Origin of the sequence: Metapseudomonas resinovorans (genome assembly GCF_002003485.1) — a bacterium.
Classification (GTDB): Bacteria; Pseudomonadota; Gammaproteobacteria; order Pseudomonadales; family Pseudomonadaceae; genus Metapseudomonas; species Metapseudomonas resinovorans_D.
In genome coordinates this window covers 1-57,253 of record NZ_BDMA01000028.1, presented here as the reverse complement: position 1 = coordinate 57,253, position 57,253 = coordinate 1, and the positions used below count along the sequence as shown (strand labels likewise).

Annotated in this window: 45 protein-coding genes (1 of these 45 cut by a window edge); 24 read left to right on the top strand and 21 right to left on the bottom strand. The window is 65.5% G+C overall.

Features of this window, described 5'->3' with window-relative positions:
* Together MnOB_RS09570 and MnOB_RS09565 are read left to right on the top strand one after the other, a co-directional pair.
* Positions 1 to 95, top strand: partial view of a Y-family DNA polymerase gene (locus MnOB_RS09570; RefSeq protein WP_077523993.1) — the final stretch only. The gene continues 1,321 nt to the left of window position 1, outside the view; only the last 95 of its 1,416 coding nucleotides appear in the window; the start codon falls outside the window, past its left edge; its stop codon occupies positions 93 to 95.
* Positions 92 to 3,172 (top strand): error-prone DNA polymerase, encoded by a 3,081-nt coding sequence (locus tag MnOB_RS09565; RefSeq protein WP_077523992.1) that lies wholly within the window; start codon positions 92 to 94, stop codon positions 3,170 to 3,172. Before MnOB_RS09570 ends, MnOB_RS09565 begins: the two co-directional genes overlap by 4 nt.
* Before the next feature lie 692 nt (positions 3,173 to 3,864).
* On the opposite strand, the gene MnOB_RS09555 is transcribed toward MnOB_RS09565, so the two are convergent.
* Positions 3,865 to 4,275 carry a hypothetical protein gene (locus MnOB_RS09555; RefSeq protein ID WP_077523990.1) on the bottom strand — a complete coding sequence of 137 codons (411 nt, stop codon included), beginning with the start codon at positions 4,273 to 4,275 and terminating at the stop codon, positions 3,865 to 3,867.
* Between the two features lie 29 nt (positions 4,276 to 4,304).
* On the bottom strand, positions 4,305 to 4,787 hold the full coding sequence (locus tag MnOB_RS09550; RefSeq protein ID WP_077523989.1) for a GreA/GreB family elongation factor: 483 nt from the start codon (positions 4,785 to 4,787) through the stop codon (positions 4,305 to 4,307).
* Between the two features lie 574 nt (positions 4,788 to 5,361).
* Here MnOB_RS09550 and MnOB_RS09545 point away from each other — a divergent pair.
* Together MnOB_RS09545 and MnOB_RS09540 are read left to right on the top strand one after the other, a co-directional pair.
* Positions 5,362 to 5,772, top strand: coding sequence for a tetratricopeptide repeat protein (locus MnOB_RS09545; protein WP_077523988.1), 411 nt, complete (start codon positions 5,362 to 5,364; stop codon positions 5,770 to 5,772).
* A 66-nt stretch (positions 5,773 to 5,838) separates the two neighbouring features.
* A complete protein-coding gene (locus tag MnOB_RS09540) occupies positions 5,839 to 7,317 on the top strand; it encodes a DNA recombination protein RmuC (RefSeq protein WP_077523987.1) in 1,479 nt (492 codons plus the stop codon).
* Between the two features lie 328 nt (positions 7,318 to 7,645).
* On the opposite strand, the gene MnOB_RS09535 is transcribed toward MnOB_RS09540, so the two are convergent.
* Together MnOB_RS09535 and MnOB_RS09530 are read right to left on the bottom strand one after the other, a co-directional pair.
* Entirely contained in the window at positions 7,646 to 8,530 is an 885-nt protein-coding gene (locus MnOB_RS09535; RefSeq protein WP_077523986.1) for a metal-dependent hydrolase, read from the bottom strand.
* Positions 8,531 to 8,540: 10 nt separating this feature from the next.
* Positions 8,541 to 9,476, bottom strand: coding sequence for an alpha/beta fold hydrolase (locus MnOB_RS09530; RefSeq protein ID WP_077523985.1), 936 nt, complete (start codon positions 9,474 to 9,476; stop codon positions 8,541 to 8,543).
* Positions 9,477 to 9,790: 314 nt separating this feature from the next.
* Between MnOB_RS09530 and MnOB_RS09525 the strand changes: the two genes are divergently transcribed.
* Positions 9,791 to 10,600, top strand: coding sequence for a MerR family transcriptional regulator (locus MnOB_RS09525; RefSeq protein ID WP_077524030.1), 810 nt, complete (start codon positions 9,791 to 9,793; stop codon positions 10,598 to 10,600).
* Positions 10,601 to 10,604: 4 nt separating this feature from the next.
* Here MnOB_RS09525 and MnOB_RS09520 read toward each other — a convergent pair whose 3' ends face one another.
* Positions 10,605 to 11,861 (bottom strand): MgtC/SapB family protein, encoded by a 1,257-nt coding sequence (locus MnOB_RS09520; RefSeq protein WP_077523984.1) that lies wholly within the window; start codon positions 11,859 to 11,861, stop codon positions 10,605 to 10,607.
* Positions 11,862 to 12,026: 165 nt separating this feature from the next.
* The gene (locus MnOB_RS09515) at positions 12,027 to 12,971 is read right to left on the bottom strand and encodes a choline ABC transporter substrate-binding protein (RefSeq protein ID WP_077523983.1); all 945 of its coding nucleotides are present in this window, start codon (positions 12,969 to 12,971) and stop codon (positions 12,027 to 12,029) included.
* A gap of 276 nt (positions 12,972 to 13,247) precedes the next feature.
* Between MnOB_RS09515 and MnOB_RS09510 the strand changes: the two genes are divergently transcribed.
* The 3 genes from MnOB_RS09510 to MnOB_RS09500 are packed head-to-tail and all read left to right on the top strand — an operon-like array spanning position 13,248 to position 17,154.
* Positions 13,248 to 14,417: an aromatic ring-hydroxylating oxygenase subunit alpha gene (locus MnOB_RS09510; RefSeq protein WP_077523982.1), complete on the top strand. Its 1,170-nt coding sequence runs from the start codon at positions 13,248 to 13,250 to the stop codon at positions 14,415 to 14,417.
* A gap of 22 nt (positions 14,418 to 14,439) precedes the next feature.
* A complete protein-coding gene (locus tag MnOB_RS09505) occupies positions 14,440 to 16,095 on the top strand; it encodes a choline dehydrogenase (RefSeq protein ID WP_077523981.1) in 1,656 nt (551 codons plus the stop codon).
* A gap of 27 nt (positions 16,096 to 16,122) precedes the next feature.
* A complete protein-coding gene (locus MnOB_RS09500; RefSeq protein ID WP_077523980.1) occupies positions 16,123 to 17,154 on the top strand; it encodes a GlxA family transcriptional regulator in 1,032 nt (343 codons plus the stop codon).
* Between the two features lie 325 nt (positions 17,155 to 17,479).
* Here MnOB_RS09500 and MnOB_RS09495 read toward each other — a convergent pair whose 3' ends face one another.
* A complete protein-coding gene (locus MnOB_RS09495; protein ID WP_077523979.1) occupies positions 17,480 to 18,211 on the bottom strand; it encodes a class II aldolase and adducin N-terminal domain-containing protein in 732 nt (243 codons plus the stop codon).
* Positions 18,212 to 18,406: 195 nt separating this feature from the next.
* Between MnOB_RS09495 and MnOB_RS09490 the strand changes: the two genes are divergently transcribed.
* Positions 18,407 to 19,879: an aldehyde dehydrogenase family protein gene (locus MnOB_RS09490; protein WP_077523978.1), complete on the top strand. Its 1,473-nt coding sequence runs from the start codon at positions 18,407 to 18,409 to the stop codon at positions 19,877 to 19,879.
* A 4-nt stretch (positions 19,880 to 19,883) separates the two neighbouring features.
* Here MnOB_RS09490 and MnOB_RS09485 read toward each other — a convergent pair whose 3' ends face one another.
* From MnOB_RS09485 to MnOB_RS09470, 4 genes are all read right to left on the bottom strand, one after another.
* Positions 19,884 to 21,155 (bottom strand): MFS transporter, encoded by a 1,272-nt coding sequence (locus tag MnOB_RS09485; RefSeq protein WP_077523977.1) that lies wholly within the window; start codon positions 21,153 to 21,155, stop codon positions 19,884 to 19,886.
* 276 nt (positions 21,156 to 21,431) lie between these two features.
* Positions 21,432 to 22,829, bottom strand: coding sequence for a nucleotide 5'-monophosphate nucleosidase PpnN (gene ppnN / locus MnOB_RS09480; protein WP_077523976.1), 1,398 nt, complete (start codon positions 22,827 to 22,829; stop codon positions 21,432 to 21,434).
* Between the two features lie 253 nt (positions 22,830 to 23,082).
* Entirely contained in the window at positions 23,083 to 24,129 is a 1,047-nt protein-coding gene (locus MnOB_RS09475; protein WP_077523975.1) for a class I SAM-dependent methyltransferase, read from the bottom strand.
* A gap of 220 nt (positions 24,130 to 24,349) precedes the next feature.
* The gene (locus tag MnOB_RS09470) at positions 24,350 to 24,853 is read right to left on the bottom strand and encodes a hypothetical protein (RefSeq protein ID WP_077523974.1); all 504 of its coding nucleotides are present in this window, start codon (positions 24,851 to 24,853) and stop codon (positions 24,350 to 24,352) included.
* Between the two features lie 207 nt (positions 24,854 to 25,060).
* Between MnOB_RS09470 and MnOB_RS09465 the strand changes: the two genes are divergently transcribed.
* Complete coding sequence (locus MnOB_RS09465; RefSeq protein ID WP_077523973.1) at positions 25,061 to 29,458, top strand: DEAD/DEAH box helicase; 4,398 nt, start codon at positions 25,061 to 25,063, stop codon at positions 29,456 to 29,458.
* Between the two features lie 243 nt (positions 29,459 to 29,701).
* On the opposite strand, the gene MnOB_RS09460 is transcribed toward MnOB_RS09465, so the two are convergent.
* Positions 29,702 to 30,460 (bottom strand): Mut7-C RNAse domain-containing protein, encoded by a 759-nt coding sequence (locus MnOB_RS09460; protein ID WP_077523972.1) that lies wholly within the window; start codon positions 30,458 to 30,460, stop codon positions 29,702 to 29,704.
* A gap of 52 nt (positions 30,461 to 30,512) precedes the next feature.
* Positions 30,513 to 31,166, bottom strand: coding sequence for a peroxiredoxin (locus MnOB_RS09455; RefSeq protein ID WP_077523971.1), 654 nt, complete (start codon positions 31,164 to 31,166; stop codon positions 30,513 to 30,515).
* 310 nt (positions 31,167 to 31,476) lie between these two features.
* Between MnOB_RS09455 and MnOB_RS09450 the strand changes: the two genes are divergently transcribed.
* Positions 31,477 to 31,764 carry a GYD domain-containing protein gene (locus MnOB_RS09450; RefSeq protein WP_077523970.1) on the top strand — a complete coding sequence of 96 codons (288 nt, stop codon included), beginning with the start codon at positions 31,477 to 31,479 and terminating at the stop codon, positions 31,762 to 31,764.
* 50 nt (positions 31,765 to 31,814) lie between these two features.
* Here MnOB_RS09450 and MnOB_RS09445 read toward each other — a convergent pair whose 3' ends face one another.
* Positions 31,815 to 32,534, bottom strand: a complete 720-nt coding sequence (locus MnOB_RS09445) for an EthD domain-containing protein (protein ID WP_077523969.1) — start codon at positions 32,532 to 32,534, stop codon at positions 31,815 to 31,817.
* Positions 32,535 to 32,801: 267 nt separating this feature from the next.
* Between MnOB_RS09445 and fusA the strand changes: the two genes are divergently transcribed.
* Entirely contained in the window at positions 32,802 to 34,904 is a 2,103-nt protein-coding gene (fusA, locus tag MnOB_RS09440) for an elongation factor G (protein WP_077523968.1), read from the top strand.
* Between the two features lie 418 nt (positions 34,905 to 35,322).
* Here fusA and MnOB_RS09435 read toward each other — a convergent pair whose 3' ends face one another.
* Complete coding sequence (locus MnOB_RS09435) at positions 35,323 to 36,219, bottom strand: LysR family transcriptional regulator (protein ID WP_077523967.1); 897 nt, start codon at positions 36,217 to 36,219, stop codon at positions 35,323 to 35,325.
* A gap of 171 nt (positions 36,220 to 36,390) precedes the next feature.
* Here MnOB_RS09435 and MnOB_RS09430 point away from each other — a divergent pair, with 171 nt between their 5' ends.
* Together MnOB_RS09430 and MnOB_RS09425 are read left to right on the top strand one after the other, a co-directional pair.
* Positions 36,391 to 37,113, top strand: coding sequence for a cysteine hydrolase family protein (locus tag MnOB_RS09430; RefSeq protein WP_077523966.1), 723 nt, complete (start codon positions 36,391 to 36,393; stop codon positions 37,111 to 37,113).
* Positions 37,114 to 37,115: 2 nt separating this feature from the next.
* Positions 37,116 to 37,586, top strand: a complete 471-nt coding sequence (locus MnOB_RS09425) for a RidA family protein (protein WP_199824512.1) — start codon at positions 37,116 to 37,118, stop codon at positions 37,584 to 37,586.
* A gap of 139 nt (positions 37,587 to 37,725) precedes the next feature.
* Here the strand turns inward: MnOB_RS09425 and MnOB_RS09420 are convergent, their stop codons facing one another.
* Positions 37,726 to 38,853: an LLM class flavin-dependent oxidoreductase gene (locus MnOB_RS09420; RefSeq protein ID WP_077523965.1), complete on the bottom strand. Its 1,128-nt coding sequence runs from the start codon at positions 38,851 to 38,853 to the stop codon at positions 37,726 to 37,728.
* A gap of 286 nt (positions 38,854 to 39,139) precedes the next feature.
* A complete protein-coding gene (locus tag MnOB_RS09415; RefSeq protein WP_077523964.1) occupies positions 39,140 to 40,324 on the bottom strand; it encodes a flavin-dependent monooxygenase in 1,185 nt (394 codons plus the stop codon).
* 604 nt (positions 40,325 to 40,928) lie between these two features.
* Between MnOB_RS09415 and MnOB_RS09410 the strand changes: the two genes are divergently transcribed.
* The 6 genes from MnOB_RS09410 (at position 40,929) to MnOB_RS09385 (ending at position 47,680) form a co-directional block, all read left to right on the top strand.
* Positions 40,929 to 41,435 (top strand): flavin reductase family protein, encoded by a 507-nt coding sequence (locus MnOB_RS09410; RefSeq protein ID WP_077523963.1) that lies wholly within the window; start codon positions 40,929 to 40,931, stop codon positions 41,433 to 41,435.
* A 9-nt stretch (positions 41,436 to 41,444) separates the two neighbouring features.
* Positions 41,445 to 43,121: an FAD-binding protein gene (locus MnOB_RS09405; protein ID WP_077523962.1), complete on the top strand. Its 1,677-nt coding sequence runs from the start codon at positions 41,445 to 41,447 to the stop codon at positions 43,119 to 43,121.
* Positions 43,118 to 43,876 carry a glucose 1-dehydrogenase gene (locus tag MnOB_RS09400; protein ID WP_077523961.1) on the top strand — a complete coding sequence of 253 codons (759 nt, stop codon included), beginning with the start codon at positions 43,118 to 43,120 and terminating at the stop codon, positions 43,874 to 43,876. Before MnOB_RS09405 ends, MnOB_RS09400 begins: the two co-directional genes overlap by 4 nt.
* 13 nt (positions 43,877 to 43,889) lie before the next feature.
* Positions 43,890 to 44,948, top strand: a complete 1,059-nt coding sequence (locus MnOB_RS09395) for a ferredoxin--NADP reductase (protein WP_077523960.1) — start codon at positions 43,890 to 43,892, stop codon at positions 44,946 to 44,948.
* 324 nt (positions 44,949 to 45,272) lie between these two features.
* On the top strand, positions 45,273 to 46,046 hold the full coding sequence (locus MnOB_RS09390; RefSeq protein ID WP_077523959.1) for an SDR family NAD(P)-dependent oxidoreductase: 774 nt from the start codon (positions 45,273 to 45,275) through the stop codon (positions 46,044 to 46,046).
* A 65-nt stretch (positions 46,047 to 46,111) separates the two neighbouring features.
* Positions 46,112 to 47,680, top strand: coding sequence for a FadD3 family acyl-CoA ligase (locus MnOB_RS09385; protein ID WP_077523958.1), 1,569 nt, complete (start codon positions 46,112 to 46,114; stop codon positions 47,678 to 47,680).
* Positions 47,681 to 47,890: 210 nt separating this feature from the next.
* Here MnOB_RS09385 and MnOB_RS09380 read toward each other — a convergent pair whose 3' ends face one another.
* The 4 genes from MnOB_RS09380 to MnOB_RS09365 form a co-directional block, all read right to left on the bottom strand.
* Positions 47,891 to 49,054: a helix-turn-helix transcriptional regulator gene (locus MnOB_RS09380; RefSeq protein ID WP_077523957.1), complete on the bottom strand. Its 1,164-nt coding sequence runs from the start codon at positions 49,052 to 49,054 to the stop codon at positions 47,891 to 47,893.
* A 193-nt stretch (positions 49,055 to 49,247) separates the two neighbouring features.
* On the bottom strand, positions 49,248 to 51,122 hold the full coding sequence (gene cysN, locus MnOB_RS09375; RefSeq protein ID WP_077523956.1) for a sulfate adenylyltransferase subunit CysN: 1,875 nt from the start codon (positions 51,120 to 51,122) through the stop codon (positions 49,248 to 49,250).
* Positions 51,122 to 52,180 carry a sulfate adenylyltransferase subunit CysD gene (gene cysD / locus MnOB_RS09370; RefSeq protein ID WP_265093681.1) on the bottom strand — a complete coding sequence of 353 codons (1,059 nt, stop codon included), beginning with the start codon at positions 52,178 to 52,180 and terminating at the stop codon, positions 51,122 to 51,124. Before cysD ends, cysN begins: the two co-directional genes overlap by 1 nt.
* Positions 52,122 to 52,592 (bottom strand): SRPBCC domain-containing protein, encoded by a 471-nt coding sequence (locus MnOB_RS09365; protein ID WP_077523954.1) that lies wholly within the window; start codon positions 52,590 to 52,592, stop codon positions 52,122 to 52,124. Before MnOB_RS09365 ends, cysD begins: the two co-directional genes overlap by 59 nt.
* Positions 52,593 to 52,882: 290 nt before the next feature.
* Here MnOB_RS09365 and MnOB_RS09360 point away from each other — a divergent pair, with 290 nt between their 5' ends.
* The 4 genes from MnOB_RS09360 (at position 52,883) to MnOB_RS09345 (ending at position 57,087) form a co-directional block, all read left to right on the top strand.
* On the top strand, positions 52,883 to 53,995 hold the full coding sequence (locus MnOB_RS09360) for a DUF1214 domain-containing protein (protein ID WP_077523953.1): 1,113 nt from the start codon (positions 52,883 to 52,885) through the stop codon (positions 53,993 to 53,995).
* The gene (locus MnOB_RS09355; protein ID WP_077523952.1) at positions 53,992 to 55,185 is read left to right on the top strand and encodes a sulfotransferase family protein; all 1,194 of its coding nucleotides are present in this window, start codon (positions 53,992 to 53,994) and stop codon (positions 55,183 to 55,185) included. The genes MnOB_RS09360 and MnOB_RS09355 overlap by 4 nt, the downstream gene beginning before the upstream one ends.
* 110 nt (positions 55,186 to 55,295) lie before the next feature.
* Entirely contained in the window at positions 55,296 to 56,084 is a 789-nt protein-coding gene (locus MnOB_RS09350) for an SDR family oxidoreductase (RefSeq protein ID WP_077523951.1), read from the top strand.
* A 16-nt stretch (positions 56,085 to 56,100) separates the two neighbouring features.
* The gene (locus MnOB_RS09345) at positions 56,101 to 57,087 is read left to right on the top strand and encodes an acetyltransferase (RefSeq protein WP_077523950.1); all 987 of its coding nucleotides are present in this window, start codon (positions 56,101 to 56,103) and stop codon (positions 57,085 to 57,087) included.
* The last annotated feature ends 166 nt before the right edge of the window (positions 57,088 to 57,253 follow it).

The following is a 57,253-nucleotide window of genomic DNA, read 5'->3' as shown; positions in this document are numbered from 1 at the left end:
ACTACCTGGTGGAAACCCGCAATGGCCAGCGTGGCTGGGCCTTCCGCAGGGTGAACGGGGAGGGGCCGCTGTCGTTGCAGGGCTGGTTCGCATGAGCGCCTACGCCGAGCTGCATTGCCTGTCCAACTTCAGCTTCCAGCGCGGGGCTTCAAGTGCCGGGGAGCTGTTCCAACGCGCCAAGGACCATGGCTACGAGGCATTGGCGATCACCGACGAATGCACCCTGGCCGGCATCGTCCGGGCCTGGCAGGCCTCGAAGGAAACCGAAGTGCCCCTGGTGATCGGCAGCGAAATGCGCGTCGACGGCGGCCCCAGGCTGGTACTGCTGGTGGAGGACCTGACGGGCTACCAGCACCTCTGCCGTCTCATCACTCAGGCCCGACGGCGGGCGAAGAAGGGGGAGTACCGCCTGCTGCGTGATGACCTGGCCGAACCCATGGACGGTCTGCTGGCCCTCTGGATACCCGAACGTGAAAACGACGATCGCGATGGCCTCTGGTTGCACCAGTGCTTCCCCGACCGCCTGTGGCTGGCGGTGGAGCTGCATCAAGGTGCGGACGACGCCAACCGCCTGACTAACCTGCTGGCCCTGGCCGAGCGTCTCGGTATTCCGCCCGTGGCGACGGGCGATGTGCACATGCATGCCCGTGGCCGCCGGGCGCTGCAGGATTGCATGACCGCCGTGCGCCACCACTGCACGGTGGCGGAGGCCGGGTACCGGTTGTTCCCCAATGGCGAGCGGCACCTGCGCCCTCGCGACGTGCTGGCCGGCCTCTACCCGGCCCACCTGCTGGCCGAGTCGATACGCATCGCCCGTCGCTGCGTTTTCAACCTCGGACAACTGAATTACCAGTACCCCCGCGAGCTGGTGCCGGAAGGCCACAGCCCAGGCAGCTGGCTGCGCGCGGAAACGGAGAAGGGCATGCTCAGGCGCTGGCCGGACGGTGTCCCACAGAAGGCGCGAGCGCTGGTGGAGAAGGAGCTCGAACTGATCGTCGAGCTGGGTTACGAGAGCTACTTCCTCACGGTGTACGACATCGTCGAGTTCGCCCGCAGCCGGCACATCCTCTGCCAGGGGCGGGGCTCGGCGGCCAACTCGGTGGTGTGCTTCGCCCTGGGGATAACCGAACTGGACCCCTGCGTCTTCACCGAACTCCTGTTCGAGCGCTTCATGTCACGGGAGCGCAACGAGCCGCCGGATATCGACGTCGACTTCGAACACGAGCGCCGCGAAGAAGTCATCCAGTACCTGTTCAATCGCTATGGCCGGGGCAGGGCTGCGCTCACCGCCGTGGTCAACACCTACCACGGCGCGGGTGCCGTGCGTGATGTGGCCAAGGCCCTCGGCCTGCCACCGGACCAGGTCAACGCGCTGGCTGACTGTTGTGGCGGCTGGAGCGACAAGCCCCCGTCGGCGGAGCGCCTGCGTGAGGTCGGCTTCGATCCGGAGAGTCCGGTGCTGCGCCGCGTGGTGGCCCTGACCAACGAGCTGATCGGCTTTCCCCGTCATCTGTCGCAGCACCCCGGCGGCTTCGTGATTTCCGAAGCACCGCTGGCCAGCCTGGTGCCCGTGGAGAACGCCACCATGGCCGAGCGCACCGTCATCCAGTGGGACAAGGATGACCTCGACCTGGTGGGCCTGCTCAAGGTGGATGTGCTGGCGCTTGGCATGCTCAGTGCGCTGCGCCGTTGCTTCGGCCTGATCGAGCACTACCGCGGCACCCGCTGGACCCTGGCCACCTTGCCCAAGGAAGACCCGGCCACCTACGAGATGATCGGTCGTGCCGACACCATCGGCGTCTTCCAGATCGAGTCACGGGCACAGATGTCCATGCTGCCGCGCCTGAAACCCGAGACGTTCTATGACCTGGTGATCCAGGTCGCCATCGTCCGGCCGGGGCCCATCCAGGGCAACATGGTCCATCCCTACCTGCGCAGGCGGAAGGGTGAGGAAGAGGTGACCTACCCCAAGGACGAGCTCATCCCCGTTTTCAAGCGCACCCTGGGCGTGCCGCTGTTCCAGGAGCAGGTGATGCAACTGGCCATGGTCGCTGCCGACTACAGCCCTGGCGAGGCGGATGAGCTGCGCCGCAACATGGCGGCCTGGAAGCGTCACGGCGGCCTGGAGCACCACCGCCAGCGTCTGACGTCGCGGATGCGCGCCAAGGGCTATGAACAGGCGTTCATCGATCAGATCTTCGAGCAGATCAAGGGCTTCGGCAGCTATGGCTTCCCCGAGTCCCATGCCGCCAGCTTCGCTCTGCTCACCTACGCCAGTTGCTGGTTGAAATGCCATGAACCGGCCGCCTACGCCTGTGCCCTGATCAACAGCTGGCCCATGGGTTTCTACAGCCCGGACCAGGTGCTGCAGGACGCCCGCCGCCATGGCCTCGAAGTGCGCCCGGTGGATGTGCGGCATTCCGATTGGGATTGTTCCCTGGAGCCCACGGGGCAGGGGGGCGAACTGGCCATTCGCCTCGGTCTGCGGATGGTGCGTGGTTTTCGTGAAGACGATGCGCGGCGTATCGAAGAGGTGCGGCAGACGAGGGCGTTCAGCAGCGTGGGCGACCTCATCCAGCGCGCCCGTCTGGATGCCCGTGCCCGCGAACTGCTGGCCGACTCCGGTGCCCTGCGTGGCCTGGCCGGACACCGCCATCGGGCGCGCTGGGCAGTAGCCGGGGTGGAGATGCAGGCGCCGCTCTTCGCCGATCTGCCGGAGCAGGAGGAAACCCAGGTGCCCTTGCCGCTGCCCAGCGTGGGTGAAGACATGCTGACCGACTACGCCACGCTGGGCACCACCCTCGGACCGCACCCCATGGCCCTGCTACGTGGCGAACTGCGCAAGCGACGTTGCCGCAGCTCGCGGGAGTTGCTGGCACTGGAGCACGGGCAGCAAACCCGTGTTGCCGGCCTGGCAGTCGGACGCCAGCGCCCGCAGACGGCCAGCGGGGTGATCTTCGTGACCCTGGAAGACGAGTTCGGCATGGTCAATGTGGTGGTCTGGCACGACCTCGCCGAGCGCCAGCGCCGGGTGCTGCTGAGCTCGCAACTCCTGCAGGTGGAAGGCCGGCTGGAATCGGTGGACGGCGTTCGCCACCTCATCGCCCGTCGCCTGAGCGACCTGACCCCCTTGCTCAGCGGTCTCGATATCAGGAGTCGGGATTTCCACTAGATCGATGCAGATCGCTGCCGTATTCCAGAATTTTCTGTGGGAGCGATTTGCCTATGAGCTGACCATCGAGGTCGCCGCTTTTCTGTAGGGGCGAATTCATTCGCCAACCGGGCCGCAGGTCCGGCCTTGACCTCTTTAGGGCAGCTGCGCTGCCCATGGCGATTGAAATCGCCCCTACAACGGGGTGTTCTGCAGGCCATTCTTTTGTGGGAGCGAATTCATTCGCGATTGAAATCGCTCCCACAGGGAAAGGGCGATGGGTATCGCAAGCTCCACCCATCCTACAAACGCGCAGTTCGCCAAAAATGCCGGCACATTGGCGGATTTTGTAGGGGCGAATTCATTCGCCAAGGGAGCGTTTGCGCCCCTTCGCGTAACAAGAAGTTCAGTGCGGAGTAACCGGCGTGTGCTTCGCCTTGTGCCGTCGGAACGAGCGGGCGGAGTGGGGCGGCGAAGGCCGGCTGTGATGATGGTGGTGATGGTGGGAGATTCTGAGCATGGCCCACAGCAGCGCGACCGCTGCCAGCAGCCAACCCATGATCATCAGGGCTATGAAGATTTCGGGACCCATTGCAAACCGCCTCTGGCGCCAAAGTGGAGAGCGCACGCCCTGAGTCTAGCCGGGCCAATGTGACGGCCGCTTGAACCAGACTGCCTTTGGTCGGCTTGAACCAGGGAACCGGACGAGACGCCTATCCGCACTCCTGGTCCATGTTGCGCTTGGCCTTGGCGGTCGGTGCATTGCGGTACTGCTCGGTCCAGAACTGGCACTTGGCGTCGTTCAGCCGACGTTGCTCCTCCAGCCGTTCCAGGCGCTCGTTGTCCGCGCGCTGGGTGGCGTTGTAGTTCTCCTCGTACTTCTGCAGGCGCTCTTCGCCCGAGCCTTGCGGCACTGGCGCAGGCTCGGGTGCCGGTTGCGGGGGGGCGGGTGGCGGCGTGAATACCTGGGCTGTGGGGGCCTCGCCATCAGCCATGTAGAGCTGGTAGCCGAGGTAGGTGGTCAGGCCGATGGCGATGAAACCGAGCCAGACGCCAAGGGCGACGCTGAGGGTCAGGACCAGCGGATTGAAACTGATGCGCAGGATGCGACGTGGGCGAGCCATGGAGCCTCCGAAGCGTGGGGCGGCAGGAATCAGTGTACCTCCAGCACCTCGAAGGTCTGCCGGCTATTGCCGATGGTCAGGGTCACCTCGGCGCCTTCGGCCTTACCCAGCAAGGCCTGGCCCAGCGGCGAGCGGGGGCTGATCACGGTGATTTCCTCACCTTCGTCCACCACTTTAAGGCCCGCGGCCTCGGGACCGAGGAACAGCCGTTGCTCACTGCCGTCTTCCGCCGCCAGCAGCACAAGGGCGCTGAGCTGGATACCGCGCGCCGGGTCGAATGGGCGCAGGTTGAGGTTCTCGAACAGCCCCAGCGCCTGCTTGATCTCGGCGGCACGGCGCGCCTGTCCGGTGGCCAGGTACGAGGCTTCCAGGCCGAGGGTGTCGTACTTGTTCTCGGCGACGTTCTCCTCATGGGTTGCCGCCTCATAGGCGGTTTGCGCCGCGCGCTGCAGCAGCTGCAGGTCGACGGCGAGCTTGTCGAGGATCAGGCGGTGGATGCGGATCTTGTCCATGGGCAGGCGCGTTCGAAGGGGAGGCTGAGCATTCTAAGAGCCTTCATGGGGCGGCGGGAAAGGGGTCCGTACAAGTCGGGGACGAACTTGTGCACAGAGTTGGCGCAGAAGTACGTTCGTACCAGCTTCGGAAAGGGGCCCACAGACCCTTTTTCGTGCCATTCGTCGCCGCCTGGAACGCCCGTGCAACACAGGCTCCAGACGCTTTTCAAAGGGAAATGCCCCGCAACGGGGCAAGCCAGGTCTTGACAGGTTCAAGTTGTGCACAGTCGGGAAGCAGCATCGCAAAACGCCCTCGAAAAGCTCCGTAAGCGCTTGATTCTCAGCGATCTATACGTAACTACATGAAAAATAAGGAATTTTATAATTGGTGAAAAAATCATCAGTTTGAACGGAGGCCACGATCCATGAGCACTTGGTGACGTTTCGAGCATCTTCTTCACAGAGTTATCCACAGCTTCTGTGGATTGTCCCGAGCAGTTGCTCTAGAACGCGACCTGCGGCAATTGCAAGACTTTACCTGCCAAAAAAAAGGAGTAGAGTTGCGCGCCTTTCCGGCCACCAGCCCTGTTTCATGAAGTACCGCGTCCCCGCCCAATCCGTTTCCAATCAGCAAACCCTGCCGACCCGCGTCGCCCTCTGGTTGCTGGACAGCCCGCGCCTGGGCCAGGCGCCTAGCGTGAAACGCATCGCCGGCAACCTGCTCAAACAACCGGCGCGAGAAGGCGTGGTCGCGGCGCAGAGCCGCCTGGGTCAGATGCTCTGCCGCGACTGCGGCAACCAGCGTGACCGCCGCATCGGCCTGGACCTGCTGCGCCAAGCCGCCCGCGCTGGCGACCGCCGCGCGCAACTCGAACTGGGTCGCCTGTGCAGCCAGCCGCGCATCAACGAGCCGGAACAGGCCCGACACTGGCTGGAACAGGCCGCCGCCCAGGGTTCCCACGAAGCCAAACGCCTGCTCGGCAGCCTCTCGCTGCAACCCTGATCGAGTCGCCCTGATCGCGCCCCGCGCCGCTGGGTATACTCCCGGCATTCCAGCGCGGAGCCGCTCATGCCCCTAGATATCCCCAACCTGTTGATCGGCCTGTTGGCTGCCGCCGTGCCCCTGCTGGGTCTGGCCTGGCAGCAGCAACGCAAGCTCACTGCCCTGCAAACCGAACAGACGCTGCTTGAAGAGCGCCTGGCCAATGCCCAACTGGCCCAGGACGGCCTCGCCGTGCAACTGGATGACAGTCGCGACGAGAACCGTGAACTCAACCACCTCAATGCTGCCCAGCAGGCCGAGCTGGCGGCCCTGCGGCGTGAGGCCGAATTGCTCGGCGTGGAACGCCAGAGCGCCCGCGAAGCGTTGCTGGCCTGGAACCAGGAGCGCGAGCGCAAGGATGCCGAACTGCGCCGCCTGGATGCTGATCGCGCCGGTCTGGAGGCTGAACTGCGCGAGCAGCGCGAGGCCCATGAACAGCGCCTCGGTGACTTGCAGGCGGCCCGCGATGATCTGCGTGCGCAGTTCGCGGAACTGGCCGGGAAGATTTTCGATGAGCGCGAGCAGCGTTTCGCCGAAACCAGCCAGCAGCGTCTTGGCCAGTTGCTCGACCCGCTCAAGGAGCGCATCCAGGCTTTCGAGAAGCGGGTGGAAGAAAGCTATCAACAGGAAGCCCGCGAGCGTTTCTCCCTTGGCAAGGAACTGGAGCGTCTGCAACAGCTCAACCAGCGCCTGGGCGATGAAGCCACCAACCTCACCCGCGCCCTGAAGGGCCAGAAGACCCAGGGCAACTGGGGCGAACTGGTGCTGGAACGGGTACTGGAGCATGCCGGCCTGGAGAAGGGGCGCGAGTACCAGACCCAGGTCAGCCTGAAGAGCGCCGAGGGCGAGCGTTTCCAGCCCGACGTACTGATCCAGTTGCCGGGAGACAAGCAGGTCGTCGTGGACGCGAAAGTCAGCCTGACTGCCTACCAGGCCTTGATCGCCGCCGAAGACGAAGCGACCCGCAGCCTGGCACTGAAGCAACACGTGCTGTCTTTGCGCAGTCACCTGAAAGGTTTGTCGGTAAAGGATTACCAGCGCCTGGAGGGCCTGCACAGCCTCGACTTCGTGCTGCTGTTCGTGCCCATCGAAGCGGCTTTCGCCGCCGCCTTGCAGGCTGATCCGGGCCTGTTCCAGGAAGCCTTCGAGCAACACATCGTGATCGTCAGCCCGACCACCTTGCTGGCTACCCTGCGGGTGATCGACAGCCTCTGGCGCCAGGAGCGGCAAAGCCAGAACGCCCGCGAGATCGCCGAACGCGCCGGGGCGCTGTATGACAAGTTCGTCGCCTTCGTCCAGGACCTGGATGAAATGGGCAGCCGTCTGCAACAGCTCGACAAGGCTTACGCCAATGCCCGCAACAAGCTGGTGGATGGCCGCGGCAACCTGATCAGCCGCGTGGAAAACCTCAAGCTGCTCGGCGCCCGTGCCAGCAAGAGCATTCCCAATGATCTGCTGGAAAGGGCGGCCGGTTTGCCGCTGCTGGATGAGCAGTTCGAGGGGTGAGCCCGTAGGGCAGGCCTGCGGCCTGCTTGGCGAATGAATTCGCCCCTACAGAATTGCGCCGGAGGTGGGCCGGGAGTCACCCCTCTCCTCTTCAGGGAGAGGGGCCGGGGGTGAGGGTTGCCACCGGCTGGCACGGTGCTCTGCCATTTCGCGAATGAATTCGCTCCCACAGGGAAGTGCCCAGGCTAACGCCGGCACGGACAGCCCCCTCTCCCTCTGGGAGAGGGTTGGCGGGGTTTGCTCGGCGTCTGGACGTGTTGGGCCTCGCAGGCTCGGACCGACCTACGGGGCCGCTGCGCGGCCCTTGGCGAATGAATTTGCCCCAGTCTTAGCTCGCCACCTCCGCCGCCGCCCGTTGCGCCGCCGGCGAACTCGCCAGGTAATCCAGCGCCACCTGCAGGTCCCCTTCGGTGCGTGGATGGAAGTCCGGTCGGAAGTAGCGCAGTACCGCCACGCCGATGCTGCCCATCGGCGGCAGCATGTCGCGCTTGCCCAGGGCGCGCCAGAGACGCAGGAAGCCGCGGTGGCTGCGAGTGGCCGGGTCCTGGCGCATCAGCGTGTGCATGGAGCGGCTGAACAGGAAGATCAGCGCGCCGCTGGCCACCAGCATGTAGAGCCAGCGCATCAGCAGGCTGCCCTTGAGATGCACGTGCAGGTCGTGGGCCACGCAGCGGTGCTCCACTTCCTCGGCGCCGTGCCAGCGCAACAGGTCGAGCATCACCGGGTCGGCAGCGTCCAGGCTGCGGGTGGTGATGATCCAGTTGCCCAGCACGCACGTGAAATGCTCCACCGCGGCGATCAGCCCGACCCGTTGGCGCAGCCACCAGGGTTGTAGCCAGCGGGTAATGGTGCTTTCGCCCAGGGGGTAATCACACAGCACCTTCTCGAACAGCCAGTAGATCCCTCGGGTGAAGGGCGTCGGGTCGATGCCGTGGCGTTCCAGATAGGGCGCCAGCGCACTGTCGTGGGCGCGGGCGTGCTGCGCTTCCTGGCGCACGAAACCGCGCACGTCCTCGCGTAGCTGCTCATCGGTAATCAGCGGTAGGGCCTTGTTGTAGACCCGGCAGAACCAGAATTCCCCCGCCGGCAGGATCAGGTGCAGGGTGTTCATGATGTGCGAGGCCTCCGGCTCGCCCGGCACCCAGTGCAACGGCGTGTCGGCGAAATCGAAGCGCACCTTGCGCTGCTCGAGGCGATGATGCGGTGGGTTCACGGAAGACTCCTCAGGCAGGCAGGCCCAGCTGCACGGCGCGGCTGGTGTCACCACTTTCCAGGTGGCTGACGAATTCACGGAGCCAACCCGCCAGGCGAGTGGGGTCGGCCATCAGTTGCCAGTGCCCGGCGGCCACTTCGCGGCGCCACAGCCGGGGCGCCCAATGCTGCAGGTCCTGGAAGAGCTGCGGGCGCACGAAACGGTCGCGGGTGGGGACAATCAACTGCACCGGCACATCGGTGCGACGCAGGCGCGGTCGGAACAGGCTGGTGATGAAGTTGGCGCGGTAAAGCTTGACGCCATGCTGGCCATCAGACTCCTGCGTCGGATTGGGGCGCGATTCGCGTACACCTTCCAGCCGCTGCAACAGGGTCGGCCAGGCGCGGGCGAGTCCGGTGCGCCAGAGCAGTTCCGGCACCAGCGGGGTGTGGAAGAAACCGATGTACCAGGAGCTGACCAGTTGCCCGATCACCCGCCCGAGCGCACTCACGCGTCTTTCTTTCAGGCGGGCGCGCATCCAGTGGCCCACATGGTCGAGGCAAGGGCCGGAGATCGTCGTGTAGGAAGCCAGCAGCGGCTGGATGCGAGGTTCGGTCACCGCTTCCCAGGACTGGATCGAGCCCCAGTCATGGGCCACCAGATGCACCGGGCGATCCGGGCTGGCGACCCTGACGACGGCCTCCAGGTCATTGGCCAGCCTGGCCAGTCGATAGTCCCGGGTCTTGCGCGGGATGTCCGAGGCACCGGCGCCGCGCACGTCGTAGGCGATGATCTGGTGATCCACGGCCAACTCACGGATCAGCGGCAACCAGACGGCATGATTGTCCGGGTAGCCATGCACCAGCAGCAGGGTCGGGCCGCTGGCATTGCCCCAGCGGTAAGCGGCCAGTTCAACGCCGTCGCCCATTACGGTGAAGCGTTGGGGTTCCAGCGCTGGTGCGTTCATCGGGTCACCTGCCGGGAGGGCTCGGCGCGGTCTTGGGCAATGAGGACTGGCATGGGGATCTCCGTGTCATGACTGTTACATCACTCGATGTCACGGTCATTCTTGAACAGGAAATCCGCCCCTGGCCAGAGACTGGCCGTAGTCATCGAAAGGGCTGTTACCGCGTTACCTGATGCTGGAGAAGCCCGGATCAGAGCGGTTCTTAGAGGATTCTGGCGCTACGCGACGCAGCTCGGCATGGCAAGTCCAGCCAATGGTTGGGCCATTCCGGCCCCTGTTGTTGGGGGAAGAGGGGCGGCGATATGATCCGGCCCATGAAAAATGTCCCCTCCTTTCTCGCCAAGCTCCTCAACCCGTCCGCCGAGGCCCATGGCGCGCCAGACGCCGAGTACACGGTGGATGAACTGGCCGTCGAGGCCGGTACCACCGTGCGCAATCTGCGCGCCTACCAGGACCGCGGCCTGCTGCCGCCGCCGGAGCGTCGCGGGAGGGTGGGTATCTACAACGGCGAGCACCTGGCGCGGTTGCGGCTGATCGGCCAGTTGCTGGAGCGTGGCTACAGCATCGCCAGCATTCGCGAGCTGCTGGACGCCAGGGAGCAGGGCCGGGACCTCGCCCATGTGCTGGGGCTGGAGCAGGCCATAGTCGGCGCCTGGAACCTGGTGGAGCCCACGCGGCTGGGCTTCGACGAAGTGCAGGCGCTGTTCGGCGCCGACCTCACCGACGACAACATGGACCGCGCCCGCGAACTGGGACTGATCGAGTTCGCCGGCGATCACTTGCGGGTGCTCAATCCACGGGTGTTCGGCGCGGGTGTGCAGCTTTACCGCTCCGGGATTCCGCTGGACGTGTTGCTGGACCAGTTCGCCGCCATCCGCCGCCAGGTGGAGCCGGTTTCGGCCGGCATCGTGCGGATGATCGTCGCGCATCTGGTCAACCCGCTACTCTCCAACAGCCTGCCCCACGTCAGCGAACTGGACGAGCTCAATCGCCAATTGCTCGCGCTGCGTCCGTTGGTGGAACAGGTGGTGGACAGCGAGCTGGCGCGAGGGCTGCAACTCTCGGCCAACCAGGAACTGGGCGAGCGTGTTGGTGAGCTGCTGAAGGGCTTCCTCAAGCGCTGAATCCCTAAACCATCAGCAAGGCCACCGTACCCGCCAGCAGGCCGCCACCGATGAAGGGGAAGGTGCGCAGCGCCAGCCCTTTGCCGCCGATTACCGCAATCAATCCGGCCTTCACCAGGCTGTTGCTCAGCACCGCCAGGAAGATGCCGCGCACGGCGACTTCGGCCTCCAGTTCACGGTTGGCGCCCCGCGCCAGGGACAGGGTGATGGCATCCACGTCGGTGAGGCCCGAAAGCAGCGAGACCAGGTAGACGCCAACGTCCCCCAGGTAACGCCGGGCGGCCTCCACCAGAAGCAGGATCAGCGCCAGCAGGGCCGCGAAGCGCAGGGCAGGGCCCAACTCGAAGGGGTTCTTCAGCGGCGGCTCCGCGTTGGGCGATTCGCGGTTGGCCGCGACTCGCCAGAAAAACAGTGCCCCCGCTGCATAGACCAGCGCCGCGATACCCAGCGGCCAGGCCAGGCGCGACAGCAGGGCCGGGTTCACCAGCCCTACCTCAAGCAGCACGCGGGGAAACATCAGCGCCGACGTAGCCAGAAGGCCCGCCGCCAGCAACGGGCGCAGGGCCCGGTGCTCCTGCAGGTGGGACAGGGTGATGGTCATGGCGGTGGAGGACACGGTGCCGCCGAGCAAGGCGGTCAGCAGCAACCCGCGCTGGGTGCCCACCAGGCGGATGGCGAAGTAGGCGGCGAAGCCCAGCGCGGCGATCAGCACCACCATCCACCAGGTGGCATAGGGATTGAACACCTCCCAGGGACCGTAGCCCTTGTTGGGCAGGATCGGCAGCAGCACCACCGAGATGAACAGCAGCTTGAGGGCGGCCAGCAGTTCCTCCTCGCTGAGCCGCTGCAGGGCGTGGTTCAGGGCATCCTTCAGGCTAAGCAGCAGCGCAACCACGACTGCACCGGCGCCGGACAGCACGTGGTGGCCGGCAACCGCCAGGCTGCCGAGCAGGAAGGTGATCAGCAACGCCAGCTCGGTGGAGAGCCCGAGGTCGCCGATATACACCAACTCGCCAAAGTAGGAGGCGATGACCAGCACGGCGAAGCAAGCGAAGATCGCCACCCAGACCGCCGTGCCGAACTGCTCGCCAAGGAAGGAGGCGAATCCGCCGAGCAGTCCGGTGAGACCGAACGAGCGGATGCCGGCAACCAGTCGCAGCGCTTCCTTGTTGCGCTCGCGCCAGCCGCGTTCGGCGCCTATCAACAAGCCGACGGCAAGGGCACTGGCGAAATCGAGCAGGACTTCCGTGGCGTCAGGCATGGCGCTTCCTTTCGGTGGGAATGGAAGCAGTCTAGACGGCGGAGAATTCTTGAGGAGCATCTCGCATCTGTAGGGTGCGCCGTGCGCACCTTGTGGGAGCGAATTCATTCGCGAAACAGGCGTTGCTGCGAGCGCCGATGCGGTGCGCGCAGCGCACCCTACGGGCTACAGCCCCAGGCTTCCTTTCACCGCCGGCAGCGCCTCCGCCCCGTCGTAGGTCGTCACCCCCGCCAGCCACTGCTCCAGCACCTGCGGGTTGGCTTTCAACCAGGCCTTGGCAGCCGCTTCGGGTTGTTCTTTCTCGTCGAGAATGGCGCCCATGATCTGGTTTTCCATGGCCAGGCTGAACTCCAGATTCTTCAGCAGGGCGCCGACATTGCCGCACTCCGCGCTGTAGCCCTTGCGGGTGTGGGTATCCACTACTGCGCTGCCGAAGTTGGGGCCGAAGCTGGCGTCACCGCCGCTGAGGTAGCGAATGGCGAACTTCGTGTTCATCGGGTGCGGCTCCCAGGCCAGGAATACCACCGGCTTCTGTGCCTGCACGGCGCGGCGCACCTGCACCAGCATGCCGGCCTCGCTGGACTCGACCAGCTTGAAGCCGTTGAGGCCGAACTGGCCCTTGTCGATCAACCCCTGAATCAGCAGGTTGCCGTCGTTGCCGGGTTCGATGCCGTAGATGTGCCCCTCCAGTTGCTGGCGGAAACGGCCGATGTCCTTGAAGTCCTTCAGGCCGGCATCGAAGGTGTATTCCGGCACCGCCAGGGTGTACTTGGCGCCCAGCAGGTTGGTGCGCACTTTCTCCACGCTGCCTTTCTCCAGGAAGGGCTTGGCGATCACTTCCATCGAGGGCATCCAGGCGCCCAGATAGACATCGATATTGTTCTTCTCCATGCCCATGTAGGCCATGGGAATGGAAGCCAGCTGGGTCTGTGGCTTGTAGCCCAGTCCCTTGAGCAAGGTGCTGGCCAGGCCGGTGGTGGCGGAGATATCGGCCCAGCCGACCTCCGCCATGCGCACGGTCTGGCAACTGGCGGGCTCGGCCGCCGGAGTGGTGAGCGAGTAGCTGGTGAGCAGGGATGCAGCGAGCAGGCACAGGACTTTCTTCGACATGGTTGACGCTCCTATCGGGCGGCTACGGCAGAAGTCAGCGGGATGCTGTGGGGCTCTTCAGGCCCCTTCGCCTGCCCGAGCATAGGAGGGGTGGAACCTGCCACTTGATGGGAAACGACATCTTCTGCCGCAGCCAGGAACAGCGGGGGAGGGTGTTGATCTTTTGCGCTGGCAACTCGTCGCTTGACGTCAATTCCGCCGAATTCCGCTCCCCTAGATTGGCTCCCAAAGCAGGCCGCCGAGCCGCACGAACAACACCTGGGAGGAGTACCGATCATGCAATCTGTCGAAGCCATCAAGCTGCAAACTTCCATCGAAGGCTGGGCCGAGCAGGACCCCGAAACCGCCTTCACCCTGCCGTCGCGCTATTTCCTCGATGAGAGCCTGTTCAAGGCCGAACGCGACCGCATCTTCATGCACGCCTGGCACGTTGCCGGGCACAAGAGCGAGTTCCGCGAGCCGGGCCAGTACGTGGTTGTGGATATGTTCGATCAGAGCGTGGTGGTGGCGCGCAGCATGAAGGGCGAGATCCGTGCCTTCCACAACGTCTGCCAGCACCGCGGCAACCGCCTGCTGGAAGGCCGTCGCGGCGCCACCGGCGGCGTGGTGCGCTGCGCCTACCACTCCTGGTGCTACGAGATGGACGGCAGCCTGCGCAGTGCGCCGCGTTGCGAGCGCATGAAGGACTTCGAGCTGCAGCAATTCAACATCCCGCAGGTGCGGGTGGAGGAACTGGGCGGCTTCATCTACTTCAACCTCGATCCCAATGCGCCGTCCCTGGCCGAGCTGTTCCCCGGTGCCGATGAGGAAATGCACCGCGTGTTCCCAGACCTTGAACGCATGCGTCTGATCGAGGAGCAGGACGTGATCGTGCCGGCCAACTGGAAGGTGATCATGGACAACTCCATCGAGGGCTATCACTTCAAGCTGTCCGGGCCCTGCCACATCGACCTGGCCAAGCTGATCGACTTCAAGGGTTACCGCCTGACCAAGCGCGACAACTGGTGGACCTACATCGCCCCGGCCAACCTCCAGGCCGGCGAAGCCTACGGGGTCAAACTGCGGGAAGACCTGAACCCGAACGAGTGCTTCTTCAACATCGGCATGTGGCCGAACAACACCTTCTACACCTTCCCGTTCTCCGAGTTCCTCGGCACTTTCATCATGATTCCGCTGGATGCCGAGCGCTCCCTGCTGCGCTTCGGCTACTACAGCTCGAACGAGGAGACAGCGGAGGTCAGCAAGGCCTGCATGCGCTGGATGAACGAAGAGCTGGGGCCGGAAGACATCGAGCTCAACATCACCGTGCAGAAGGGGCTGCACTCCCTCGGCTACGACCAGGGCCGCTACATGATCGACGCCCAGCGTAGTAACGAGAGCGAGCACCTGGTGCATCACTTCCACCGCCTGGTGTTCCAGGGCATCCACGGCGAGGAGCGGGCCTGAGCCCGCTTCCGGAGAACGTGCCATGTCCGAGTTCGATTACCTGATCGTCGGCGCCGGCTCCGCCGGCTGTGTGCTGGCCAACCGCCTGGGCGCCGAGCCCGGTGTGAAGGTGTTGGTGCTGGAAGCCGGGCCGCTGGACCAGAGCTGGACCATCGACATGCCTTCGGCCGTGGGCATCGTCGTTGGCGGTAGTCGCTACAACTGGAGCTACAGCACCGAGCCCGAGCCCTGGCTGGACAACCGCCGCATCGGTACCCCGCGCGGGCGTACCCTGGGCGGCTCCTCGTCCATCAACGGCATGGTCTACATCCGTGGCCATGCCCGCGACTACGACAGCTGGGCTGAGCAGGGCTGCGAAGGCTGGAGCTACCAGGAAGTGCTGCCCTACTTCATCCGCGCTGAGAACCATGAGCACGGCGCCGATGCCTACCATGGCGACGCCGGACACCTGCACGTGACTGCGGGCAATATCGACACGCCGCTCTGTTCCGCCTTCGTCCAGGCCGGCGTGGACGCGGGTTACGGGCAGAGCCGCGACCTCAACGGCTACCGCCAGGAAGGTTTCGGTCCGGTGGATCGCACCACCCGCAAAGGCAAGCGCTGGAGCACCGCCCGGGGCTACCTGGCCGAGGCGCTGCAACGTGGCAACGTTACGGTCGCCACTGGTGCGCTCAGCCTGCGCATTCTCTTCGAGGGGCGCCGCGCCTGCGGCATCGAGTACGAGCAGAACGGAGAGGTGCACCAGGCCCGCGCCCGCCGCGAAGTGATCCTCTCCGCCGGGGCGATCAACTCGCCGCAATTGCTGCTGCTTTCCGGCGTTGGCCCCGCGGAGGAAATCCGTGCCCATGGCCTTCCGGTCGTGCATGACCTGCCCGGTGTTGGCCGGCGCCTCAACGATCACCCGGACACGGTGGTGCAGTACCTGTGCAAGCAACCGGTGTCCATCTACCCCTGGACCCGCGCGCCGGGAAAATGGTGGATCGGCGCGCGCTGGTTCGTCAGCCACGACGGCCTGGCCGCCAGTAACCATTTCGAGGCCGGGGCCTTCATTCGTTCGCGTGCGGGCGTCGAGCACCCGGACCTGCAACTCACCTTCATGCCCCTCGCGGTACAACCGGGCAGCGTCGACCTCGTGCCATCGCACGCCTTCCAGATCCATATCGACCTGATGCGCCCCACCAGCCTCGGTAGTGTCACCCTGCGCGGCGCCGATCCACGCTTGTCGCCGCGCATCCAGTTCAACTACCTGAAGACCGAGCAGGACCGCGCCGACATGCGTGCCGGTGCGCGGCTGGTGCGGGAAATCATCGAGCAGCCGGCCATGCGTGCGCTGAAAGGCAAGGAGCTGGTGCCGGGGCCGGATAACCTCAGTGACCGGGCGCTGGACGCCTGGGCCCGGCGCGTGACCGAGACCGGTTACCACGCCAGCGGCACCTGCAAGATGGGGCCGGCGTCCGATCCCGAGGCGGTGGTCGATCCGGAACTGCGGGTGCATGGCTTGGAGGGCCTGCGGGTGGTGGATGCGTCGATCATGCCGATCATCGTCAGTGGCAACACGAACGCGCCAACCGTGATGATCGCGGAGAAGGCCAGCGATATGATCCGGGGCCAGGCACCCCTGCCTGCGGCCGGGGTTCCGGTGTGGACCCATTCGGATTGGCGTGGACAGCAACGATAACCAGAGCACTCAAGAGAGGTGCCGAACGTGGAAGGCCTGAACACCCGGGAACGCCCGCTGGCCGGCGACAGCACACTGCGCGTCGGCCTGTTGCTGTTGCCGTCATTCCCCAGCCTGGGATTGGCGGCTGTCGCCGAACCGCTGGCCATCGCCAACTGGCTGAGTCAGAAGCCGCTGTTCCAGTGGACCCTGTTGTCGCTGGACGGCCAGCCGGTACAGGCCAGCAATGGCCTGTCGAGCCAGGTGGAGGCGGGCATCAGCCCGGAGCAGGAGTTCGACCTCTGTTTCGTCATCGCCAGCTTCGATGTGCACCGGCACCGCCGCAATAACCTGCTGAAGAGCTGGCTGCGCAAGCAGGCGCTGTTCGGCGCCGTGCTGGTGGGAGTGGAAACCGGCACCGAGCTGCTGGCCGCCGCTGGTGTGCTGGACGGCTATGACGCCGCCGTGCACTGGGACAACCTGCCGGGTTTCCAGGAGAGTTATCCCAAGGTGCGCTCCCGCGCCCAGCTCTATTGCCTGGATCGCCAGCGTCTGACTTGCGCCGGTGCCGCCGCCACCCTGGACATGATGTTGACCTGGCTGGGCAGCCGGGTCGACGCTGACCTGTCCCGGGAGATCGGCATGCACCTGCTGGTGGGGCAGGTGCGTGCGCCGACGGAGAGCCAGCTGGACGATGGCCAGAAGGGCGAACCGCTGCACGAGGGCAAGCTGCGCCGCGCCGTCAGGCTGATGGAACAGACCCTGGAAGAACCCCTGGACTGCGAGGCCATCGCCAGCCGCGTCGGCCTGTCGCGCCGGCAACTGGAGCGCCAGTTCAAGCAGCACACCGGGCTCTCGCCGCTGAAGTACTACATCGCCCTGCGTCTGGCCCGTGCCCACAACCTGCTGCAACAGACCAACCTCAGCGTTGCCCAGGTGGCCGCCAGCTCCGGCTTCGGTTCCCTGGAGCATTTCTCTCGCGCCTACCGCGCCCGCTTCGGTTGTCCTCCCAGCGAAGACCGCAGCCAGACCTGGACCGCCCCGGTGATGCGCCAGCCGCTGACGCGGCAGGGGGCGTAGGGAAGGGCGGATCTGCGATCTGCTTTAGCGATTGAAATCGCCCCCACAGAGATTCCAATCCGAGCGCGGACAGCTCCCTCTCCCTTCGGGAGAGGGTTGGGGTGAGGGGAGTAGGCCCCGCTCGAACTCCCAAGGGCAGACCTTCGGCCTGCTTGGCGAATGAATTCGCCCCTACAGGTAGTGCGCGGAACTGCCAGTGTGAGTCACCCCTCGCCCGCTTGCGGGGTGAAGAGGCACGCTTTCAGAAGCACCGCTTCTGGTGCCGATGAACGACTGAGCGCGAAGCGATCAGGCCGGGGCGCAGAGCGGGGGCCGGGGGAGAGGGCTACAACCGATACTCCACCTCTTCCCGATCCAGCATCCGCCTGAGCGCCGCAAAGTGCTTCTCGGCGAAGTCCGGATACTCCAGCCATTGCCGCGCCGTCTTGCGCGCCACCTCGTCGCTGGCGATGCGCAACGGTCGGCCGGTGGCCAGTGCGGTGATGTAGGTCTCGCAGGCGCGCTCGAAGTAGTAGAGGTCGTCGAAGGCCTGGGCCACGCTGGTGGCGGCGACCATCACGCCGTGGTTACCCATCAGCAGCACCGGCTTGCCGTCGAGCAGGCGGCTGACCCGTTCCGCTTCATCGCCCAGGCCCATGCCGTCGAAGCCCTCGTCTATCGCTACCCGTTCGAAGAAGCGCATGCAGTTCTGCTCGATTGGCGGCAGGTGCGAGTCGGCCAGGCAGGCCAGGGCGGTGGCGTACTTCGAGTGGGTGTGCAGCACGCAGCGTGCCTGGGGTTGGTTGCGGTGCAGGGCGCCGTGCAGGGCCCAGGCGGTGATGTCCGGGGCGTCGGGACGGTCGAGGGTGCTCGGGTCGTCGGCGTCCACCAGGATCAGGTCGCTGGCGCGGATTTCCGAGAAGTGCTTGCCGTAGGGGTTGATCAGGAACTGCCGGCCATCGGCGGACACCGCCAGGCTGAAATGGTTGGCGATCGCCTCGTGCAGCCCCAGGCGGGCGGCCCAGCGAAAGGCGCAGGCGAGGTCGATCCGCGCCTGCCAGTGATCGAGCTTGTCCATGGGGTCTCCATGCGGGGTGGGTTGCTGGGTTCGAGTCTAGGGAGCCGGAGTCGGGCGACTTGATGCGGAACGACTTCTGCTGGCGCGTTCGTTCAACCGACGCAATGCGCCAGGGTTTCGCCGCATTCCATCAACCACCACCTGGCCGGCTGGCTGACAGTGACGCCACCTTCAATCCGAACCCAGGAGATACCCATGGCGAACCATCAACTCTTCATCGACGGCCAGTGGCGTGATCCCGTCGAACCCCGACTGCGAGCAGTGCTCAACCCTGCCAACGAGGTGGAGCTGGCACAGGTGGCGGTCGCCGCTGCGGCGGATGCCGACCTGGCGATCGATGCTGCGCGCCGTGCCTTCGATCAGGGTGAATGGCCCTGGCTCGGTGTCTGCGAGCGGGCCGCGATCCTGCGGCGTATCGCCGACTCAATCGAGGTCGATGGCGCGCACCTGGCACGCCTGGAAACCCTCAATGCCGGCAAGACCCTCGGCGAGAGCCAGGGTGACGTGGCCAGTGTGGTGGCAACCTTCCGCTTCTATGCCGCCTTGCTGGAAGGCGAGGGCGGGACGGTCAACACCCACGCGCCCGCCCATGTCATCAGCCTCAACCAGCGCGAGCCGGTGGGTGTCTGCGCACTGATCGCGCCCTGGAACTATCCGCTGCTGCAACTGGCCTGGAAGGTCGCCCCGGCCCTCGCCGCCGGCAACACCCTGGTGGTCAAGCCGAGCAGCCTGACGCCGCTGACCGCCTTGCGCTTGTGCGAGCTGATCGAGCAAGTGGGTTTGCCGGCGGGTGTGTTCAACCTGCTCACCGGCCCGGGTGAGATCGGCGAGCGGCTGGCCGCGAGCCCGGATGTCGACCTGGTGTCCCTGACCGGAGGCGCAACGGCAGGCGGCAAAGTGATGCGCGCGGCCAGTGGCAACTTCAAGCGGGTGGCTCTGGAGCTGGGCGGCAAGAATCCCAACATCGTCTTCGCCGATGCCGATTTCGAAGTGGCGCTGGACCAGGCGCTCAACGCCGTTTACTTCAACGCCGGCCAGGTCTGCTCGGCGGGTTCTCGACTGTTGGTGGAAGCTGGCATCCATGATGATTTCGTCCAGGCGCTGGCCGACCGGGTGCGGCGCATTCGCCTGGGCGACGGGCTGGCCGACGGTACGCAGATGGGGCCGGTGATCTCCGCCAGCCAGCGCGATCAGGTTCTGGGCATGGTGAACGGCGCGCTGGAAGAAGGCGCCCAGCTCCTGGCCGGCGGGCGGATTCCGCAGGGCGAGGGTTTTGAGCGGGGCTTCTGGCTGGAGCCCACGTTGCTGGGCAAGGTGCGCGCGGGAATGCGTATCGCCCGCGAGGAAATCTTCGGCCCGGTGATCACGGTGGAGCGCTTCGAGGGTGAGGCCGAGGCACTGCAACTGGCCAATGACACGCCCTTCGGCCTGGCTGCCGGTGTCTGGACCCGCGACCTCGCCAAGGCCCATCGCGTGGCTCGCCAGCTGCGGGCCGGCACGGTGTGGATCAACGACTACAACGCCGCCTTCCCCCAGGCGCCCTGGGGTGGCTACAAGTCCAGCGGGATTGGTCGTGAGCTGTCGCGGGCCGGGCTGGAGGAGTTCAGCGAGCTCAAGCATCTCTACCTGAACACCAGCCCGGCGGCGTTGAACTGGTTTGGCGTGTAAAGCCTCAACCGGCCAGCGCTGCGCGTCGCCCGCGCTCCAGGCGCACGCTGGCCAGAAGCAGCAGCCCGACGACGAAATAGCTGCCGGTGATCAGCATGGCCAGGCGGTGGTCGCCGCCGGACAGCCAACTGGCCAGGCCATAGGTCATTGGGCCGAGGATGGCGGAGAGTTTCACCGCCTGGCCCCAGAGCCCGTAGAACTCCGCCAGCCGCGTGGGCGGGGCTAGCAGGCCGACGATGGCACGCCCCGCCGACTGGCTGGCACCCATGCACAGGCCGGCGATATTGGCGGCGGCCCAGAACAGGGTCGGGCCGCTGGCCAGCCAGATCATGCCGACCATGGCCAGCCAGCCCAGCAAGGTCAGCGCCAGGGTGGGGCGATGGCCGATGCGATCCTGCAGCCAACCGAACAGCACGGCCCCGATCGAAGCGGTGATGTTGACGACGAAGATCAGCAGCAAGGTGTCCTGGGTGTTGAACCCCATCACCTGGTTGGCGTAGATGGCGGCCAGGCTGATCACCGCGGCGATACCCGCCTGGTAGCAGACCGTGCAGGCCAGGAACCGCATCAGGTCGCGGTAGTGTCTGGCTTCGCGCATGGTCTGGGCGAAGCGTGCCCAGGCGCCGCCCGTCACGGCAGGTTGCGGCTGGCTGCGCTCCTTCAGGTAGAGGAAGGTCGGCGTGCTGGCGAGGGCGAAGAGCAGGGCGGTGATGACCACGCACACCGGCACGAACTGTGCGGCAGTCTGTCCCTGCCCCTGGGCCCAGCTGACATAGCCCAGGCAGGCACCGAGGCTGACCAGCCCGCCGATGTAACCCAGCCCCCAGCCCCAACCGGACACCCGGCCCAGTGCATTATCGCGAGCGAGTTCGGGAAGGAAGGCGGCGATCAGGTTTTCCCCGGTGCCGAAGCAGAAGTTCGACAGCACCACGAACAACACCGCCAGGGCCATGGCGCCCGGTCCGGCCAGGGCCAGCGCGGCGGTAAAAATCACGCAGCCGAGGGTGCTGAACAGCAGCAGGCGTTTCTTGCGTGCAGTGGCGTCTGCATAGGCACCGATCAGTGGCGCGGTGAGAATCACCAGGGCATAGGAAATGGCCAGCGTAGTGGTCCAGGCCAGGGTGCCCCAGGGTTTGCCTTCGGCCACGACGGCGACGAAGTAGGCATTGAAAACGGCGGTGATGATCACCGTGGTGTAGCCGGAATTGGCGAAGTCGAACATCGCCCAGGCCCAGATTTCCCGGCGTGTCACACCGGTGGCGAGGCTGGATCGCATGGCGCTTTTCCCCCTGTCGAGCGTCCCGGAGAGCCTAGCCCCGAGCGGGCCATCCCGCGACCGTGGTGCCTCGTGTCACGTCCTGGGGCGAATGATGGGGGTCACCATTTGGGGGGCCGGAATAGCGCCGATGGCTTTTCCTGTAGGGGCGAATTCATTCGCCAGGCAGGCCAACGGCCTGCCCAGTAGCGTTAGGGGCAACTGCGTTGCCCTTGGCGAATAAATTCGCCCCTACAAGGTTGCGGACCGAATCCGCAATTGTGTTTCCGTGGGAACTCAGCCTGCCAGCTCCGCCACGTGACTTTGCACCACCCGGTAGCAAGGCACATAGGCCGCGCCGCCAGGGAGTTTCATCCGGTGCTGACGGACGAAGGCCTTGAGCAGGTCGTCCAGCGGCTGCATCACCGCGGCGTCGCCGTGGATTTCGTAGGGGCCGTACTGCTCGATCAGGCGAATGCCCTTGTCTTTCACGTTACCGGCAACGATGCCGGAAAAGGCCCGACGCAGGTTGGCAGCCAGCTCGTGGGGCGGCAGGTCGCGGCGCAGTTCGAGGCTGGCCATGTTCTCGTGGGTGGGTTCGAACGGGTGCTGGAAGCGCTCGTCGATCTTCAGCAACCAGTTGTAGTGGAAGGCGTCGTTGCGCTCGCGGCGGAACTGCTTGACCGCCTTCAGGCCTTGGGCCATCTCGATGGCGACCGCAGCCGGGTCGTCGATGATGATCTTGTAGCGGCTCTGCGCGGCTTCGCCCAGCGTGGCGCCGACGAAGGCGTGCAACTGCTCCAGGTAGGCGGCGGCGCTCTTCGGCCCGGTGAGCACGAGAGGGAAGGGCAGGTCCTGGTTGTCCGGGTGCATCAGGATGCCCAGCAGGTAGAGGAATTCCTCGGCCGTACCGGCGCCGCCCGGGAAGATGATGATGCCGTGACCGACGCGAACGAAGGCCTCCAGGCGCTTCTCGATGTCCGGCAGGATCACCAGTTCGTTGACGATCGGATTGGGCGCTTCGGCAGCGATGATGCCGGGCTCGGTCAGGCCGAGGTAGCGACCGCCGTGGGTGCGCTGCTTGGCATGGCCGATGGTGGCGCCCTTCATCGGGCCCTTCATCACACCTGGGCCGCAGCCGGTGCAGACGTCCAGATGACGCAGGCCGAGCTCGTGGCCGACCTTCTTGGTGTACTGGTATTCCTCGGTGCTGATGGAGTGGCCGCCCCAGCACACGACGATCTTCGGCTCCACGCCGGCGCGCAGGGTGCGGGCGTTGCGCAGCAGATGGAACACGTAGTCGGTAATGCCTTCGGAACTGTCCAGGTCGAAGCGGTGGCTCTTCAGTTCGTTCTCGGTGTGGACGATGTCGCGCAGGGCACTGAACAGCATCTCGCGGGTGCTGGCGATCATCTCACCGTCGACGAAGGCGTCGGCAGGGGCGTTGATCAGTTCCAGGCGTACGCCGCGGTCCTGCTGGTGGATGCGGACTTCGAAGTCCTTGTAGGCGTCGAGGATGGTCTTGGCGTTGTCGCTATGGGCGCCGGTATTGAGGATGGCCAGGGCGCACTGGCGGAAGAGCTGGTACATGCGGCCGGAGCCGGCTTCGCTGAGCTGCTGCACTTCCAACTGGGAGAGGGTGTCGAGGGCGCCCTTGGGGCTGACCTGGGCATTGATGACTTGTCTTCTGGGCATGCGGAATTTCCTTGCAACGATGCCGGAGGGCCGGTCGGCCGACGCGGCGGAATGCGGGGCGCCGTGATCCATGGCGCAGGTTGAGGCGGTGTTTCTTATCTGGGCACTACGAGGTTAAGGATTTATTGCAGGATAGCTTCGGCAGTCATGATTCAGCGTAATAGCGAGATTACTGTCTGTCTGACAAGGACTTTCTTGGAGATGTTCAAGCCCGTGGAGTCGTGGGCGGCCGGGTTGCCGCCCACCGGCTACCTCACTTGCGTGCTTCCAGGATCAGGTTGAACGGCGTCTCCGTGGCTCGGCGGAACTGGCTGAAACCGGCCTCTTCGAACACCTTGCGCAGGCGTGCCTCGCCGGCCTGGGCGCCAAGGCCGAGGCCCACTTCCTGGGACAGCGAGTTGGGCGTGCAGATGAAGGTGGAGGCCGAGTAGAACAGGCGACCCACCGGGGTGGCGTTGTCGTCGAGCTGGTCGTTGGCGTAGGGCTCGACCAGCAGCACGGTGCCACCGGGTTTCAGCGTCTGCCAGGCGTGTTTGGCCGCACCTACCGGGTCGCCCATGTCGTGCAGGCAGTCGAAATAGCAGATCAGGTCGAAGCCGTCTTCCGGATAGTCTTTGGCGCTGGCCTGGACGAAGGTGGCTCGGTCCGCCACGCCCCCGTCCTTCGCCCGCTGGTTCGCGGTTTCGATGGAGGGACCGTGGTAGTCGAAGCCGATGAAGCGCGAGGCGGGAAAGGCCTGCGCCAGGATCACGGTGGAGGCACCGTGGCCGCAGCCGACGTCGGCTACCTTGGCACCGGCCTTGAGCTTGTCGACGACGCCATCCAGGGCTGGCAACCATTCGTTTACGAGATGCGCGCGGTAGCCGGGCCGGAAGAAGCGCTCGGTGCCGCTGAACATGCAGGGATGGTGATCGCCCCAGGCCAGTCCGCCATCGCCGCGCATGGCTTTCACCACCTTGTCCTTGTCATGGAAGAGGGCGGCGATGACCGAAGCTCCGCCCGCCACGTACACCGGCGAGTCTTCCACCGCCAGGGCCAGGGCCTGTTCCTCGGGAAGGCGGAAACGCCCGTTGTCGTGTTCCATGTAGCCGGACGCGGCGTGGGCGCTCAGCCATTCACGCAGCAGGCGAGCGTTGCAGCCTGTCCGGGTGGCCAGTTCTTCAGGAGTGACCGGCTGGCTGTCGGCCATGGCGCGATAGAGGCCGAGTTCGTCGCCGAGGATGATGTTGGCGAGCATCGCTGCGCCACCCATGTCGGTAACCAGCTTGCCCATGAAGTCGTTGAGTCTGGATTCGTCCATCGCCTGTGCTCCTCTGGCAAGTGGGCAACCATCTGGCCGGAGCGACAGCGAAATGCGGCGACGGGAGCCGTAGGGGCAATGGAAGGAGCCGCGGCAGCCGGGTTGTGATGGCTGGAGAGGCTCCTTCCGTGTCCCGCAATCGCAGGACACTTTCAGTCTAGTGGCCAGCCAATGGTCCATTGCGGGCCGAGGGGGTGCAGCCGATAAGCGGCGTGCCCCGTCAGACGTAGATGCTGACCCCGCCTTTGGCCTGCAACCAGTCGCGGTAAGTGGTCAGGGACGTGGTCTGCTTGTCGCCGTCGTAACCGATGAAGCCGATGCCACTGTCCTTCTCGTCGAAGCCGGCATCGATCAGCTTCTGCACCTTGTCTTTCAGCTTCAGCGCATCGTCGCGTTCCAGTTCCGACACGTCGGGAAGCTGGATTCTGTTGGCGTCGGTGCTGGGCTGCGTGGTTTCGGTCGGTCGGGTACTGCCGGTCTGGGTGCCACTGATGGCGTTGCCGCCGCCGCTCATGGCGCGGAACAGGCCGCCACGGCTCTGGGCGATCAGGGCGTTGGCGTAGCGCCGCAGGTCGCCGACCGGGTCCTGGGTGGTGGTCGACTTGTCTTCGCTCTTGCCAGCGCTGGTGCTGGTGGGAGCGGTGTCGGCCGTGTTGCTGGCATTGCTCCTGGAGGCGAGCCCCAGATAGCTGGCCAGGGCCGAGTTGCTGGAAATGGTGGTCATGGCAGTTCCTCTGCGCGATCTGACCGCCTGTTCAGCATTATTTGGGCCAGCTGGCTGAAAGGCCCATGCTTGCTGGGCTTCGAGGTACTGGTGTGCCACTCCGGCGGCAGGCGCTTGCCGTCTGCGGGCAACGACCTGCCGCCGTGGCGGGCGACCATCGGTCCGGCCTCCTTGAGTCGCTGTCGGGCGCCCACCATAGTGAGTGCCATGACTTCGACTCGCCGATCCGCACCGGCCGCGCTGGAGGGCTTTCACCCGGCTGTCGCCGCCTGGTTCCGCGCCAGCTTCCCCGCCCCGACGCCGGCCCAGGCCCTCGCCTGGCCGGCCATCCGGGCTGGGGCGAGTACGCTGGTGGCCGCACCCACCGGCTCGGGCAAGACACTTACCGCCTTTCTCTCGGCCATCGATGAACTGGTCCACGAGGGGCTGAAACACGGCGGCCTGCAGGATCGTTGCACGGTGGTCTACGTCTCGCCGTTGAAGGCGTTGTCCAACGACATCCGAATCAACCTGGAAGAACCGCTGGCCGGCATTCGTGCCGAGCTGGCGCGGCAGGGCCTGGCGGATGTGGATATCCGCACCGCCGTGCGCACTGGCGATACGCCCCAGGCCGAGCGCGACGCCATGCGCAAGCGCCCGCCGCACATCCTGGTTACCACGCCGGAATCGCTCTACATCCTGCTGGGCTCGGAATCCGGCCGCGCCATGCTGGCCGGGTGTCGCAGCCTGATCATCGACGAAATCCATGCCATCGCCGGCAGTAAGCGCGGCAGCCACCTGATGCTCAGCGCCGAACGTCTGGAGTCGCTGTGCGGGCGCAGCTTGCAGCGCATCGGCCTGTCGGCCACGCAGAAGCCCATCGAGCGCGTGGCGGCCTTTCTCATGGGCCAGGGGCGCGATGCCTGCACCCTGGTGGACGTGGGTTACAGCCGCGAGCGCGACCTCGCCATCGAAGTGCCCCCCGTGCCGCTGGAAGCGGTGCTGAGCAATGAAGCCTGGGAGAAGGTCTACGACCGGCTGGCCGAGCTGGTGGCCGACCATCGCACCACCCTGGTGTTCGTCAACACCCGCCGGCTGGCAGAGCGCGCCAGCCGCCACCTCTCCGAGCGCCTCGGCAATGCCGCGGTCGCCGCACACCATGGAAGCCTGGCGCGGGAACTCAGGCTGGATGCGGAGCAGCGGCTCAAGCGGGGTGATCTCAAGGTGCTGGTGGCGACGGCGTCGCTGGAGCTGGGCATCGATATCGGTGATGTCGAACTGGTCTGCCAGCTCGGCTCGCCACGCAGCATCGCCGCCTTCCTGCAGCGAGTCGGCCGCTCCGGCCACAGCGTCGGCGGCACGCCCAAGGGGCGGCTGTTTCCGCAATCGCGGGACGACCTGATCGAATGCGCGGCGTTGCTGGATTGTGTGCGCCGCGACGAACTGGACGCACTGGTCATCCCCCATGCGCCTCTGGACGTGCTGGCCCAGCAGATGGTGGCCGAAGTGGCCAGTCAGGAGTGGGGCGAGGATGAGCTGTATCGGCTGATGACTCGCGCCATGCCCTACGAGGACCTCGCGCGGGCGCAGTTTGATGCCCTGGTGAAGATGCTCTCCGAGGGCTTCAACGGCCGCCAGGGTGTGCGTGGCGCCTACCTGCATCGCGATGCGGTGAATCGCCGTCTGCGCGGACGCCGTTCCGCGCGCCTGACGGCCATCACCTCCGGTGGCGCGATTCCCGAGACCGCCGACTACGCGGTGGTGCTGGAACCCCAGGGCGTTCCGGTGGGCAGCGTGCACGAGGACTTCGCCGTGGAGAGCCTGGCCGGCGACGTGTTCCAGCTGGGCAACCAGTCCTATCGCATCCTTCGCGTGGAACCGGGGCGGGTGCGGGTGGAGGACGCCCAGGGCCAGCCGCCGAACATTCCCTTCTGGCTGGGGGAAGCGCCGGGGCGTACGGATGAGTTGTCGGCAGGGGTGGCGAGGTTGCGGGGGATGGTGGAGGACTCGTTAGCGGAGTCCGAGCCGGACCAGGACACCCTCACCCCCGGCCCCTCTCCCGCAAGCGGGAGAGGGGAGCAGAGCGAGCGGGCGATCGAGGCATTGCGCGAAGAAGTCGGCCTCAGCGAGGCGGCGGCGCGGCAGATTGTCGAGTACCTGGCGCGGGCACGGGCTGCGCTGGGGGCGCTGCCGACCCAGCAGCGGCTGGTGATGGAGCGCTTCTTCGATGAATCCGGCGGCATGCAGCTGATCATCCATTCGCCCTTTGGCAGCCGTCTCAATCGGGCCTGGGGATTGGCGTTGCGCAAGCGCTTCTGCCGCAGTTTCAACTTCGAATTGCAGGCGGCGGCCACGGAAGATGCGCTGATCCTATCGCTCGCCACCAGCCACAGCTTCCCGCTGGAGGAAGTCTGGCGCTATCTGCATTCCAACAGTGCCGAACACATCCTGATCCAGGCCATTCTCGATGCGCCGCTGTTCGGCGTGCGCTGGCGCTGGAACGCTTCTGCGGCACTGGCTTTGCCACGCTACTCCGGCGGTCGCAAGGTTGCGCCACAGATCCAGCGCATGCGCAGCGAAGACCTGCTGGCCAGCGTCTTCCCCGACCAGGTGGCCTGCCAGGAAAACCTCGTGGGCGAGCGCGAGATTCCCGATCACCCGCTGGTGGCCCAGACCCTTGATGACTGCCTGCACGAGGCCATGGATGCCGAGGGCTGGCTGGCCCTGCTGCGACGCATGGAGCGTGGCGAGGTGCAACTGGTCGCCCGCGACCTGCCGGCGCCATCCCCCCTGGCGGCAGAAATTCTCGGGGCGCGGCCCTATGCCTACCTCGATGACGCTCCGCTGGAAGAGCGACGTACCCAGGCTGTGCAGCAGCGCCGCTGGAGTGATCCGGAGTCCGCCGACGATCTGGGGGCGCTGGATCTGGAAGCCATCGCCGCGGTGGCCGAAGAAGCCTGGCCACAGGTGCGCGATGCCGACGAGATGCACGAAGCGCTGCTCGCCCTGGCCTGTATCACCCACGCAGAGGTGCAGGCCAATGACGGCTGGTCCGGCTGGCTGGCGCAATTGGCCAAGGCCCGTCGGGCGAGCTGTCTGCAACTGGAAGGCAAACCGGCAATGTGGGTGGCGGCCGAGCGTCTGGAACAGTTTCACGCGATTTATCCCGATGCCGTGCTCAATCCGGCTATCGCCGCGCCGGAGGGATTCACATCTGCCTGGGAAGCCGAGGCGGCGTTGGTGGAGGTCGTGCGCGCTCGCATGGGTGGCTTCGGCCCGCTGTTCCTGGCGCGGCTGGCCAGCGACCTGCGCCAGTCTCCTGCGATGCTCGGCGTTGCCCTGGCCAGCCTGGAGCGCGAAGGGCAGGTGCTGCGCGGTCGTTTCACGCCGGGCACGGTGGAAGAGGAATGGTGCGAGCGCCATCTGCTGGCGCGCATTCATCGCTACACCGTCAAGCGCCTGCGCCGCGAGATCGAGCCGGTGGAGCGGGCCGATTTCATGCGTTTCCTGTTCGACTGGCAGCGCATCGCCCCGGCAACCCAGGTCCGTGGCGCCGAAGCCCTGGCGATGGTGCTGGGGCAACTGGAAGGTTTCGAGGCCGCCGCCGCTGCCTGGGAAAGCGAGATTCTTCCCAGCCGGGTGGCCGACTACGGGATCAACTGGCTGGACGATCTCTGCCGTGCCGGCCGGGTGGTCTGGTGCCGTCTGGGTGGACGCGGCAAGGCCGCAGGGCCGGTGCGTGGTACGCCCATCCTCTTGCTGCCGCGCAAGAACCTGGGGCTCTGGCGTGCCTGCCTGCAGGATGCGCCGACCCCCGAACCTTCGCCGCGTGCCGAGCGGGTGCGCCAGGTGCTGGCCGGGCAGGGCGCGTTGTTCTTCGACGAATTGATGGACGAGGCCCATCTGCTGCGCAGTGAGCTGGAGGATTGCCTCGGTGAACTGGTGGCTCTGGGCCTAGCCAATGCCGATAGTTTCGCCGGCCTGCGCTCGCTGTTGCTGCCGGCGGCCCGGCGCAGCCGGCATGACCGCCGTGCACGCCTGGCCCTGGCCAACATGCAGGACGCCGGGCGCTGGGCACTGCTGCGCGGCAAGGCCGAAGAGGGCACTGGCAAGGTTCCGGCCGATGCCCTGGAACACGTGGCCCGGACCTTGTTGCGCCGATATGGCGTGGTGGGCTGGCGCCTGCTTGAGCGCGAGGCCAATTGGCTGCCGCCCTGGCGCGACCTGCTGCGGGTCTACCACCGTCTGGAAGCGCGCGGCGAGATCCGGGGCGGGCGCTTCGTGGCCGGCGTCTCCGGCGAACAGTTCGCCCTGCCGGAAGCCGTGGGACTGCTGCGCGAAGTGCGCAAGCGTCCGTTGGCTGGACACCTGACCAGCCTCTCGGCCTGCGATCCGCTGAATCTGCTGGGGACCTTGCTCAACGGCACCAAGGTGCCGGCGGTGGCGGGCAATCGCCTGCTGTTCCGCGATGGCGTGCCGGTGGCGACGCTGGTGGCGGGCAAGGTGAACCTGCTGCAGGACGCCGATCCGGCCACCGCCAATGAATGGCGCGCGGCGCTGATCCGCCAGCCGGCGGCAACGCCTGTTGGGCAGCAGTCGAGACGGGCGCGGATGTTTCCAGGATGAGTAAGCACCCCTCGTAGGGTGCGCCGCGCGCACCAGCGGTGTTTCCGGCTGACACTCACTTCGCGCCCGGCGAGGAACCGGTGCGCATGGCGCACCCTACGGCGAAGTCCGCGCTACAGCTAACCGCTTGTAATAGCTCAGAAATTGACCCAACCCAAGCAGCCCCCCGCCAGACCTGGCGCCTGGCCATCTCCCGACAGCTTATCCACAGCTTCATCCACCGTTTTTGTGGGTATGCGGGGCTCAGCCTTCGCTGGACTTATCCACAGCCAACAAGGGAGCGAGCAGCGTGCACATGCTGCGCCAATGGGAGCCTTCCCAATACAGCCGGTCGCAGGCCGTACAGCTGAGGAAGCGCGAATAGAGCGCACCGATGCGGGGCGGCACACGGGGGCGGGCGAGCTCCGGAGCGATCTCCTGGAGCGGATGGTTGCAGTGCAGGCAGATGCTGAAGGGATTGGCGCTGCGGGCCAGGTCCAGCCGTTCGAACAGCTCCCGCAGTTGCAGCGAGGGTTTCAGAGCATGCACGTAGCAGCCGTGGGTGATGATGCGGCGCTTGAGCAGCTCGCGGTCGCGGGTCAGCACGATGCGCCCTTCATGGGCGGAAATCTCGGCGATCTGGCCATCCTCGAAGCCGTTGTCGTAGAGGGTGTCGAAACCGCACATGCGCAACAGGCTGGCGAGGCCGCCCAGGTGGGCGTCGGCTACGAAGCGCAGTACCCGCAGCGGGCGTGCGCGGACCTTGAGCAGGGGGCTGATGTCCAGCGTTTCGAACTTGGGATAGACGGCCACCCGGTCGCCATCGAGAATCACCCGCTCGAAACCGACCGACTCGCCATTGAGCAGCACCAGTTCGACTTCGGTGTGCGGCACGCCCAGCGCCTCGATCATGTGCTTGACCGTAGCCGCCCGCGCGCAGGCACAGCTGAAGGCCTGCCGGCGCCGCTCGGCGGGCAGGAAGTCATTGAGCTCTTCGTAGAATCGGAACGTTGCCCTGACCATGCAGGACAGTATGGCAGCCCGTGGCGCGCCCTCCCGGGGAGGGCGCGACCGGTCATTTCGGCTGGGCGACGACCCGCAGGTACGGCTTCAGGGTCTTGTAGCCGTCCGGGTACTTCTTCTTCGCGTCTTCGTCGGAGACCGAGGTGGGGATGATCACGTCCTCACCGGGGCGCCAGTTCACCGGTGTCGCCACCGTGTGCTTGGCGTTGAGCTGCAGCGAATCCAGCAGGCGCAGCACTTCGTCGAAGTTGCGGCCGGCGCTCATCGGGTAGACCAACATGGCCTTGACCTTCTTGTCCGGGCCAATGAGGAACACCGAACGCACCGTGGCGTTATCCACTGCGGTGCGGGGGCCGGCGCTGGCATTGGGGTGGATCATGTCGTAGAGCTTGGCCACCACCAGATTCTCGTCGCCGATCATCGGGTAGTTGACCGCATGGCCCTGGGTTTCCTCGATATCACCGACCCACTTGCGGTGATCGCTGACCGGGTCCACGGACAGGCCGATGACCTTGGTATTGCGCTTGTCGAACTCGGGCTTGAGCTTGGCCATGTAGCCCAGCTCGGTGGTGCAGACCGGCGTGAAGTCCTTCGGGTGGGAGAACAGGATGGCCCACTGGTCACCGATCCACTGGTGGAAATTGATGGTGCCTTCGGTGCTGTCCACGGTGAAGTCGGGTGCTTCGTCACCAATGCGGATTGCCATGTACGTCCTCCTTTGTCTGGCTGTTTGGGCCCGCCAGTGCCTGGCGGCTATCGCGGCAGGCCCTCGAGCCTTCCGGGCCTGAAAGTATAGGTCGGCCTCCCGCGCCTGCCCGGCGGACAGTGGATCAGTGGTCATGCGCGCCGTTCCGGGAGTGCTATTCCTACCTTGTGGAGGTCGTCGGAAGCTCGCTGTCGACAGGGCCCGTGGCGCGTTGCGCCGGATGGGCATGCATGGCGGGAAGAGTGGCGGCCTTCTTCCAGTGCTGTGACTTCCGCAATCCCGACCGTCGCCCTCCAACAGGAGCGCGCGTATGGCTACGTTCATCACGCTGGCGAGCTTCACCGACCAGGGTATTCGCAGCGTCAAGGATTCCCCGGATCGCTTCGTCGCCTTCAAAGGGTTGGCCGAGCAGCTTGGTCTTTCGGTCAAGACCGTCTACTGGACGGTAGGCAGCTACGACCTGGTGCTGATAGTCGAGGGGGATGAGGAAGCGGCGACCACCTTGCTGCTCAAGACGGGCCAGTTGGGCAATGTCAGGACGCAGACATTGCGTGGTTATTCGGAGCAGGAGTTCCGGCGTCTGCTCGGCGGCCTGTAAAGCGTCCAGCCCTTGAAGGGGAGCAGCACCAGCGGCCGCTCCCCTTGGGCTCAAAGCGCGGCGGCTGCCTTGAGCAGGTACTGGCTGGTGGGCAGGACATCGAGCTTGTCGAAGTCGATGAAGCGATTGCAGCTGTCCATCATCGCCGCCAGGTTCTTCTGGAATTTCACTTCATCGCCCGCGGCATCGAAGAACGCCATGGGGTTGGTCATGGCGGCCGGCGGGAAGGCCTCCTCGACTATCGCATCCACTGGCGTGGCGCCGTGGGTCAGGGCACGCACCACCAGGTTCTGCACGTAGAGGAAGTTGTCCTGGGTGTCGATGGCGACCCGGGTGTGATGGGTGCGCCAGATATCCAGCCAGGCATCGCGCGTCAGGCGCGGCGGGCAGCTGAGGAAGGCGATTTGCGAGAAACCGTGGGTACGCTGGCCGGGATGGGCCGGGAAACGGGTATTGCGAATCGCCACCGATTCGCACACCAGATAGGCCGCCAGCCGGCTGGAAACGGCGTTGAGGACGTCATCGAACGGGCGGCGGACGTCGGCGTTGGCGCTGTCGACCCAGAGCGACAGGGTGGCGTCCGGCAGCGGACGGTTGTTCTCCTGGCGCAGCCCGGCGGCAGGGGCGACGTCGGCATCCGCCAGGTTCACCTGCAGGCCTCGTGCGCCCAGAGTGAACAGCTGTTCGGCGACTACGCCGCGCAGTTTCTGCGAGAAGTTTTCGACGCTGTCCTGCGGGGCGCGCCACAGGGTGTAGATGATCTTTTCCACGGCAAGGTCCTTGTTTTTATGGAGGCGCCCAGACCATGCGGCCTGGCGCGCGGAGCGGCATCGTCCACCCGGACTAGCGGATGAGTGGCCAGTAGCGTGGTCGAGGCGGTGCTAGCGTTAGGGGAGGGGACGTGCGGCCTTGGGGACTGCCATTCCCGTGCAGCAGGCCATTCGCCCACAACCCTTGTACTCGAACCCGGTGCCGGTGGCACCGCCGGAGTGCGTGCGGCCCTGCCATAACCCATAACCCGCACGGAGGTGATCGCCATGGCCCGTACAACCCCCATCAGCCACTACCGCAACATCGGCATAGTGGCCCACGTGGATGCCGGCAAGACCACCACCACCGAACGGGTTCTCTACTACACCGGGGTCAACCACAAGATGGGCGAGGTGCATGACGGCGCCGCGACCATGGACTGGATGGTCCAGGAGCAGGAGCGCGGCATCACCATCACCTCGGCGGCCACCACGGCGTTCTGGAGCGGTTCGCGCAAGCAGCTCGACAAGTTCCGCATCAACATCATCGACACCCCCGGCCACGTCGACTTCACCATCGAGGTCGAGCGTTCCCTGCGCGTGCTGGATGGCGCGGTGGTGGTGTTCAGTGGCGCCGATGGCGTGGAGCCGCAGTCCGAGACCGTCTGGCGCCAGGCCGACAAGTACCACGTGCCGCGCATTGCCTACGTGAACAAGATGGACCGCGCCGGCGCCGACTTCCTGCGGGTGGTGGAGCAGATCAAGAAGCGCCTCGGCCACACGCCGGTGCCGATCCAGCTGCCTATCGGCCAGGAAGAGAACTTCAACGGCCAGATCGACCTGATCCGCATGAAAGCCATCTACTGGAACGACGCCGACCAGGGCGCCAGTTTCCGCGAGGAGGAGATTCCCGCCGAACTGCGAGAAGAGGCCGATCACTGGCACAACGTGATGCTGGAAGCGGCGGCCGAGGCCAATGAGGAGCTGATGACCAAGTACCTCGACAGCGGCGATCTTTCCGAGGAGGAAATCAAGACCGGCCTGCGCATTCGCACCCTGTCCTGCGACGTGGTGCCGGCCGTGTGTGGCTCGTCGTTCAAGAACAAGGGCGTGCCGCTGGTGCTGGATTCCGTGGTCGAGTTGCTGCCGGCGCCCACTGAAATCCCCTCGATTCGCGGCACCCATCCGGACGACCCGGAGAAGGAAGACGAACGTCACGCCGACGACACCGAACCCTTCTCGTCCCTGGCCTTCAAGATCGCCACCGACCCCTTCGTCGGCACCCTGACCTTCGTTCGCGTCTATTCCGGCGTGCTGAGCTCGGGGGATGCCGTGCTCAACTCGGTGAAGGGCAAGAAGGAGCGCGTCGGCCGCATGGTGCAGATGCACGCCAACCACCGCGCGGAGATCAAGGAAGTGCGCGCTGGGGATATCGCTGCGCTGATCGGCATGAAGGACGTCACCACCGGCGACACCCTCTGCGACCTGAACAAGCCGATCATCCTCGAGCGCATGGACTTTCCTGAACCGGTGATTTCCATCGCGGTAGAGCCCAAGACCAAGGCCGACCAGGAAAAGATGGGTATCGCCCTTGGCAGGCTTGCCCAGGAAGACCCGTCATTCCGGGTCAAGACAGACGAGGAAACCGGACAGACCATCATCTCCGGCATGGGCGAATTGCACCTGGACATCATCGTCGACCGCATGAAGCGCGAGTTCAATGTCGAGGCCAATACCGGCAAGCCCCAGGTGGCCTACCGCGAGACGATCCGCAAGACCTGCGAGATCGAGGGCAAGTTCGTTCGCCAGTCCGGCGGCCGCGGCCAGTACGGCCACTGCTGGATTCGCTTTGCCCCGGCGGACGAAGGGCAGGAGGGGTTGGTCTTCGTCAATGAGGTGGTGGGTGGTGTCGTGCCCCGCGAGTTCGTCCCGGCCATCCAGAAAGGCATCGAGGAGCAGATGAAGAACGGCGTGCTCGCCGGCTATCCGCTGATCGGACTGAAGGCGGCGGTGTTCGACGGTTCCTCCCACGACGTGGACTCCAGCGAGATGGCGTTCAAGATCGCCGCCTCCATGGCCACCAAGCAGCTCTCGCAGAAAGGCGGCGCAGTCCTGCTGGAACCGGTGATGAAGCTGGAAGTGGTGACACCCGAGGATTACATGGGCGACATCATGGGCGACCTCAACCGCCGCCGTGGCCTGATCCATGGCATGGACGATAGCGTGTCCGGCAAGATCATCCGCGCCGAAGTACCCCTGGGTGAAATGTTCGGCTACGCCACCGACGTGCGTTCCATGTCCCAGGGCCGCGCCAGCTTCTCCATGGAGTTCGCTCGCTATGCCGAGGTGCCGGCGAGCATTGCCGAGGCGATTGTGAAGAAATCGGGCTAGGGCCTGCAGGGGTTGGGAGGGTAGGTAGGTTGTGGCGGGCGGCGTTCCGCTAGAGCGAAGCTAAGCCCAACGATAGAGGCCGCAACGTTGGGCCTCGTTCCTCGGACCAACCTACGGCAGATCTTCGATCTGCAGCGAATGAATTCGCCCCCACAGGAAGAGTGCCCCGATAGGAGATGTGCCAGGGCAGGGCGGTGCCGGCGTGAGTCACCCCTCTCCCTCTGGGAGAGGGGCCGGGGGTGAGGGTGGTCGTGCCCCGTGCGGATTTCCAATGGCAGCTCTTCGAGCTGCTTGGCGAATGAATTCGCCCCTACAAGTAGCATCGCCAGACGAAAAGAAAAACGGGCCCGCTGACCCGTTCCCCATGTGGCTGGGGCGCGCGGTGAGGACGCGTCATCCTCGGTATGAGGTCCGGGCCTTACCCAGTGACGAAAAGCGGTTCTCCGGCAGCAAACTCCACCAGGTATTCGATCAGTGCCCGTACGCGCGCGGGCACGAAGCGCCGTTGTGGCCATATCGCGTAGATGTCGCGGGAAGGGGCCTGCCAGTCCGGCAGTACCTCCACCAGTTCGCCTCTCGCCAGTTCCGCATGACAGAGATTCAGCGGGCAGAAGAGGATGCCAAGGCCGGACAGGGCGGCATTCACTGCCAGCTGGAGGTCGTTCACGCGCACTCGCGCCGTGGGGCTGAACTTGAACTGCCCGGTCCCGGAGCGATGTCGAAGCGACCAGAACGCCAGCGGCTCGGCCACCAGCAGATCATGCAGCGCCAGCTGTTCAGGCTGCTCGGGGAGGCCGCGCCTGGCGAGATAGGCGGGCGCCGCGACCAACCGGGCTGCTATCGCTCCCAGCTTGCGTTGATTGAGCGAGGAGTCGTTTTGCACTCCCGTCCGGATGGCCAGATCTCCATGGCTGCCAACCAGGTCCTCGGTCCTGTTGCTCAGTTGCAGCTCCAGGCGGATTGCCGGGTAGCGCTCCAGGAAGCCTGTCCAGGCCGGGGCCAGAAGACCGTTGGCGAGGTTGACGGGAGCCAGAACCCGCAGCACGCCTGCCGCCTGGTTGAGCGTGTCGTCCAGGCGCGCGGTGGTTTGCAGCAGAGCCTGGACCAGGGGACGGCATTGCTCGTAGTACTGCCACCCTTCGGCTATCGGCAGCATGCGCCGGGCGCTGCGGTGCAGCAGGCGGCAGCCCAGCGACCTTTCCAGTTTCTGCAGGCGACGGGTCAGGGTCGACGCAGGCATTCCAGCCTGCTGCGCAGCGGCGCTGAGGCTCCCCGCTTCGACGATAGCAACGAAAAAAGCCAGATCATCCAGCATGATTGCAACTATGCAATTTGATATTGAGATCGTGACTATAGTTGCAAGGAAAGATGTTTCCTAGGCTTCCGATTGCCCGGAGGCGAGTGCCGCCGGGTTCGGTAGTGAAGATTTCGGGCGAGACGTGCGCTGGTGCAGGCAGGGTCGCCCCCGGACGAAAGGGAAACATCCATGACGACTCGAAAAAACTTTGCTCTCCCTCGCTTGGCTGTACTGCTGGCCCTGCTCTCCACGGCCGGGGGCGTGGCTGCCCGGGATTCGGGCTCGGGGGTCGAACCCGAGCGATTGGGCGGTGAGGGCAAGGCGGCATTGTTGCTGGTCGAATATCAGCATGAGTGGCTCGACCCAAGCGGCAAGCTGCATCACCTGATGCAGGACCGCGAGCAGTTCGACAGGGCGGTGGAGGCCAGCCGGCGCTTGCTGGCCGGCGTCAGGAAAGCCGGTCTGCCGGTCATTCATGCGGGGCTGAATTTCACCGAGGGCTATCCGGAACTGGGCCAGGCCGGCTCCGGCCTGAGGGAAGCCATCCCGCGGGTAGGTACATTCAGAGGCGTGGGTGCGTCCTTCATGGCTCCCTTCATCCCGCAGGCGGGTGAGTTCGTCATATCGGGCCGTCAGGGCGCCAGCGCCTTCTCTGGCTCCAATCTCGACAGCTATCTGCGCAATCAGGGGATCGACACGCTGCTGATCGCGGGCTTCGCTCTGCACGTTTGCGTGGAATCAACGCTGCGAGCCGCCCACGACCTGGGCTACAACGCCGTGCTGGTGGCCGATGCGACGGCGGCCTTCACCTCGGAACAGCGACACCATGTGCTTGCGGAGGTAGTGCATCACTTCGGCCAGTCCATCGAAGTCGACCAGCTCATAGGTGCGTTGGAGGCCAGCGGAGAATGAACATGAGGACGTTGTGGTTCCTGTTGGCCCCGGTCCTCGGTGGCTGTGCGGGTCATGTCGGCGCGGGGCAGGGGGCCGTATCAATGCGCGCGGTCAATCCGCCAGGCGCCGTAATACCCGGAATTTCCCAGGCGATGCTGGTGGAGAAGGGCAGGCTGATGCTGCTCTCCGGACACGTTCCATTGGGGCTGGACGGCTCGGTGGTGGCCACGACGCTGGAGGGCCAGATGCAGCAGGTAATGGAGAACCTGAGCGCGACGCTGAAGGCAGCGGATGCGGACTTCTCCAACGTTGCACGCCTGACTATCTACGTCCGTGGCTATCAGCCCCGACAGTTGGAAGGTATCCGCGCCGTGCGCGACCGCTGGATAGATAGGAGCAGGCCTCCCGCCAGTGCATTGATCGGTGTCGAGTCGCTGTTCCATCCGCAAGTGCTGGTGGAGATCGAGGCCATTGCGGTTCTGCCTGAATAGCGCACGTGATGGTTGGCGGCGCTGAAGAAAGCAGGCGCAAGCCGGGAATATCCGCGCCACGGCTTTCCGCCGATCCAGCGCCGCAAAAAAGAAAACGGGCCCGAAGGCCCGTTTTTTATTCCTCACTCCGCTGCTCAGGTCAGTCCTTCTGTTTGCGGAAGTAGGGAATCACGTGCTCGCCGATGTTCTTCAGCGTTTCGAGCTGCGCCCACTGTGGCACGGTGCCCATCTGGCAGATGAAGAGGATTTCGTCGGCGCCGGCGTCGATCAGGCGTTGCACGTAGCCGATGCAGTCCTGCACGGTGCCGTAGGCATGGTTGGGGTTCATCATCGCCATGGTCGGGTCGGAGAAGTCGACTTTCACCTCCTCGGAAGCGAAGCGCGACTTGATCACCGCCTGGCCGTTGCCGTCGACGAAGGTGTCGTCCTTCCACTTCTCCGGGTCCGGACGCTCACCGCCGGCGTACCAGTAGGCCAGGGATTCCATGAAGTAACGCTGGCCACGGATGCCGATGTGGCGAGCCTTCTCGTTGTCGTCCAGGACGATGGCCGGGCACAGGGCGGCGATGTGGCGATTCGGGCGGAAGCCCACCTGGTTCTTCTCGTCACGGTTGTCCCAGGCCTCGTGGTACACGGCGACCTTCTTGGCGATCTCCTCGGGGCCGCCGAAGCCCAGCACCAGTGCACCCATGCCACGGCCGCCGGCGTTCTTCAGCGACTCGGTGTTGGTGCAGGCCAGGTACATCGGTGGGTGCGGGTCCTGGTAGGGCTTGGGATGGATCGGGCGTTTCGGGATCTTCACGAAGTCGCCGTTATGTTCGATCTCGTCCTGCACGAACATCTTCGGGATCAGGTACATGGCTTCGTCGATCTGCGGCTGCAGGGTCGCCAGGTCGTAGCCGAAGGTGCCGGCCTCCTGCTGGGTGCCGCCCTTGCCCACGCCGAAGTGCACGCGGCCCTTGGACAGGAGGTCGAGGGTGGCGATGCGCTCGGCCACCTTTACCGGGTGGTTCATGGCCGGCGGCAGGCAGACCACGCCGTGGCCAATGCCGATGCGCTCGGTCTTGCCGGCGACGAAGGCCAGCATGGTTTCCGGCGCCGACATGTGGGAGTAGTTGGTCAGCGCGGTGTGTTCCACGCACCAGAAAGTGTCGAAACCGAGCTTGTCGGCGAGTACGGCCTGCTCGACGGTTTCGTCGAAGATGCGACGGTCGCCCTCGCGGCTGGAGTCGATCGTCTGTGCCTCGTAGATCAGGGAGAATTTCATGCGCTTGGCCCTTCTTGTTCTTCGTTCGGTCAACCCGGAGAACCCAGGTCTTGAGCGCATGGTGTGGGATCGAAAACGGCGCTGAATCCCCCAAACAGACTAATCATCTTGATGCCCCCGCACAGCACGACGCCCGCGCGGGGCGGGCGTCGTGACGAAAGGCGGATCGTGGCTCGATACGTAGGGTGGACGTCGCTTTTTACGTCCACCGGCGGTGCTGGACCGAGTCGTGATGGTGGATGAAAAGAGCGTCATCCACCCTACGATTCGCCGTGCATCCGATGCTTCAGAGGAAGAAGTCGGTGCTGTCCAACCCCATTCCGACGCCGCCCAGGTTGAGGGCGTACTTGCCCGGGCAGTTGGCCACGTGGGCGCGCCCGGTGTGGATATCGCGGAAGGCGCGGTTGATACCGTGCTGGCGGAAGATGGTAGAGGCGCCGCTGTTGTACATCAGCGCTTCCACCGCCTGGGCGCACTTGTCGGGGACGATGGCGGAGTCGTAGCGCATCTTCACCCGCTCGGCCATGGTCAGCCCTTCGCCCGCCTTGGCGCGCTGCATCATCAGGTCGAAGTTGCGCAGCAATACCGTGCGGCATTCATCCACCGTGACCATGGCGTTGGCCAGCGCGGTCTGGGCGCCGGGGTCCTGGATGATCTTGCGGCCATCGTTCACGCCGACGCGGCTCTTGTTGGCCTCGATGAACAGGTCGATGGCCCCCTGCAATGCCCCGATGGTGGAAGAGGAAACCGCCCGCACGAAAATCTGCCCGAAGGGCAGGCGGAACAGCGGATCGGTGTTCACCGCGTTGCCCGGGCTGTTCTGCAGGAAGCCGTCGATGGAGCGGTGGGTGCGGTGCTCGGGCACGAACACGTCCTCCACCAGCACGTCGTGGGAGCCGGTGGCTTCCAGCCCCATCACGTCCCAGTTGTCGAGGATGCTGTAGTCGCTGCGTGGCACCAGGAAGGTGCGGTAATCCGGGCCGTCGCCTTCCTTCTCCGGTGGCACCATGGCGCCGAGGAAGGCCCACTGGCAGTGCTTGCTGCCCGAGGAGAAACCCCAGCGGCCGCTGAGGCGGTAGCCTCCGTCGACGCGGGTGACCTTGCCCACCGGCATGTAGGAGGAGGAGATCAGCACGCTCGAATCCTGGCCCCAGACATCCTGCGCCGCGCGGTCGTCGAACAGCGCCAGCTGCCAGTTGTGGATGGCCACCACGCCCAGCACCCAGGCGGACGACATGCAGCCCTCGGCAAGGGTCATCTGCACTTCGAAGAAGTCACGCGGCTCCAGCTCGTAGCCCTCCCAGCGCGCGGGCTGGAGGATGCGGAAGAAGCCCGCTTCGTGGAAATCGCGGATGGTCTCTTCCGGCAGCTGGCCGTTCTTTGCAGCCAGTGGCGCGCGTTCGCGCAGCACCGGCACCAGCTCTTTGGCACGTTGTTTCAGGCGTTGGCGGATCAGGTCGTGGTCGAGCATGTTGTTGTTCTCCTGTTGAAGGCTTTTCCACCTATCGCCGGGCATTCAAACAACGGGCAAGCGGGGCGGCATCCTTCAAACGGACCATATGGCGGGGATGTCCCATGGGGACCGCTCTTCGTAGGGGCGAATTCATTCGCCAAGGGCAGCGCAGCTGCCCCCTGGAGGTTTCAGGGCAGTCCTTCGGCCTGCTTGGCGAGTAAACATCCACGTTCGTAGAACGTGGACTTGCGGTAGCCCCCTGGACGGGGGCGAATCCACCACCGAGCACAACGCCGACCTCTTTCGCCCGCTCTGGACCGTAGGGTGCGCTGTGCGCACCGACTTCAGGACCAGCTTCGGCACCAGGCCAAACCGCCGGTGCGCACGGCGCACCCTACCCGATCGCCTTCATCCTGCTAGCCCGAGCATTCGAATCGTCACAGGCAGAGCCGATGACTCATGACCACGTCCTCAGGACGTGGTTTCCCAAGTTCAAATGAATTCGCCCCTACAGGAAAAGCGGCCGCTGCAACGGCGTTCTGACTAGTCCCCTCGGACGATGACTGCCCCGGGGGCCTGGCGAAAAATCGGCAGCACTCCAGAACAACAAGAGGGCAGTGCGATGAGCCAGGCCGATCTGAAAGGCGAGATGCTCCAGGCGATGCGTCGTCTGGCCAAGTCCGTGACCATCATCACCACCAGCAATGGCCAGGAGCGGTTCGCCATGTCCGCCACTGCGGTGGATTCGCTTTCCACCGAGCCGCCGTCGCTGCTCATCTGCGTGAACAAGACCGCATCGCTGCATGCCGTGCTGGATGCCGGTGCGGACTTCTGTGTGAACATCCTTGGGCTGGAGCAGGAAGGGCTTTCCCATCTGTGCAGCGGCCCGGTGAAGGGTGAAGCGCGCTTCCAGCAGGGCGACTGGCGCAGCAGCGAGGGTGGCATTCCCTACCTGGGCGATGCCCAGTCCGCGATCCTCTGCCAGCAGGACGGCAAGTTCAGCTATGGCACCCACACCATCTTCATCGGCCGCATCGTGGAGATTCACAACAGTGTCGAGATCAGTCCGCTGGTCTATCTCAATGGCGCCTACACCACCACGGCATCGTCCCTGGTAGTAGCGAACTGAGGGCACGCCATGACCGCCATGGAGCAAAGCCCCGAAACGCCGCTGCGGGTACGTGACGCCGCGCAGCTGAACTGGGATGACAGCGCCGACCTGCTGGTGGTCGGCTTTGGGGGCGCCGGTGTCTGCGCCGCCATCGAGGCTGCCAGCCAAGGCGTTTCCGTGCTTGCCCTGGAGCGTTTCGCTGGCGGTGGCGCCACGGCGCGCAGCGGCGGTGTGGTCTATGCCGGTGGCGGTACCCCACATCAGGCCGAAGCCGGTGTGGAGGACTCGCCCGAGGCCATGTTCGACTACCTGCGCCAGGAAGTCGGAGATGCCGTTTCAGCCGAGACCCTGCGCGGGTTCTGCGAGAACAGCGTCGCCAACCTGGCCTGGCTGGAACGCCACGGCGCAGCCTTCCAGGGCAGTGTGCCGCCGCTGAAAACCTCTTACCCCAGCGACCAGTATTTCCTCTACTACTCCGGTAACGAGGCAGTACCGAGCTATGCCGCGCAGGCCCGTCCGGCGCCCCGTGGCCATCGAGCCCTCGGCTCGGGTATGTCAGGCATCAACCTGTTTCGTCCGCTGGCTGCCAGTGCGCAGCAACTCGGTGTGCGCGTGCAGCGCCAGAGCGAGGTGCGCAGACTGGTACTGGACGACTCCGGCGCCGTGCTCGGCGTCGAAGCCTGGGCACTGCCGGCGGGTAGCCGCGCGGCAAAAAAACATGCGCGCCTGAGCCGCTGGACCGATGCCATCCATCCTTATGCGCCGGCGCTTGCCGATCGCTGGCGCCGCAAGCTGCGTGCGCTGGAGCTGACCCACGCCAAGCGTCGGCTGATTCGCGCCCACCACGGCGTGCTGCTCAGTGCCGGCGGCTTCGTGTTCAACCGCGCCATGCTCACGGTGAATGCGCCGCGCTACCTCGACGGACTGCCACTGGGGACCAGCGGTTGCGATGGCAGCGGCATCCGCCTTGGCCAGAGCGTTGGCGGTCGCACCGCGCGCATGGAACGGGCGAGCGCCTGGCGTTTCATCAATCCGCCGCTGGCCTGGGCCCGTGGCCTGATTGTCAATGCCGAAGGCCGACGCTACTGCAACGAAGAGGTGTACGGCGCCAGGCTCGGCCACGCCATGGTGGAAGAGCAGGGCGGCCGCGCCATCCTCATCCTCAACCGTGCGCTGATGAAGGAAGCCTACGCGCAGGTCGGGCCGGGCAAGGTCTGGTCCTTCCAGCGCTTGCCTGCGGTGCTCAACATGCTGTTCAACGCCCGCCGTGGCCGCAGCCTTGCCGAGCTGGCGGAGCGCAGCGGCTTGCCGCAAGCGAACCTCGAACGCACGGTCGCCGCCTACAACGCTGCGGCGCGGGGGGATCGCGACGACGAACTGGGCAAATCAAAAGCGTTCCTCGCGCCCCTGGACGAAGGTCCCTGGTACGCCCTGGACCTCTCGTTCGATAGCAAGCTCTTCCCCTGTCCCGTGATCACCCTCGGCGGCCTGACCGTGTGCGAACGCAGCGGGCAGGTGCTGGCGGATGACGGCCAGCCCGTCCCCGGCCTGTTCAGCGCCGGCCGCAATGCGGTGGGCGTGGCCTCCAATTTCTATGTGTCCGGCCTGTCCCTGGCCGACTGCGTCCACTCTGGACGGCGGGTCGGCGTGTATGTGGCGGGTCTGGTTCGTGCCGCTCTGGCTTCCCAAGGAGAACAACAATGAAACGAGTCGAAGGCAAGGTTTGTATCGTCACTGGCGCCGCCAGCGGTGTAGGGCGCGAAGACGCGCTGCTGCTGGCCAGCGAAGGGGCGAAGGTGGTACTCACCGATCTCAATGAAGAAGCCGGCCGCCAGGTGGCTGCCGAGATCGGCGCCAATGCGATCTTCGTTCGCCAGGACATCGCCAGCGAGGCCGATTGGCAGAACGTCATCAAGCTCACCCTGGAGAAATTCGGCCGTCTCGACGTGCTGGTGAACAACGCCGCCATCCTGGCCATGGCCAGCATCGAGGACACCAGCCTGGAGCTGTGGCAGAAGGTCCAGCGCATCAACAGCGACGGTTACTTCCTCGGCTGCAAGTACGCCATTTCGGCGATGAAGGACAGCGGTGGCGGCTCCATCGTCAACATGTCCTCGGTAGCGGCACTGGGCGGCATGCCAGCGTTCTGCGCCTACTCCGCCTCCAAGGGCGCAGTGGCCGCGCTGACCCGTTCGGTGGCACTGCACTGCAAGGAGCAGGGCTACCGCATCCGTTGCAACAGCGTGCACCCGGACGGCATCAACACCCCGATGACCCAGGCCCTGGCCGGTGGTCAGCCGATTCCCCAGGAAGTACTGGACCAGAACCCGAAGAACCGCATGTGCGCGCCGCGCGACATCGCCAGCCTGGTGCTCTTCCTCGCTTCCGACGAATCGCGCTTCATCAATGGCAGCGAGCTGCGCATCGACAACGCGCAGACCATCAGCGGCCTGCTTTGATCCGGAGAGTGTGATGGGTAGCGTGCAGCCACTTGTGATCGAGCCGCAGCAGTCCGGCACCTTCCAGCTGGAAGTGGCCGAGGTGATCAGCGAGACCCACGACAGCCGTTCGCTGGTGCTGCGGATTCCCGCCGACCTGGAAGCGCGCTTCCAGTACAAGGCGGGGCAGTACCTGGGCTTTCGCGTGGTGCTCGGTGGCAAGCGGCTGACGCGCTGCTATTCCATGTCCAGTTCGCCGGATTGCGACACCCTGCCCAAGGTCACCATCAAGCGGGTGGAAGGCGGTCGGGTGTCCAACTGGTTCAACGACCAGGTACGCCCCGGCGACCTGCTGGAGGTGCTGCCGCCAGCCGGGCACTTCCACCTGCGCCCCGGTGAGCATGACCTGGTGTTGTTTGGTGGTGGCTCGGGGATCACGCCGGTGTTCTCCATCCTCAAGTCGGCGCTGAAGACCACCGACCGCCGGATCAAGCTGGTGTACGCCAATCGCGACGAGGCTTCGGTGATTTTCCGCGACGAGCTGAAGGCACTGGCCAAGGCCCATGTGGAGCAGCTGGAAGTGGTGCATGTGCTGGATTCGGTGCAGGGCTTCCTCAGCGCGGGTGAAGTACGCCAACTGGTGCGCGGCCACGCCGGTGCGGAGTTCTACATCTGCGGGCCGGGGCCCTTCATGGACACCGTCGAAGGTGCGCTGCTGGGGCTGGGGGAAGCGCGCGAGCGCATCCATGTGGAGCGCTTTGTCTCGCCGCCCGATCCGGATGCCCAGGAGGCCGTTCCGACTGCCGCTGGCGTCGAGGCGGAGCAGTTGCTGGTGGAGCTCGACGGCCAGCTTGCCGAGGTGCCCGTGCAATCCGGCGAGACCCTGCTGCAGAGCATGCGCAATGCCGGTCTCGACGCGCCTTACTCCTGCGAAGAAGGTTTCTGCGGCGCCTGCATGTGCAAGGTGGAGGAGGGCGAAGTGGTGCTCTCCCGCAACGATATTCTCAGCCCCGCCGAACTCGCCGAAGGCTGGACCCTGGCGTGCCAGGGCCGTCCCGGCAGCGCGCGGCTGAAACTGAAGTTTCCGGGGTGACAGCCGGGGACTACCGCCCTCACCGGTGGTATTGAGCGTGTATGTCTGTGCCTTTACACCCGGCTTCGGCCGGGTTTTTTATTTGCAGGGCACGGGCTATCTGTAGGGTGGAAGTCGCTTTTTACTTCCACCGACGGTGTTTCCGGTGGGCACCGATGGTGGATCGGTAAAGCGTGATCCACCCTACGGCCGCTACTGGCTTTCGCGAATGAATTCGCTCCCACAAGGGCTGGAGTGGTAGTCCCATCGGACGATCACTACCGCCCCTGGCGACGGTAAACTCCGCCGAAAACCCCATTCCAAGAACAAGCAACGAGGTTTCCCATGGCACGTCTGTCTAACAAGGTCGCGGTCATCACCGGAGCTGCATCGGGTATCGGTCTCGCCTGTGTTCGTCGTTTCGCCGCCGAAGGCGCGCAGGTCATCGGACTGGATCTGGGCGAGCCTCGCGCGGATGTCGCCGCGAGCCTGGAAGGGCTGAGCCCGGCACCGGTGTTCATGAGCCTCGATGTGTGCGATGAAGCGCGTGTGCAGGCCGTCATGGAAGAGGTGGTTGCACGCTTCGGTCGCATCGACGCCCTGGTCAACGCCGCTGGCATCGCCAGCCGTGGCAGCATCACCGAGACCACTACCGAGGAATGGCGCCGGGTCCTGGATATCCACCTGACCGGCTCCATGCTCACCAGCCGCTACGCGCTGCCGCAGATGCTCGCCCAGCGCAGTGGTTCGATCATCAATTTCGGCTCGATCTTCGGCCTGCAGGGCTGCGACGGCAACGCCGCGTACAACACTGCAAAAGGCGGCATCACCCAGCTGACCCGCTCCATGGCCATCGATTACGGCCACGCCAATGTCCGCGTCAACGGCCTCTGCCCCGGCCTGATCGATACGCCCATGACCCAGATGGTCAAGGAACAGAAGGAATTCCATGCCTACTTCGCCTCGCAGCACATGCTCTGCCGTGCCGGTCAGCCGGACGAAGTGGCCAGCGTGGCGCTGTTCCTCGCTTCCGACGACGCCTCCTTCGTCAGTGGCCAGATGATCGCGGTGGACGGTGGCTTCTCCGCCGGCCGTCGCTTCGCACCGCCACAAGCCTGATTTCTTTGCCTTGACCACGGCCGGGTTCGCCCGGCCGCTGCCCCGTCTCGCCCCGAGAAAAGCCCATGACCGACCTTGAAAGCGCCCTGACCATCCCTGAACTGCTGGCCGCCGCCGCGACCCGTTACGGCGAGTCCATGGCCATCGAGGAAGACGGCACCCGCATCTCTTATCACCAGCTTGACCAGCTGCGCCGTCAGGCCGCCCGCGCCTTGCTGGCGCTGGATATCCAGGCCGGTGAACGGGTGGCGATCTGGGCGCCGAACATCCACGAATGGATAGTCGCCGCCATCGCCCTGCAGAGCGTCGGCGCGGTGCTGGTGCCGCTGAACACGCGGATGAAAGGCAGCGAGGCGGGCTTCATCCTGCGCGAGAGCGGCGCCAGCCTGCTGTTCGTGATCGGTGAATTCCTTGGCACCGACTACCCGTCGCTGCTGGCCGGTGAAGCGCTGCCGGACCTGCGCACGCGTATCTGTCTGCGCGGCGCGGCGCCGGACTGCCTGGGCTGGGACGATTTCATGGCGCTGGCGGGCGAGGTGTCCCCGGCGGAGTTGGTGGTGCGCGAGAGCCAGGTGGACCAGCACAGCCTGTCGGACCTGCTGTTCACCTCCGGCACCACCGGCAAACCCAAGGGCGTGATGACCGCCCACGGCCAGAACCTGCGCATCGTCCGTGACTGGAGCGCGATGGTCGGGCTGCGCCCGGGTGATCGCTACCTGATCGTCAACCCGTTCTTCCACAGCTTCGGCTACAAGGCTGGCTGGCTGGCGGCGCTGATGCGCGGTTGCTGCATCCTGCCGCAGCAGGTGTTCGACGTGCCGGTGATGCTGGAGCGCGTTGCCCGCGAGCGGGTGAACGTGCTGCCGGGGCCGCCGACGCTCTACCAGTCGATCCTGGCCTTCCCCGATCGCGAGCGCTTCGACCTTTCCAGCCTGCGGGTCGCGGTGACCGGGGCGGCTTCGGTGCCGGTAGAAATGGTACGGCGCATGCGCAGCGAGCTCGGCTTCGAAACCATCGTCACCGCCTACGGCCTGACCGAGGCCTGCGGCTTCGTCACCATCTGCCGTCCGGGGGATTCCGCTGAGCGGGTGGCGACCACCTCGGGCCGCGCCTTCCCCGACGTGGAAGTGCGCTGTGTCGACGCCACCGGCAACCCGGTACCGCCGGGCGAACCGGGCGAGCTGCTGGTGCGCGGATACAACTTGATGCAGGGCTACTTCAACAATCCTGAAGCCACCGCTGAAGCCATCGATGCCGAGGGTTGGCTGCACACTGGCGACGTGGGCGTGCTCGACGAAGACGGCTACCTGCGCATCACCGACCGCATCAAGGACATGTTCATCACCGGCGGATTCAATGTGTACCCGGCGGAAATCGAGCAGGTGATCCTGCGCTATCCGGGTGTGGCGCAGGCGGCGGTGATCGGCATCCCTGACGAGCGCCTGGGAGAGGTGGCCATGGCCTTCCTCCTGCCCGCATCCGGCCAGCAACTGGATACCGGTGCGTTCCTTGGCTGGTGCCGCGAGCAGATGGCCAACTACAAGGTCCCGCGCCGCGCGCAGGTGGTGGATGCCATGCCGTTGAACGCGGCGGGCAAGGTGACCAAGGACGCGCTGCGGCGATTGGCGGTGTAGCGGGGCGTTGATCCTGGTGGTGGGCTGAAGCCCACCCTACCGAGCGACGCCTTAAGTAGAGTGTGGGAGCGAATTCATTCGCGAAGAAAGCCCCTCACTCCAGTTGAGCCCCGCGCGCTACCGAACCGCTGATTGGTGCGCGCGGCGCACCCTACGGGTTGAGGCTGCGCTGCTTTGGTAGGGTGCGCCATGCGCACCGGTTGTTGGTCATCACGCCAACGAAGCCACGCTGTTCAGCAAGGTCTTCACCAATTGCGCCTGACGCGTGGCGCCGGTCTTGGCGAACACGCCGCGCAGGTGGGCGCGCACGGTGTTGCGGGATACGCCAAGTCGCTCGGCGCTTTCATCCAGGGTCAGGCCATCCATCATCAGCATCGCCACTTCGGTTTCCGTACGGGTCAGCTGGAACAGGCTGCGCAGCAGACACCGCGAGGCTTGCGGCGAGTCGCCGGGGTCGCGGATGAACACGGCCACTGCCGGCCGGCGAGCGTTGCCCTGGCCCTCGTAGTTCAGGGCGATGGGGCGCAGCAGCAGGTTGAGCGGCACCTCGCCGGTGGGGCGCGTCAGGGTCAATACCTCGATGCAGTCGTCCCGGCCGTGCTGGTGGTGCTGCAGCATGGTCTGGATGTTGCGCTGCAGGTTGCGGTTGTCCTGGCCGGCGAAGGCCCGCAGCTTGTCCTGGTGGCATTCGAGGCCATCCCGGGCGGCGAACAGGCGCTGGGCGGCCTGGTTGCTGTTCATCACCTTGCCCGTCTGGTCGAGGATGGCGGTGCCCACCAGCAGCCGGTCGATGGTCACGGCATAGAGGCGGCGCTCCGAGTCCAGCTGGTCCACTGTCGAGTGCAGGTCCACGGCCTGTTGCAGGTGCGGCAGTAATAGGCGTACCAGGGCCGTTTCCGCGGCGTCGAAATCCCGTCCTGAATGCCCCCGGCACGCGAACAGGGCGCAGTGCATACCAGCCGCCGTCTGCATGTTGGCCACCAGCACGTAACGCAGGTCGAGCGGCTGCAGGTAGCTCCGGTAGAAGTCGTGCGCGAGCCAGTGTTCGGTCCCCAGCACCTGGTCGGCGCTGACCACTTGCTCAACGGGCCAGTCCAGGAAGGGGCAGATGGCGTAGTAATGCTCGCTGTATGAAGGCTCGCCGGGCAAATGCGGGCCATGGATCGAGGCGTTGACGATCAGCCCCGGCCGCTCGTGGGCGGGATTGCGCAGCACCAGGGTCAGGTAGCTGGCGTCGAAGCGCCGGCGCAGCGCTTCCAGCAGGCTGGCCCAGGGCGTGGGTTCCTGCGGTCCGCGGTAGTTCAGTGCCAGCAGTTCGCTGAGTTCGGCGGCACTGATTCCCGCCAGTTCATGGGCATGTCGAAGGTCGTCCATCCTCGCCTCGCTTGTTGTGGTTGTCGGGCTGGATCGGCTGAGTATTGGCGTCGCGCGCTGTGGATAAATCGTCCGTTCGGCCTAGTGGCCGTGGCAGGGCGTCGGGATGCGGTAGGGTGCGCCGTGCGCACCGGAACCTCCGTGCGGAAATCCCGGTGCGCATGGCACACCCCACCGCTGGCCGCGCGCGCGATTAGAGCGACAGCAAATGCTCGACGATGCGCTCGGCGGCGGCTTCCGCGGTTTCGCTCGCCGTGTCGATTCGTAGGTCCGGTGCCAGCGGTGGCTCGTAGGGCGAATCGATGCCAGTGAAGTTCTTCAGCTCGCCGCGCCTGGCCTTCTGGTAGAGGCCCTTGGGGTCCCGGCTCTCGGCCAGTTCCAAGGATGCGTCGATGAAGATCTCCAGGAAGGCGCCGTCGCCCGCGAGGCCTCGTGCCAGTTCGCGTTCGGCGCGGAAGGGTGAGATGAACGACACCAGGGTGATCAGCCCCGCATCCAGCATCAGCCGCGCCACTTCGGCTACCCGGCGGATGTTCTCCACCCGGTCGGCTTCGCTGAAACCCAGGTCGCGGTTGAGGCCGTGGCGCACGTTATCGCCGTCCAGCAGATAGGTGTGCCGGCCCAGGGCGTGGAGCTTGCGTTCCACCAGGTTGGCGATGGTGGACTTGCCCGCCCCGGAAAGCCCGGTGAACCAGAGGATGCGCGGTGTCTGGCCTTTCAGCGTGGCACGGGCCGCACCGTTCACGTCGATGGCTTGCCAGTGCACGTTCTGTGCGCGACGCAGGGCGAAGTGCAGCATGCCGGCGCCGACGGTCTGGTTGCTCAGCCGGTCGATGATGATGAAACCGCCGGTATCGCGGTTATCCACATAGGGGTCGAAGGCGATCGGCTGGTCCAGGCTCAGGTTGCACACCCCGATCTCATTGAGTTCCAGGGTCCTGGCTGCGAGTTGCTCCAGGTTGTTGACGTTGACCTTGTGCTTCAAGGTGGCGCAGCTCATGCCGAGGGTGCGGCAGCCGATCTTCATCAGATAGGGGCGGCCAGGCAGCAGGGGCTCCTCGCCCATCCATACCAGGGTGGCTTCGAACTGGTCGGCCACGGCGGGCGGCGCATCGGCCCGCACGATCAGGTCGCCACGGCTGATGTCGATCTCGTCCTCCAGGGTCAGGGTCACGGCCTGGCCGCGGAACGCTTCCTCTTGTGCGCCGGCCATGCCGAGGATGCCGGCAACTCGGCTCTGCTGGCCGGAGGGCAGCACGCGGATGCGTTCGCCAATGCGGATGGTCCCCGCCGCGACGTTGCCGGCGAAGCCACGGAAGTCCAGGTTCGGGCGGTTCACCCATTGCACCGGCAGACGGAAGTCGGCGCCGGGGCGAGCTGTTTCGAGGGGCGCGCTCTCCAGATGCTGGAGAAGGGTAGGACCCTGATACCAGGGCATATTGGCGCTGCCTTCCAGCAGGTTGTCACCCTTGAGGGCCGACAGCGGAATGCACTGGATGTCGGTGAGGCCGAGCTGTGCGGCGAAGGCGCGGTAATCGGCTTCGATGCGATTGAAGACCTCCTCCGAGTAATCCATCAGGTCCATCTTGTTCACCGCCACCAGCACCTGGCGAATCCCCAGCAGCGAGACCAGGTAGCTGTGCCGGCGGGTCTGCGGCAGCAGGCCCTGGCGGGCGTCGATGAGGATCACCGCCAGGTCGGCAGTGGAGGCGCCGGTGACCATGTTGCGCGTGTACTGCTCGTGGCCGGGCGTGTCGGCGACGATGAATTTGCGCTTGTCGGTGGCGAAGAAACGGTAGGCCACATCGATGGTGATGCCTTGCTCACGCTCGGCGGCCAGGCCGTCCACCAGCAGGGCGAAATCCAGTTCGCCGCCCTGGGTGCCGAGCTTCTTCGAATCTACTTCCAGCTGGCCGAGCTGGTCTTCGAACAGCACCTTGGTCTCGTACAGCAGGCGGCCGATCAGGGTGCTCTTGCCATCGTCGACGCTGCCGCAGGTGATGAAGCGCAGCAGGTCCTTGTGTTGTTGCTGCTCGAGGTACTGGTCGAGTTCGATCTTGGCGTTCATCAGAAGTAGCCCTCTTGTTTCTTCTTCTCCATGGAACCAGCCGAGTCGCTGTCGATCAGCCGACCCTGGCGCTCGGAGGTACGGCTCACCAGCATTTCCTGGATGATTGCCGGCAGGTTGTCGGCGTCGCTGTCGATGGCGCCGGTCAATGGGTAGCAGCCCAGGGTGCGGAAGCGCACCTTGCGCAGCTCGGGGGATTCTCCGGGGAGCAGCGGCAGGCGCTCGTCATCGACCATGATCAGCGTGCCGTCGCGGCGCACCACCGGGCGCTCCTGGGCGAAGTAGAGCGGCACGATGGGAATGCCTTCGAGGTAGATGTATTGCCAGATATCCAGCTCGGTCCAGTTGGAGAGCGGGAACACCCGCAGGCTTTCGCCCTTGCGCTTGCGGGTGTTGTACAGGCGCCAGAGTTCCGGGCGCTGCTGCTTGGGGTCCCAGCGGTGCTGCTCGGAGCGGATCGAGAACACGCGCTCCTTGGCCCGGGATTTCTCCTCGTCGCGGCGGGCACCGCCGAAGGCCGCGTCGAAGCCGTACAGGTCCAGGGCCTGCTTCAGCCCCTGGGTCTTCCAGATATCGGTGTGCAGCGCTGAGCCGTGGGTGAAGGGATTGATCCCGCGTTCCTGGCCTTCCGGGTTGATGTGCACCAGCAGCTCAAGGCCCAGGCGCTCGGCGGTCTGGTCGCGGAAGGCGATCATTTCGCGGAACTTCCAGGTGGTGTCCACATGCAGCAGGGGGAAGGGCGGTTTGCCCGGAGCGAAGGCCTTCATCGCCAGGTGCAGCATGACCGCGCTGTCCTTGCCGATGGAGTAGAGCATCACCGGGTTTTCACACTCGGCGACCACTTCGCGGATGATCTGGACGCTTTCGGCTTCCAGGCGTTGCAGGTGAGTCAGCATCGCTTGCCTCCTTGGGTTGCGCCGGCTCCACGTGCTGCGAGCCGGCTTTTTTCCACGGTAGGGAAAGCGTCGTCGGGGGTTCTTCGTCCGAGCAGACGAAGTTTCAGCAGCTCGCGGCAAACAGCGCTTCGGCGCGTGCCTTGACCGCCAGGGCCACCGCATCGAAGCCCTGCTTGACCCAGGGGCCGTGCAGTTCCATCACCTGGTCGGCGGTGGCGCCGAGGAACAGGTCGGTGGTGTGGTAGCGGCAACTCTCCGCGCCGGTGGCTTCGATCAGCTGTTCACGGCGCGCGGCGTCGGGATTGCTCGCGCTGGCGTGCATCTCCCACGCCAGCAGGCGCGGCGGCTCGAAACTGGCCAGCTGCTCGACCACATGCAGCAGCTCGCCGGGGCTAGCGGGGTTGGGCAGGTACAGGTTCACCGGCTCGCCGAGGCGCAGGTTGGACTCCACCTTCACGGTGAAGGGGTTCCATTCGGGGTAGCGCGCAAGGTCCACCAGCACGGACCAGACCAGCTCGGCGGGGGCAGCGATATCCACAGTCAGCGACCGTACCAGGTTCTTTTCTTCAGCCATCAGGGATTCCTCGGGATTCAGGCATCGCACCGCGCGACGCCGATCCGGCCGATGCTCCGCGCCCGCTGTCGCCAGTTCCTCGTCCGGGTGGACTAGGTTCCCGCTCATTTCCTCGCTGTAGGAGCCAGCTTGCTGGCGAACAACGGGCTCCCCTTTCGCGAGCAAGCTCGCTCCTACATCCAGAAGCGAGCCAGTCGGTGATTTAGTCCGCCCAGACGAAGAATCCGACCTGTCCATCTCCCTAAGGTTTTCCCAGCGGCGGGTGTTCCGCCGGACCAGAGGAGACCGAAATGGCGACAGATGGAATCGAACAGCAGGTGCTGACCGGGCAGGTCTGGAGCGATTTCTGCGACCAGCTCAAACGGAGCGGTGAGCAGATCCTGCGAAGCGAGGCACCCAGCGATGCGCAGACCCGCGCCGAGGGCTTCCGCTACCTGACCCGCCTGCTGCGCATCGCCCTGGAAATGCACCTGGAATTCGCCGATCCGGACTTCCCCGGCTTCTTCTCGCCGTCGCACGAGACCGCAAAGATCGGCGCCGACAACCCGGACAACCTCTACCAGTACGCCCGCCTCAACGGCGCGAACCAGTACCGCGTCAGTGGTCGCCGGGGGAGCGTGTCCTACCTCAGTTTCGGCACCCAGAAGGGCGGCTACGAAAGCGACGGCAAGATGATCCAGACCGGTTTCATCGACGCCAGCCAACTGCAACTCGACGCTGATGGCAGCTTCGAAATCATCCTCAGCCAGGACCGCGTGGACACCGGCAACTGGCTGCGTCTGGAGCCCGAGAGCAACGCACTGATCATCCGCCAGACCTTCCTCGACCGCGCCAGCGAACAGCCGGCGCAGCTGCGCATCGAGCGTCTGGACAGCCAGCAGAAGCCCGAACCGCTGAGCGCGGAACGTCTGCAGCAGAGCCTGGGACGGGTCGCCAGCTTCGTCGAGAACACCGCGCGGCTGTTCGCCAACTGGGCCCAGGGCTACCAGGCCCATACCAACCAGCTGCCACCGGCGGACCAGGCCCTGTGCCAGGCGGTGGGCGGCGACCCGAACATCTTCTACTACCACGGCTACTGGTCGCTGGCGGCCGACGAGGCGCTGCTGATCGAAGTCGACCAGGTGCCGGATTGCGACTTCTGGAACCTGCAGATCAACAACTACTGGATGGAGTCCCTCGACTACCGCCATCACCGCATCTGCCTGAACAAGCACTCGGCGCAACCGGACGCCCGCGGCGGCGTGCGCATGGTGCTGAGCCACCGCGACCCGGGCCTGCCCAACTGGCTGGAAACCGCCGGCCACGCCGACGGCACCTTCTGCCTGCGCTGGGTCGGCGCCGAGCGTCCCTTCCACCCTGTTACCCGCGTGGTCAAGCTCGACCACCTCAAGGAGTTGCAATGACCAGTCCCATTCCCGCAGGTGATGATTTCGCCCTGGACAGCCTGCTGGCCGAAGCCAGCCGCCGCGCTGGTGGGCTCGACGACTTCGGCCCCGGTGACTACCGCCAGGCCCTTGAAGTGCTGGCGGATGCCTTGCACGCGGAGGCCAGGCTATCTGCCCAGGGGCGGGCGCTGCTCAGGGAAAAACTGGTGGCGCAGCTGGTGAACCGCCTGGTGATCGAGGATCACTGCAAGCGCCATCCGGAAATCCTCCAGCAGCCCATCGACGACCCGCTGGTGATCGTCGGCCTGCCGCGCACCGGCACTACGCTGCTGCAACGGCTACTGTCGGTGGACCCGCAGTTCAGCAAGGCGCAGTGGTGGGAAACCCGCTACCCGGCGCCGCTGGACGGCGAAACCTTGGAGCGGCCGCAGGTGCGGATCGAGCGGGCGCGCGCCGAGGTCGCGGCGATGATCGAGTTCGTGCCGCAGATCCTGGCGATCCATCCGCTGGACGCCGAGCAGCCGGATGAGGAGTTCATGCTCATGGAGCACTCCTTCCTCTGCGCCATGGATTCCTACGTCAACGTGCCGGCCTACACCGCCTGGCTCGACCGCCAGGACCAGACCCAGGTCTACGCGTACCTGAAGAAGATGCTGCAGTTCCTGCAATGGCAGCAGGCGCGTCGCGGCATCGCGCCGGGGCGTCGCTGGCTGCTGAAGAGCCCGCAGCACCTGCACACCCTGGAAGTCCTGTTGAAAGTCTTCCCGAAGGCGCAGGTGATCCTCACCCACCGGGACCCGGGCAAGACCATTCCGTCACTGGCGAGCTTTATCCACACCCTCTGGCAGATCTACAGCGACCAGGCCGATCCCGCTCAGGTCGGCGAACAGTGGAATAGCCGCATGGCCCGCGCCCTGCGCCACAGCATGGCGGTGCGCGAAGGGCGGCCGGCGAGCGCATTTTTCGACCTGCACTTCGAGGACACCGTGGCTGACCCGCTGGGAGTGGCCGAACGCATCTATCGCTTTGCCGGCCTGGAGCTGACGGCCCCGGTGCATGCGGCGATGGCCGATTGGCTGTCGCGCAATGGCCGCGAGAAGCGTGCGGCGCACCAGTACGACCCCGCCACCTTCGGCCTCGACGACGAGCGCCTGCAACGCGATTACGGCGATTACCGCGCCCGCTACCTGGCTGGTGCTTCTGTGTAGGAGCGAGCTTGCTCGCGAAGAGGAAGTCCCCATTCGCGAGCAAGAACCAGGCGTCCCCCTCGCTCCTACAAATAAAAAAAGCAGAACAACAAGAACAAGAGGAACTGAACATGCTGCTGAACGACAAGGTTGTAATGATCTCCGGCATCGGCCCGGGAATGGGCATCAAGCTCGCGCTGGAGGCGGCGCGCGAAGGTGCGCGCGCCGTGGCGATCTGCGCCCGCAACGAAGCGCGCCTGCGCGAGGCGGAAGAACGCATCCGCGCCGTCGAGGCCGACTGCCAGGTGCTCTGGATGCCCACCGACGTCAGCGACGCGAAGGCCTGCCAGGCCTTCGCCAAGGCCACCGTCGAGCGTTTCGGGCGCATCGATGCGCTGATCAACAGCGCCTATGCCCACGGCGGGTTTGACTCCCTGGAAGGCAGCACCGACCAGCAGATGCAGGAGGCCCTCGACGTCAACCTGATCGGTTCGCTGCACCTGAGCCGCGCGGTGCTGCCGCAGATGAAGGCGCAGCGCGCCGGGTCCATCGTCATGATCACTACCCTCGGGATGCACAAGCCCTACGCGGGGGGCGGCATCTACGCGATTTCCAAGGGCGCGCTGGCGGTGGCGGTGCGCTACCTGGCGGCCGAAGTGGCCGAGCATGGCTTGCGGGTGAACGGCCTGGCCTGCGGGCGGATGTGGGGCGAGCCGGTGCAGGCCCATCTGCGCGACTCTGCCGCCGCGCGGGGCGTCAGCGAGGACCAGGTGCGTGCCGAATTCTGCGCAGGGATTCCCGGTGGACGCATGCCGGGCGACGAGGAATGCGCCCGTGCAGCCTTGTTCCTGGTCTCCGACTACGCCAGCGCCATCAACGGTGCGCAGCTGGATGCCAACGGCGGCGAGCTGATGCGCTGAGCGCGGGGAGAGAAAGATGCTCGAACATTGCGCCTTCAATGGCGATGCGGACGGTCTCTGCGCCCTGCAGCAATTGCGCCTGGCCGGCGAACTGGCCGCAGACGTGCGCCTGGTCAGCGGCGTGAAGCGCGACATCGGCCTGCTCGACCGGGTGCAGGCCGGCCCAGGCGAGCGGGTCACGGTGCTGGACATTTCCCATGATCAGAATCGGTTGGACGTCGCGCGCCTGCTCGGCGCCGGTGCCAGCATCCGTTACTTCGATCACCACTTCGCCGGTGAATTGCCGGAGCACCCGGCGTTCGAGTCCTTCATCGACACGGCGGCGGATGTCTGTACCAGCCTGCTGGTGGATCGCTTCCTCGCGGGGCGATTCCATCGCTGGGCGGTGGCGGCGGCCTTCGGTGACGGTATGGCCGGGCCGGCGAGGGCGCTGGCCGAGCGTCATGGCCTGGACGCGGCGGAGGTCGGGGCACTGGAAGAGCTGGGCCAACTGCTCAACTACAACGCCTATGGCGACAGCCTGGACGATCTGCATTTCGATCCGCTGGCGCTGGCGGCGGAGCTGGTGCCCTACGAAGACCCGCTGGACTTCACCCGGCAGAGCGCCAGCTTCGCCCGCTTGCGTGAGGGGTACGGCGCCGACATGGCGGCGGCGGCCCGGCTCGAGCCCTGGTTGGCGGGGGAGGGTGCGACGCTCTATCGCTTGCCGGCAGAACCCTGGGCGCGGCGGGTCAGCGGGGTGCTGGCCAACCAGCTGGCCGCGCGGAACCCGAGGCGGGCACTGGGGCTGCTGAGCGCACGGGCCGATGGGGACTGGACCTTCAGCCTGCGAGTACCGGCCGACGCCGGCCTGGAAGCGGATGCCTTCTGCCGGGGCTTCGCGACTGGAGGCGGGCGCAAGCGCGCTGCTGGCATCAACCGCTTGCCGGCCGGGTCGTTGCAGGGATTCGCCGATGCGTTTCTGGGTAGTTATCCGGGGTCGGTGCAGCAGCTTGGCCGCTGACCGTCACGAATCGCGGGCTCGGCATTGCGCGACCTTCGACCACCGGTGCGCGCGGCGCACCCTACTAGGCGGTGTTCGATTCCCTATCCTGCCTGTCACCGGCACTTGGCTGACCGTAGGGTGCGCTGTGTGTTCAGCCGGGATACATGGGTAACGCCTGTCGGGG

Excerpts from the sequence above, each read along its gene's own strand:
- MnOB_RS09565 (WP_077523992.1), top strand. The coding sequence starts at position 92 with ATGAGCGCCTACGCCGAGCTGCATTGCCTGTCCAACTTCAGCTTCCAG.
- MnOB_RS09555 (WP_077523990.1), bottom strand. The coding sequence starts at position 4,275 with ATGGCTCGCCCACGTCGCATCCTGCGCATCAGTTTCAATCCGCTGGTC.
- MnOB_RS09550 (WP_077523989.1), bottom strand. The coding sequence starts at position 4,787 with ATGGACAAGATCCGCATCCACCGCCTGATCCTCGACAAGCTCGCCGTC.
- MnOB_RS09545 (WP_077523988.1), top strand. The coding sequence starts at position 5,362 with ATGAAGTACCGCGTCCCCGCCCAATCCGTTTCCAATCAGCAAACCCTG.
- MnOB_RS09540 (WP_077523987.1), top strand. The coding sequence starts at position 5,839 with ATGCCCCTAGATATCCCCAACCTGTTGATCGGCCTGTTGGCTGCCGCC.
- MnOB_RS09530 (WP_077523985.1), bottom strand. The coding sequence starts at position 9,476 with ATGAACGCACCAGCGCTGGAACCCCAACGCTTCACCGTAATGGGCGAC.
- MnOB_RS09525 (WP_077524030.1), top strand. The coding sequence starts at position 9,791 with ATGAAAAATGTCCCCTCCTTTCTCGCCAAGCTCCTCAACCCGTCCGCC.
- MnOB_RS09520 (WP_077523984.1), bottom strand. The coding sequence starts at position 11,861 with ATGCCTGACGCCACGGAAGTCCTGCTCGATTTCGCCAGTGCCCTTGCC.
- MnOB_RS09515 (WP_077523983.1), bottom strand. The coding sequence starts at position 12,971 with ATGTCGAAGAAAGTCCTGTGCCTGCTCGCTGCATCCCTGCTCACCAGC.
- MnOB_RS09510 (WP_077523982.1), top strand. The coding sequence starts at position 13,248 with ATGCAATCTGTCGAAGCCATCAAGCTGCAAACTTCCATCGAAGGCTGG.
- MnOB_RS09505 (WP_077523981.1), top strand. The coding sequence starts at position 14,440 with ATGTCCGAGTTCGATTACCTGATCGTCGGCGCCGGCTCCGCCGGCTGT.
- MnOB_RS09495 (WP_077523979.1), bottom strand. The coding sequence starts at position 18,211 with ATGGACAAGCTCGATCACTGGCAGGCGCGGATCGACCTCGCCTGCGCC.
- MnOB_RS09490 (WP_077523978.1), top strand. The coding sequence starts at position 18,407 with ATGGCGAACCATCAACTCTTCATCGACGGCCAGTGGCGTGATCCCGTC.
- MnOB_RS09485 (WP_077523977.1), bottom strand. The coding sequence starts at position 21,155 with ATGCGATCCAGCCTCGCCACCGGTGTGACACGCCGGGAAATCTGGGCC.
- ppnN (WP_077523976.1), bottom strand. The coding sequence starts at position 22,829 with ATGCCCAGAAGACAAGTCATCAATGCCCAGGTCAGCCCCAAGGGCGCC.
- MnOB_RS09475 (WP_077523975.1), bottom strand. The coding sequence starts at position 24,129 with ATGGACGAATCCAGACTCAACGACTTCATGGGCAAGCTGGTTACCGAC.
- MnOB_RS09470 (WP_077523974.1), bottom strand. The coding sequence starts at position 24,853 with ATGACCACCATTTCCAGCAACTCGGCCCTGGCCAGCTATCTGGGGCTC.
- MnOB_RS09465 (WP_077523973.1), top strand. The coding sequence starts at position 25,061 with ATGACTTCGACTCGCCGATCCGCACCGGCCGCGCTGGAGGGCTTTCAC.
- MnOB_RS09460 (WP_077523972.1), bottom strand. The coding sequence starts at position 30,460 with ATGGTCAGGGCAACGTTCCGATTCTACGAAGAGCTCAATGACTTCCTG.
- MnOB_RS09455 (WP_077523971.1), bottom strand. The coding sequence starts at position 31,166 with ATGGCAATCCGCATTGGTGACGAAGCACCCGACTTCACCGTGGACAGC.
- MnOB_RS09450 (WP_077523970.1), top strand. The coding sequence starts at position 31,477 with ATGGCTACGTTCATCACGCTGGCGAGCTTCACCGACCAGGGTATTCGC.
- fusA (WP_077523968.1), top strand. The coding sequence starts at position 32,802 with ATGGCCCGTACAACCCCCATCAGCCACTACCGCAACATCGGCATAGTG.
- MnOB_RS09435 (WP_077523967.1), bottom strand. The coding sequence starts at position 36,219 with ATGCTGGATGATCTGGCTTTTTTCGTTGCTATCGTCGAAGCGGGGAGC.
- MnOB_RS09430 (WP_077523966.1), top strand. The coding sequence starts at position 36,391 with ATGACGACTCGAAAAAACTTTGCTCTCCCTCGCTTGGCTGTACTGCTG.
- MnOB_RS09425 (WP_199824512.1), top strand. The coding sequence starts at position 37,116 with ATGAGGACGTTGTGGTTCCTGTTGGCCCCGGTCCTCGGTGGCTGTGCG.
- MnOB_RS09420 (WP_077523965.1), bottom strand. The coding sequence starts at position 38,853 with ATGAAATTCTCCCTGATCTACGAGGCACAGACGATCGACTCCAGCCGC.
- MnOB_RS09415 (WP_077523964.1), bottom strand. The coding sequence starts at position 40,324 with ATGCTCGACCACGACCTGATCCGCCAACGCCTGAAACAACGTGCCAAA.
- MnOB_RS09410 (WP_077523963.1), top strand. The coding sequence starts at position 40,929 with ATGAGCCAGGCCGATCTGAAAGGCGAGATGCTCCAGGCGATGCGTCGT.
- MnOB_RS09405 (WP_077523962.1), top strand. The coding sequence starts at position 41,445 with ATGACCGCCATGGAGCAAAGCCCCGAAACGCCGCTGCGGGTACGTGAC.
- MnOB_RS09400 (WP_077523961.1), top strand. The coding sequence starts at position 43,118 with ATGAAACGAGTCGAAGGCAAGGTTTGTATCGTCACTGGCGCCGCCAGC.
- MnOB_RS09395 (WP_077523960.1), top strand. The coding sequence starts at position 43,890 with ATGGGTAGCGTGCAGCCACTTGTGATCGAGCCGCAGCAGTCCGGCACC.
- MnOB_RS09390 (WP_077523959.1), top strand. The coding sequence starts at position 45,273 with ATGGCACGTCTGTCTAACAAGGTCGCGGTCATCACCGGAGCTGCATCG.
- MnOB_RS09385 (WP_077523958.1), top strand. The coding sequence starts at position 46,112 with ATGACCGACCTTGAAAGCGCCCTGACCATCCCTGAACTGCTGGCCGCC.
- MnOB_RS09380 (WP_077523957.1), bottom strand. The coding sequence starts at position 49,054 with ATGGACGACCTTCGACATGCCCATGAACTGGCGGGAATCAGTGCCGCC.
- cysN (WP_077523956.1), bottom strand. The coding sequence starts at position 51,122 with ATGAACGCCAAGATCGAACTCGACCAGTACCTCGAGCAGCAACAACAC.
- cysD (WP_265093681.1), bottom strand. The coding sequence starts at position 52,180 with ATGCGGTGGCCCTGGCGGTCAAGGCACGCGCCGAAGCGCTGTTTGCCG.
- MnOB_RS09365 (WP_077523954.1), bottom strand. The coding sequence starts at position 52,592 with ATGGCTGAAGAAAAGAACCTGGTACGGTCGCTGACTGTGGATATCGCT.
- MnOB_RS09360 (WP_077523953.1), top strand. The coding sequence starts at position 52,883 with ATGGCGACAGATGGAATCGAACAGCAGGTGCTGACCGGGCAGGTCTGG.
- MnOB_RS09355 (WP_077523952.1), top strand. The coding sequence starts at position 53,992 with ATGACCAGTCCCATTCCCGCAGGTGATGATTTCGCCCTGGACAGCCTG.
- MnOB_RS09350 (WP_077523951.1), top strand. The coding sequence starts at position 55,296 with ATGCTGCTGAACGACAAGGTTGTAATGATCTCCGGCATCGGCCCGGGA.
- MnOB_RS09345 (WP_077523950.1), top strand. The coding sequence starts at position 56,101 with ATGCTCGAACATTGCGCCTTCAATGGCGATGCGGACGGTCTCTGCGCC.